Annotated in this window: 50 protein-coding genes (1 of these 50 running past the window's edge); 15 read left to right on the plus strand and 35 right to left on the minus strand. The window is 71.5% G+C overall.

Features of this window, described 5'->3' with window-relative positions; translation table 11 throughout:
* Window positions 1-86 precede the first annotated feature (86 nt).
* The 14 genes from hpnH to GA0115234_RS38605 form a co-directional block, all read right to left on the minus strand.
* On the minus strand, window positions 87-1,106 hold the full coding sequence (gene hpnH, locus GA0115234_RS38540) for an adenosyl-hopene transferase HpnH (RefSeq protein WP_093551108.1): 1,020 nt from the start codon (window positions 1,104-1,106) through the stop codon (window positions 87-89).
* A 5-nt stretch (window positions 1,107-1,111) separates the two neighbouring features.
* Entirely contained in the window at window positions 1,112-1,771 is a 660-nt protein-coding gene (locus GA0115234_RS38545) for a phosphorylase family protein (RefSeq protein WP_093551110.1), read from the minus strand.
* The gene (gene shc, locus GA0115234_RS38550; protein ID WP_093551111.1) at window positions 1,771-3,771 is read right to left on the minus strand and encodes a squalene--hopene cyclase; all 2,001 of its coding nucleotides are present in this window, start codon (window positions 3,769-3,771) and stop codon (window positions 1,771-1,773) included. Before shc ends, GA0115234_RS38545 begins: the two co-directional genes overlap by 1 nt.
* A 107-nt stretch (window positions 3,772-3,878) precedes the next feature.
* Window positions 3,879-4,982, minus strand: coding sequence for a polyprenyl synthetase family protein (locus GA0115234_RS38555; RefSeq protein WP_176729393.1), 1,104 nt, complete (start codon window positions 4,980-4,982; stop codon window positions 3,879-3,881).
* Window positions 4,979-6,367, minus strand: a complete 1,389-nt coding sequence (hpnE, locus tag GA0115234_RS38560; protein WP_093551115.1) for a hydroxysqualene dehydroxylase HpnE — start codon at window positions 6,365-6,367, stop codon at window positions 4,979-4,981. Before hpnE ends, GA0115234_RS38555 begins: the two co-directional genes overlap by 4 nt.
* A gap of 118 nt (window positions 6,368-6,485) precedes the next feature.
* On the minus strand, window positions 6,486-7,406 hold the full coding sequence (gene hpnD, locus GA0115234_RS38565; protein ID WP_176729394.1) for a presqualene diphosphate synthase HpnD: 921 nt from the start codon (window positions 7,404-7,406) through the stop codon (window positions 6,486-6,488).
* A 29-nt stretch (window positions 7,407-7,435) separates the two neighbouring features.
* Window positions 7,436-8,356: a squalene synthase HpnC gene (gene hpnC / locus GA0115234_RS38570; RefSeq protein WP_093551118.1), complete on the minus strand. Its 921-nt coding sequence runs from the start codon at window positions 8,354-8,356 to the stop codon at window positions 7,436-7,438.
* A 445-nt stretch (window positions 8,357-8,801) separates the two neighbouring features.
* Window positions 8,802-9,587: an ABC transporter ATP-binding protein gene (locus GA0115234_RS38575; protein ID WP_093551121.1), complete on the minus strand. Its 786-nt coding sequence runs from the start codon at window positions 9,585-9,587 to the stop codon at window positions 8,802-8,804.
* Window positions 9,580-10,509: an ABC transporter permease gene (locus GA0115234_RS38580; RefSeq protein WP_093551122.1), complete on the minus strand. Its 930-nt coding sequence runs from the start codon at window positions 10,507-10,509 to the stop codon at window positions 9,580-9,582. Before GA0115234_RS38580 ends, GA0115234_RS38575 begins: the two co-directional genes overlap by 8 nt.
* A 107-nt stretch (window positions 10,510-10,616) precedes the next feature.
* Window positions 10,617-11,489 (minus strand): glycosyltransferase family 2 protein, encoded by an 873-nt coding sequence (locus GA0115234_RS38585; protein ID WP_176729395.1) that lies wholly within the window; start codon window positions 11,487-11,489, stop codon window positions 10,617-10,619.
* A gap of 8 nt (window positions 11,490-11,497) precedes the next feature.
* On the minus strand, window positions 11,498-12,277 hold the full coding sequence (locus tag GA0115234_RS38590) for a CDP-alcohol phosphatidyltransferase family protein (protein WP_093551126.1): 780 nt from the start codon (window positions 12,275-12,277) through the stop codon (window positions 11,498-11,500).
* Window positions 12,255-13,316, minus strand: a complete 1,062-nt coding sequence (locus GA0115234_RS38595) for an iron-containing alcohol dehydrogenase family protein (protein WP_093551128.1) — start codon at window positions 13,314-13,316, stop codon at window positions 12,255-12,257. The genes GA0115234_RS38590 and GA0115234_RS38595 overlap by 23 nt, the downstream gene beginning before the upstream one ends.
* Complete coding sequence (locus tag GA0115234_RS38600; RefSeq protein WP_093551130.1) at window positions 13,304-14,041, minus strand: phosphocholine cytidylyltransferase family protein; 738 nt, start codon at window positions 14,039-14,041, stop codon at window positions 13,304-13,306. The genes GA0115234_RS38595 and GA0115234_RS38600 overlap by 13 nt, the downstream gene beginning before the upstream one ends.
* Window positions 14,038-15,636 (minus strand): CDP-alcohol phosphatidyltransferase family protein, encoded by a 1,599-nt coding sequence (locus GA0115234_RS38605; RefSeq protein WP_256088922.1) that lies wholly within the window; start codon window positions 15,634-15,636, stop codon window positions 14,038-14,040. The genes GA0115234_RS38600 and GA0115234_RS38605 overlap by 4 nt, the downstream gene beginning before the upstream one ends.
* 609 nt (window positions 15,637-16,245) lie before the next feature.
* On the opposite strand from GA0115234_RS38605, the gene GA0115234_RS38610 reads away from it, so the two are divergent.
* The 3 genes from GA0115234_RS38610 to idi all read left to right on the plus strand — a co-directional run bounded on the left by GA0115234_RS38610 (window position 16,246) and on the right by idi (window position 19,403).
* Window positions 16,246-17,187, plus strand: a complete 942-nt coding sequence (locus tag GA0115234_RS38610) for a cation diffusion facilitator family transporter (RefSeq protein ID WP_093551134.1) — start codon at window positions 16,246-16,248, stop codon at window positions 17,185-17,187.
* A gap of 206 nt (window positions 17,188-17,393) precedes the next feature.
* Entirely contained in the window at window positions 17,394-18,662 is a 1,269-nt protein-coding gene (locus tag GA0115234_RS38615; protein WP_093551136.1) for a bifunctional class I SAM-dependent methyltransferase/N-acetyltransferase, read from the plus strand.
* A 147-nt stretch (window positions 18,663-18,809) separates the two neighbouring features.
* The gene (gene idi, locus GA0115234_RS38620) at window positions 18,810-19,403 is read left to right on the plus strand and encodes an isopentenyl-diphosphate Delta-isomerase (protein WP_093551138.1); all 594 of its coding nucleotides are present in this window, start codon (window positions 18,810-18,812) and stop codon (window positions 19,401-19,403) included.
* Window positions 19,404-19,451: 48 nt separating this feature from the next.
* On the opposite strand, the gene GA0115234_RS38625 is transcribed toward idi, so the two are convergent.
* Together GA0115234_RS38625 and GA0115234_RS38630 are read right to left on the minus strand one after the other, a co-directional pair.
* The gene (locus GA0115234_RS38625; protein ID WP_093551140.1) at window positions 19,452-19,907 is read right to left on the minus strand and encodes an ATP-binding protein; all 456 of its coding nucleotides are present in this window, start codon (window positions 19,905-19,907) and stop codon (window positions 19,452-19,454) included.
* A 135-nt stretch (window positions 19,908-20,042) separates the two neighbouring features.
* Entirely contained in the window at window positions 20,043-20,666 is a 624-nt protein-coding gene (locus GA0115234_RS38630; RefSeq protein ID WP_093551142.1) for an HdeD family acid-resistance protein, read from the minus strand.
* An 80-nt stretch (window positions 20,667-20,746) separates the two neighbouring features.
* On the opposite strand from GA0115234_RS38630, the gene GA0115234_RS38635 reads away from it, so the two are divergent.
* On the plus strand, window positions 20,747-21,505 hold the full coding sequence (locus tag GA0115234_RS38635) for an enoyl-CoA hydratase/isomerase family protein (RefSeq protein ID WP_093551144.1): 759 nt from the start codon (window positions 20,747-20,749) through the stop codon (window positions 21,503-21,505).
* A gap of 11 nt (window positions 21,506-21,516) precedes the next feature.
* On the opposite strand, the gene GA0115234_RS38640 is transcribed toward GA0115234_RS38635, so the two are convergent.
* On the minus strand, window positions 21,517-22,152 hold the full coding sequence (locus GA0115234_RS38640) for a DJ-1/PfpI family protein (RefSeq protein ID WP_093551146.1): 636 nt from the start codon (window positions 22,150-22,152) through the stop codon (window positions 21,517-21,519).
* Window positions 22,153-22,176: 24 nt separating this feature from the next.
* A complete protein-coding gene (locus GA0115234_RS38645; RefSeq protein ID WP_093551148.1) occupies window positions 22,177-23,172 on the minus strand; it encodes a GlxA family transcriptional regulator in 996 nt (331 codons plus the stop codon).
* 169 nt (window positions 23,173-23,341) lie between these two features.
* On the opposite strand from GA0115234_RS38645, the gene GA0115234_RS38650 reads away from it, so the two are divergent.
* Together GA0115234_RS38650 and GA0115234_RS38655 are read left to right on the plus strand one after the other, a co-directional pair.
* Window positions 23,342-24,205, plus strand: coding sequence for an SCO6745 family protein (locus tag GA0115234_RS38650; protein ID WP_093551150.1), 864 nt, complete (start codon window positions 23,342-23,344; stop codon window positions 24,203-24,205).
* 132 nt (window positions 24,206-24,337) lie between these two features.
* Complete coding sequence (locus GA0115234_RS38655) at window positions 24,338-26,743, plus strand: Tex family protein (protein ID WP_093551152.1); 2,406 nt, start codon at window positions 24,338-24,340, stop codon at window positions 26,741-26,743.
* A 429-nt stretch (window positions 26,744-27,172) separates the two neighbouring features.
* Here GA0115234_RS38655 and GA0115234_RS38660 read toward each other — a convergent pair whose 3' ends face one another.
* From GA0115234_RS38660 to GA0115234_RS38670, 3 genes are all read right to left on the minus strand, one after another.
* A complete protein-coding gene (locus GA0115234_RS38660) occupies window positions 27,173-28,810 on the minus strand; it encodes an ABC-F family ATP-binding cassette domain-containing protein (protein ID WP_093551154.1) in 1,638 nt (545 codons plus the stop codon).
* 91 nt (window positions 28,811-28,901) lie between these two features.
* On the minus strand, window positions 28,902-30,671 hold the full coding sequence (locus GA0115234_RS38665) for a BCCT family transporter (RefSeq protein WP_256088923.1): 1,770 nt from the start codon (window positions 30,669-30,671) through the stop codon (window positions 28,902-28,904).
* A 122-nt stretch (window positions 30,672-30,793) separates the two neighbouring features.
* On the minus strand, window positions 30,794-32,788 hold the full coding sequence (locus tag GA0115234_RS38670; protein ID WP_093551156.1) for a Xaa-Pro dipeptidyl-peptidase: 1,995 nt from the start codon (window positions 32,786-32,788) through the stop codon (window positions 30,794-30,796).
* A 212-nt stretch (window positions 32,789-33,000) separates the two neighbouring features.
* Here GA0115234_RS38670 and GA0115234_RS38675 point away from each other — a divergent pair, with 212 nt between their 5' ends.
* Both GA0115234_RS38675 and GA0115234_RS38680 read left to right on the plus strand, forming a co-directional pair.
* A complete protein-coding gene (locus GA0115234_RS38675) occupies window positions 33,001-34,494 on the plus strand; it encodes a M1 family metallopeptidase (protein ID WP_093551158.1) in 1,494 nt (497 codons plus the stop codon).
* Window positions 34,495-34,642: 148 nt separating this feature from the next.
* Window positions 34,643-35,692, plus strand: a complete 1,050-nt coding sequence (locus tag GA0115234_RS38680; protein ID WP_093551160.1) for a LacI family DNA-binding transcriptional regulator — start codon at window positions 34,643-34,645, stop codon at window positions 35,690-35,692.
* Here the strand turns inward: GA0115234_RS38680 and GA0115234_RS38685 are convergent, their stop codons facing one another.
* The gene (locus GA0115234_RS38685) at window positions 35,693-36,571 is read right to left on the minus strand and encodes an oxygenase MpaB family protein (protein ID WP_093551162.1); all 879 of its coding nucleotides are present in this window, start codon (window positions 36,569-36,571) and stop codon (window positions 35,693-35,695) included.
* A 295-nt stretch (window positions 36,572-36,866) separates the two neighbouring features.
* Between GA0115234_RS38685 and GA0115234_RS38690 the strand changes: the two genes are divergently transcribed.
* Window positions 36,867-37,841, plus strand: a complete 975-nt coding sequence (locus GA0115234_RS38690) for an oxygenase MpaB family protein (RefSeq protein ID WP_237542102.1) — start codon at window positions 36,867-36,869, stop codon at window positions 37,839-37,841.
* Here the strand turns inward: GA0115234_RS38690 and GA0115234_RS38695 are convergent.
* The 4 genes from GA0115234_RS38695 to GA0115234_RS38710 form a co-directional block, all read right to left on the minus strand.
* Complete coding sequence (locus GA0115234_RS38695; protein WP_093551164.1) at window positions 37,759-38,391, minus strand: TetR/AcrR family transcriptional regulator; 633 nt, start codon at window positions 38,389-38,391, stop codon at window positions 37,759-37,761. The genes GA0115234_RS38690 and GA0115234_RS38695 overlap by 83 nt on opposite strands.
* Window positions 38,392-38,551: 160 nt before the next feature.
* Window positions 38,552-41,242, minus strand: a complete 2,691-nt coding sequence (locus GA0115234_RS38700; RefSeq protein WP_141718539.1) for a M4 family metallopeptidase — start codon at window positions 41,240-41,242, stop codon at window positions 38,552-38,554.
* 128 nt (window positions 41,243-41,370) lie between these two features.
* Entirely contained in the window at window positions 41,371-42,468 is a 1,098-nt protein-coding gene (locus GA0115234_RS38705) for a hypothetical protein (RefSeq protein WP_141718540.1), read from the minus strand.
* A 127-nt stretch (window positions 42,469-42,595) separates the two neighbouring features.
* Complete coding sequence (locus GA0115234_RS38710) at window positions 42,596-43,072, minus strand: macro domain-containing protein (RefSeq protein WP_093551169.1); 477 nt, start codon at window positions 43,070-43,072, stop codon at window positions 42,596-42,598.
* 131 nt (window positions 43,073-43,203) lie between these two features.
* On the opposite strand from GA0115234_RS38710, the gene GA0115234_RS38715 reads away from it, so the two are divergent.
* Window positions 43,204-43,935, plus strand: a complete 732-nt coding sequence (locus GA0115234_RS38715) for a MerR family transcriptional regulator (protein WP_093551171.1) — start codon at window positions 43,204-43,206, stop codon at window positions 43,933-43,935.
* A gap of 73 nt (window positions 43,936-44,008) precedes the next feature.
* On the opposite strand, the gene GA0115234_RS38720 is transcribed toward GA0115234_RS38715, so the two are convergent.
* From GA0115234_RS38720 to GA0115234_RS38735, 4 genes are all read right to left on the minus strand, one after another.
* Entirely contained in the window at window positions 44,009-46,180 is a 2,172-nt protein-coding gene (locus GA0115234_RS38720; RefSeq protein ID WP_093551173.1) for a 3-hydroxyacyl-CoA dehydrogenase NAD-binding domain-containing protein, read from the minus strand.
* A 39-nt stretch (window positions 46,181-46,219) separates the two neighbouring features.
* Entirely contained in the window at window positions 46,220-47,434 is a 1,215-nt protein-coding gene (locus GA0115234_RS38725; RefSeq protein WP_093551175.1) for an acetyl-CoA C-acetyltransferase, read from the minus strand.
* Between the two features lie 35 nt (window positions 47,435-47,469).
* Window positions 47,470-48,612 carry an acyl-CoA dehydrogenase family protein gene (locus GA0115234_RS38730; protein WP_093551177.1) on the minus strand — a complete coding sequence of 381 codons (1,143 nt, stop codon included), beginning with the start codon at window positions 48,610-48,612 and terminating at the stop codon, window positions 47,470-47,472.
* Window positions 48,613-48,678: 66 nt separating this feature from the next.
* Window positions 48,679-49,812: a CaiB/BaiF CoA transferase family protein gene (locus GA0115234_RS38735; RefSeq protein WP_093551179.1), complete on the minus strand. Its 1,134-nt coding sequence runs from the start codon at window positions 49,810-49,812 to the stop codon at window positions 48,679-48,681.
* Window positions 49,813-50,016: 204 nt separating this feature from the next.
* Between GA0115234_RS38735 and GA0115234_RS38740 the strand changes: the two genes are divergently transcribed.
* Complete coding sequence (locus GA0115234_RS38740; protein WP_093551181.1) at window positions 50,017-51,207, plus strand: saccharopine dehydrogenase family protein; 1,191 nt, start codon at window positions 50,017-50,019, stop codon at window positions 51,205-51,207.
* A gap of 67 nt (window positions 51,208-51,274) precedes the next feature.
* Here the strand turns inward: GA0115234_RS38740 and mmpA are convergent, their stop codons facing one another.
* From mmpA to GA0115234_RS38750, 3 genes are all read right to left on the minus strand, one after another.
* Window positions 51,275-51,418 (minus strand): morphogenic membrane protein MmpA, encoded by a 144-nt coding sequence (gene mmpA / locus GA0115234_RS42680; RefSeq protein WP_176729396.1) that lies wholly within the window; start codon window positions 51,416-51,418, stop codon window positions 51,275-51,277.
* 17 nt (window positions 51,419-51,435) lie between these two features.
* Window positions 51,436-52,380 carry an alpha/beta fold hydrolase gene (locus GA0115234_RS38745; RefSeq protein ID WP_237542103.1) on the minus strand — a complete coding sequence of 315 codons (945 nt, stop codon included), beginning with the start codon at window positions 52,378-52,380 and terminating at the stop codon, window positions 51,436-51,438.
* Between the two features lie 62 nt (window positions 52,381-52,442).
* Complete coding sequence (locus GA0115234_RS38750) at window positions 52,443-53,120, minus strand: endonuclease V (RefSeq protein ID WP_237542104.1); 678 nt, start codon at window positions 53,118-53,120, stop codon at window positions 52,443-52,445.
* A 95-nt stretch (window positions 53,121-53,215) separates the two neighbouring features.
* Here GA0115234_RS38750 and GA0115234_RS38755 point away from each other — a divergent pair, with 95 nt between their 5' ends.
* Window positions 53,216-53,515, plus strand: a complete 300-nt coding sequence (locus GA0115234_RS38755) for a YciI family protein (protein ID WP_093551185.1) — start codon at window positions 53,216-53,218, stop codon at window positions 53,513-53,515.
* Between the two features lie 63 nt (window positions 53,516-53,578).
* Here GA0115234_RS38755 and GA0115234_RS38760 read toward each other — a convergent pair whose 3' ends face one another.
* Window positions 53,579-54,679, minus strand: coding sequence for a WD40/YVTN/BNR-like repeat-containing protein (locus GA0115234_RS38760; RefSeq protein ID WP_176729397.1), 1,101 nt, complete (start codon window positions 54,677-54,679; stop codon window positions 53,579-53,581).
* 177 nt (window positions 54,680-54,856) lie between these two features.
* Here GA0115234_RS38760 and GA0115234_RS38765 point away from each other — a divergent pair, with 177 nt between their 5' ends.
* Window positions 54,857-55,273 (plus strand): SsgA family sporulation/cell division regulator, encoded by a 417-nt coding sequence (locus GA0115234_RS38765; RefSeq protein ID WP_093551189.1) that lies wholly within the window; start codon window positions 54,857-54,859, stop codon window positions 55,271-55,273.
* 59 nt (window positions 55,274-55,332) lie between these two features.
* Here GA0115234_RS38765 and GA0115234_RS38770 read toward each other — a convergent pair whose 3' ends face one another.
* Complete coding sequence (locus tag GA0115234_RS38770; protein WP_256088924.1) at window positions 55,333-55,737, minus strand: ATP-binding protein; 405 nt, start codon at window positions 55,735-55,737, stop codon at window positions 55,333-55,335.
* A 216-nt stretch (window positions 55,738-55,953) separates the two neighbouring features.
* Between GA0115234_RS38770 and GA0115234_RS38775 the strand changes: the two genes are divergently transcribed.
* Window positions 55,954-56,805 carry a Scr1 family TA system antitoxin-like transcriptional regulator gene (locus tag GA0115234_RS38775; RefSeq protein ID WP_093551193.1) on the plus strand — a complete coding sequence of 284 codons (852 nt, stop codon included), beginning with the start codon at window positions 55,954-55,956 and terminating at the stop codon, window positions 56,803-56,805.
* Between the two features lie 11 nt (window positions 56,806-56,816).
* Window positions 56,817-56,906 carry the beginning of a hypothetical protein gene (locus GA0115234_RS38780; RefSeq protein WP_093551195.1) on the plus strand. It continues 102 nt past the right edge of the window, so the window shows 90 of its 192 coding nt (coding positions 1-90); its start codon is at window positions 56,817-56,819; its stop codon lies beyond the right edge, outside the window.

Below are 56,906 nucleotides of genomic sequence, written 5' to 3' on the forward strand. Positions count from 1 at the left end.
TGCGCCGCGAGTGGCGGCGCATCGCGAGCGGTCGGGCCGGCAACTCGGGGAGACCCAGTGCGACCGGCTCTCCAGCGGTCATGGCGTCACCGGTTCCCGGAGATGGTCTCGCGCGCCGCGCGCAGGGATTCCTTCAGCGATCCCATGGTGGCGAGCACGGCGGTGGGCTCGTAGCCGCAGTGCGCCATGCAGTTGGCGCAGCGCGGGTCCTTGCCCCGGCCGTACTTGTCCCAGTCGGTCTCCTCGATGAGCTGACGGTACGTCGGCACGTAGCCGTCGCTCATCAGGTAGCAGGGCCGCTGCCAGCCGAACAGCGAATAGTTCGGGATGGCCCAGGCCGTGCACGGGAAGTCCGCCTTGCCTTCCAGGAAGTCCAGGAAGAGCGGCGAGTGGTTCAGCCGCCAGCGGGCCCGGTTGCCGCCCGCGAACGCCTTCTTGAAGAGTTCGCGGGTCTGCTCGACGCCCAGGAAGTGCTCCTGGTCCGGGGCCTTCTCGTAGGCGTAGGCGGGCGAGATCATCATCTCGTCGACCTTCAGGTCGTCATTGAGGTAGTTGAGGACCTCGATGATGGTCTGCGGGGTGTCGGTGTTGAAGAAGGTGGAGTTGGTGGTGACCCGGAAGCCGCGCCGCTTGGCCTCCTTCATCGCCGCCACCGCCTCGTCGAAAACGCCTTCCTTGGCGACCGATTCGTCGTGCCGTTCCCGCAGCCCGTCGATGTGCACGGCGAAGGCGAAGTACGGCGAGGGCGTGAATTTCTCCATCTTCTTCCGCATCAGCATCGCGTTGGTGCACAGGAAGACGTATTTCTTGCGCGCCACCAGCTGCCGGACGATCTCATCGATCTGCGGGTGCATCAGCGGTTCGCCGCCCGCGATGGAGACCATCGGGGCACCCGATTCGAGCACGGCGCCCACGGCCTGGGCCACCGGCATGCGCTGCTTGAGCACGCCGGCCGGGTGCTGGATCTTCCCGCAGCCCTCGCACGCGAGATTGCAGGCGAACAGAGGCTCCAATTCCACGATGAGCGGGAATTTCTCCCGCTTACGGAGCTTCTGCTCCATGAGATACGTCGCAACCTTGATGGACTGACGGAGCGGCATGGCCATCTGGCTCACCTCCTGGGGAGCAGCAAAGATCGGTGCCATTCGTAGAAAGCAGGCAGGACGGCACGGAGAACACGGAAGGCTGATATTCCACCGCGTATCGTGCCGATGCGGACGAGCTCATGCTCCGGAGCATCCACGACCACCCGTACGGCGGCAACCGGACGCGGCCCGGAACGCAGAGCGGTGCGCAGAGTGGCGGCGGACTCCATGTCCACCGCGATCGCCCCGGTGGCCCGCAGCTCGGCCCGCCCGGGTCCGCGTACGACATGGGCGGAGCCGGCCAGCGGACCGGTGTGGACGGCGCGGCCGGGCACCGCCCTGGCCAGGGCCTCGGCGAGCAGGCCCGGACCGGTGCAGACCGTCGAGTCCCCGGCTTCCCGGGTCTCGTCGGCGACCACCAGGTCCCCGGGGTGCATCCCGGGGACCAGCCCGGCGCAGAACCCGGAGGCGAGGACCACCGTGGTGCTCGCCCGGTCCCGGCCGAGCGCCCGCGAGACGGCCTCCTCGGCGGCCGCGGGCCCCATGCCCGTACGGAGCACGGCCACCGGTCCGGGGGCGGCGCCGGCCCTGCCCCGGCCGCTGCGCAGGGCGAACTGCTCGATGCCGAGCGCGCAGGCGATCAGCAGCGGCGCCTCGGGGGCGGCCGTTCCCGGCCCGTCGGCCATCAGGCCTCCTTGCGGGTGGCCGTGCGGTCGGCGAACGGTTCGCCGTACACGTAGCGCCCGAGTGCGGTGAGCGGGAAAACCTGCCGGTAGAGGTGGTAGTTGATGGAGAAGTCCCACGGGAATCCGGTGCCCGTGAAGTACGGCTCGTCCCAGGACCCGTCGGGCCGCTGCGTCTCGCCGAGCCAGGAGACCCCGCGCTGGACGGCCCCGCTGTCCCGTCGTCCCGCGGCGAGCAGCGCGAGCAGCGCCCAGGCGGTCTGGGAGGGGGTCGAGGCGCCGTGCCCGATCCACTTCTCCTCCCGGTACGAGCGCAGGTCCTCGCCCCAGCCGCCGTCGTCGTTCTGCACGGACTCCAGCCAGCCGACCGCGCGGCGGATCGCCGGGTGCGTCGGGGGCAGCCCGGCGGCCACCAGCGCGGGCACCACCGAGCCCGTGCCGTAGACGTAGTTGACGCCCCAGCGGCCGAACCAGGCGCCGCTCGCCTCCTGTTCGGCGAGCAGCCACTCGATGCCGCGCCGGGTGACCCGGTGTCCGGACCGCCCCTCGACGGCGAGCATCTCCACCACGTGCCCGGTGACATCGGCGGACGGTGGGTCGATGACCTCGCCGAAGTCGCAGAAGGGCAGCCGGTTGGGGAACCCGCTGGTGTTGTCGGCGTCGAAGGCGCCCCAGGCCCCGTTGCGGGACTGCATACCGATGTTCCAGCGGACTCCGCGCCTGATCGCGGCCTCGACACGGGCCCGGTCCGGGTGGCGGACCCGGCGCAGGGCGAGGACCACCTCGGCGGTGTCGTCGATGTCCGGGTAGTTGTCGTTGTGGAACTCGAAGGCCCAGCCGCCGGGGTTGAGCCGGGGGCGGCGCACGGACCAGTCACCGGGCCGGACGATCTCCTCGCCGAGCATCCAGTCCGCGGCCTTCACGAGCGCGGGGTGGTCGGGGCTGACGCCCGCGTCGGCGAGCGCGATGGTGGCGAGGCAGGTGTCCCACACCGGGGACTGACAGGCCTCGATCATCCGGGCGCCGTCCTCGCGCCACACGGCGAACCGGTCGAGCGATTCGAGGCCGGCCCGCATCACCGGGTGGTCCAGGTCGTAGCCGAGCAGATGCAGCGCGATGATGGAGTACACGGCGGGCGGCTGGATACCGCCCCAGCAGCCGTCGTTCTCCTGGCGTTCGATGATCCAGCGGGCCGCGGCGTTCATCGCGGTCCGGCGCAGCTTGCGCGGTGCGATCCGGTGGTAGACGTGCAGCGCCTTGTCCAGGCGATGGAACACACCGTCCCAGCTCGCGGCCGGCGCGGGGCGCCGGGGCGGATTCGGGTTACGGGGGTCGGTGTGCAGTTCGTCGAGCGCGAAGGGGGCCGGGCGTACCGGCCGCTTCGCCGAGACGACGGTGAGCGGCACGATGGTCTGGCGCGCCCAGCAGCCGAAGTCGTAGATGTTGAGCGGGGCCCATTTCGGGAAGAACATCAGCTCGGGCGGGAGTTCCGGCAGGTCGTCCCATTTCCACCAGCCGAAGAGGGCGAGCCAGATCCGGGTGAAGACCCGGGCGGCGGCGACTCCGCCCTGTTCCCTGATCCATCCGGCGGCGCGGGCCATGTGCGGGTCGTCCGGCCGGTCCCCGGCCAGCCGCAGGGCCACGTACGCCTCGATGGTGGTGGAGAGTTCGCCGGGCCCGCCGTGGAAGGTGGCCCAGGTGCCGTCACCGAGCTGTTCACCGCGGATGAAGCGGCCGGCCGCTTCGACGGTGGCCGGGTCCTGGATGCCCAGGAACTGACGGAGCAGCAGGTCCTCGGCGTCCATGGTGACGTTGGTGGCGAGGTCGCCCTTCCACCAGCCCTGCTCGTCCTGCCTGCCGAGGAGGTGCTCCACCGAGCGTTCCGCGGCCCGCCGCGCGGCGGCGAGTACGTCGTCCGCGGCGATGGTTGTGTCGGTCGGTTGGCTGGCCGAGGCTGCGCGGGGGTTCACGGCCCCGGTGCTTCCGTCGGTCGTCGCTGTCATGGCTTCCCCTTCGTGCAGTGCGGTCCTCTGCTGTGCTGGGGTCTCCGTCGGCCGGTGCCTGTCAGGACACCGGCCGGCGACTGCGATTCATATGGAGCAGATGGTGATCATCTCTTTCGTACGACGACGAAGTCCGCGAGCGCCGTGAGCTGCGCCCGCACGGTCTGCGGCATGTCGACGCGGTGCAGCGCCTCGATGGCGACCGCATGCTGCCGACGGGCCTCCTGGGCGGTCCACTCGCGGCCGCCCGCCTCCTCGATGAGTGCCGCACGGGCGGCGAACTCCTCTTCGGAGAAGCTGTCGAAATCGGTGCTCTTGGCGTCGGCCGCGAGCAGTTCGCCCAGGTGCTCCGATGCCGGACCGCCCGCGGCGAGGGCGGCGACGACCGGGAGGGACTTCTTGCGCTGGCGCAGGTCGCTCCAGGTCTGCTTGCCGGTGGACTCGGGGTCGCCCCAGATGCCGAGCAGGTCGTCGACGGCCTGGAAGGCGAGGCCGAGGTGGTATCCGTACGCCTCCAGGGTGTCGGCGGTCCGGTCGTCGGCGCCGCCGAGGACCGCGCCGATGGAGCAGGCGCAGGCGAGCAGGGCGCCGGTCTTGTTGCCCTCCATCTCCAGGCACTCCTCGACGGTGACCCGCTCGCGGTGCTCGTAGGAGATGTCCTGGGCCTGACCGTCGATCAGCTTGCGGCTGGCCACGGTCAGCCTGCGGGTCGCGCGGCCCGCCTCGACGGTGCCGAGCTCCAGCAGGACCTCGTTGGCGAGGGCGAAGAGCGCGTCGCCGACCAGGATCGCCTGGGCGGGGCCGTGCACCTTCCAGACGGTGTCGCGGTGGCGGCGCTGTTCGTCGCCGTCCATCAGGTCGTCGTGCAGCAGCGAGAAGTTGTGCACGAGTTCGACGGCCACGGCGCCGGGGACGCCGGCCTCGGCGGCGGCGCCGGCGGCCTCCGCCGACAGCAGGGCGAGGGCCGGGCGCACGGCCTTGCCGCCGTCGCCGTCGGCGGGCTGTCCCTGGGCGTCGATCCAGCCGAAGTGGTAGGCGGCGACGGTGTCCATGGGCGGTGCGAGCCGGTCAACGGCGGCCCGGAGCACCGGCGTGGAAAGGGCCCGTCCGCGCTCCAGAAGCGCGGTGACGTCCGTGGTGTCGGCCACGGTGTCGAAAGCCGGATTCGCCGGGGTCACTGACTCTCCTCTTGTTCCGGTGGTACTGCTCATGCCGCCTCCTGCAGCGGATGTTCATGGGAGCGGCCGAGCGCCCGGAGCGCGGCGTCCGCCGCGCTGAACCCGCTGCGGACGGCACCCTCCATCGTCGCGGGCCAGCCGGTGGCCGTCCATGCTCCGGCCAGGCAGAGGCCGGGGAGACGGGTGCGGGCACCCGGCCGCAGCCGGCCGACGCCGGGGGCGGGGGCGAAGGTCGCCGTGCGCTCCCGGGTGACGAAGAAATCCCTGATGCCGGCCCCGCGGGCGGCCGGAAGGAGCCGCTCCAGCTCGGGCAGGTAGCGGCCGCGCAGCTCCGCGACGGGGAGGTCGATCTCCTCGTCGGCGGCGGACTGGGACACCGCGAGGTACTGCCCGGGGCCGGTGAGACCCGAGGCGTCCGTGCGGTCGAAGACCCACTGGACCGGGGAGCCGAGCGCGGCGAAGAACGGGCGGCGCAGCACCTCGCGGTCGTAGACGACGTGCACGTTGAGGATGGGCGAGGTGCCGATGTCGAGCAGCCGTCCGGGCTCGTCGAGCGCGCCTTCGGGCAGCAGGTCATGGGTCTCGCGCTGCGGGACGGCGAGGACGACGGTCTCCGCCTCGATCCGTTCGCCGCCGGTGTCCACGATCCACCCGCCGTCCTCCGTGCGGGTGAGGGCGGAGGCCTTCGTACGCAGTTCGGTGCGGACTCCGGCGGAGTCGAGCGCCTTGCCTGCCAGCGTGTCGTGCACCTCGCCGAGCGGGACGCTCGCCCAGCCGATGTCGGCGGCGCCGGGCTCGGAGAGGAGTCCGGTCTTGAAGACCTTCGCGGCCAGGGCCAGCGAGGAGTTCGGCGCGGTGGCGTTGAGCGTGGCGACGCCGACCAGGTCCCAGAGGGCCTCGATGGTGCGCGGCGACTGGCCGTGCCGGGCGAGCCAGCTCGCGAAGTCGACGGCGTCGAGCGCGGGGTCGTCGGGGTCCAGGCGGCCGAGCGCCAGTGCGGCGCGGCCGACGCCCGCCCGCTCGGCGAGTGAGAGGTGCGGGTACGTGGCCAGTCCGGCGGCGAGGTGGAAGGGCACCGGCAGGGCGTTGCGGCGCAGCCGTCCCAGCCGGGGGCCCGAAGGACGTCCGACGTCGAGAACGGGCACGTCCAAACGGTTTTGCAGGGGCGCGAGACGTGCCCCGTCGACGCGGTCGAGGAACCAGCGGTAGGCGGTGCAGCAGCGCAGGTACACATGCTGCCCGTTGTCGACCGTCAGTTCGCCGCGCCGGAAGGAGAAGGCGAGGCCGCCGAGCCGGGGCCGGCCTTCGAGCAGGGTCACGTCAAGCCCGGCGTCGGCGAGGCGCAGCGCCGAGGTGATTCCGGCGAGCCCGCCGCCGATCACGACCGCGCGGGAGGAGCGCGGGGCGTCGTCCGTCATGCGTCCTCCTTTCGCCGGGTCACTTCAGTCAGGGACGCGTCGGCACGGCACAGGGTTGATCGCCGGGCGGATCGGGTCTCCCTGCGGCACATGGTGCGCGAGATGTCCTCACGGCGCATCAGACACGCCCCCTGGTCGTGCGCCGGGAGATGTACCGGGCGTCGAGGCCGGACAGACCGCGCACCGCGACGTACGCCTTCTCGTGGCCCGGCAGCGAGACCCGGCCGCGCAGCACCGCCTCGGGGTCGCGCTCGATCCGGTCGAGCAGCCGCCGGTAGATGCCCGCCATGGCCGCGACGCAGGCTCCGCTGCGCCGGTCCAGCATCGGCAGCAGCCGGTACCCCTCGGCGAACAGCGTCCTGGCGCGCCGCACCTCGAAGTGGACGAGGCCCGCGAAGTCGGCGCCGGGTGGTGGTGTGGCCCGGTGGAAGCCGGCCGAGCAGCCGAACTTGGCGAGGTCGTCGGCGGGCAGGTAGGTCCGTCCGTTGCCCGCGTCCTCGCGGACGTCGCGCAGGATGTTGGTCAGCTGGAGCGCGAGGCCGAGCGTGTCGGCGTACTCCGCGGCCCGGTCGGCCCCCGGGGCTCCGGGCTCGGTGCCGAAGACGCCCAGGCTGAGGCGGCCGATGGCACCGGCGACGCAGCGACAGTAGACCTTGAGGTCGTCCCAGGTCTCGTACGTCGCGCCACGCACATCCATCAGTACGCCGTCGATGAGCTCGTCGAGCCCGCCGAGCGGGAGCGGGAATCTGCGCGCGGCGTCGGCGAGCGCGACGGCCACCGGGTCGGTGTCGTCCTCCTCGACCGCTCCGTCGCGGATCCGGTCCAGCACGGTGCGGGTGCTCTCCAGGCGGGCCCGCTTGGTGTCCGCGTCCAGCTCGCCGTCACCGATGTCGTCGACACGACGGGAGAAGGCGTACAGCGCCGACATGGCCTGTCGCTTCTCGGTCGGCAGCAGCCTGATGCCGTACGCGAAGTTACGCGCCTGCTGTCCGGTGACCGCCTCGCAGTAACTGTATGCGGCCTGTACCGGTGCCGACATGTACGTCGTCTGTCCCTCCACGGTCCGGCTCACCCCTCTCTACGCGCTCTTCGCAAGACAACTCCCACCTCGCGCAGCAGGCTGGGCTTGGTGGGCTTGGGCGGTCCGGGCAGTACATCGAACCCGGCGGCCGCGATCGCGGTGAGAGCGGCGCGCCCCCCTCCCACGAATCCGGCGAGAAGCAGCTTGAGCCTGCCGTGGACGCTACCCACCAGGGGGGTGCCTTCATTCAGCAGTTCCCGAGCGCGTTCCGCTTCGTACGCGACCAGTGAACGCACCGATGCGCCCCCCGAGGGGCTTGCGAGATCGGCCTCGGTGACATGGAACCGCGCCATGTCGTCGGCGGGCAGATAGATCCGGTCGCGGCCGAGGTCCTCGGTGACGTCCTGGAGGTGCTCGACGATCTGCAGGGCCGTGCAGACGGCGTCGGAACGGCGGACCCGCTCGGGGCTGGCGGTTCCGGTGATCTGCAGGACCAGCCGGCCCACGGGGTTGGCGGACAGCTCGCAGTAGGCCAGGAGCTCGTCGTACGTCCCGTAGCGGCGGACCTTCTGGTCCTGCCGGTTCGCCTCGATGAGGCCGAGGAAGGGTTCCGGGGTGAGCGCGCAGCGCCGCACGGTGGGGCGCAGTGCGCGCAGCAGGGGGTGACGGGGGCCGTCGCCCGAGGCGTCGAAGACCCGGTGCAGATCGGTCTCGAAGGCATCGAGCATGGCGAGCCGGTCCTCGGCCCCTGCGGGATCGAGGCCGAGGTGGCGGGCGTCCGCACCGCCGGGGGCGAGATCGCCGTCGCCGATGTCGTCGACGAGGCGTGCGTAGCCGTAGACGGCCATCAGGTCCTCGCGCCAGGCGCGGGGCAGGAAGAAGGGGGCTACGGGGAAATTCTCGTCCGCGGCCTTGTCGAGGGTGCTGGGCACGACGTCATCGGGGTGCGTCTGCCGGGTGGGGGTCACCGGGGGCCGCCCGGTGCTGGGACGGCGTGCGCACCTCGGAGCTGGAGATTTTCCGTCATTGCCGTCACATCTCCCGTTCTACACTGCCGACCCAAAACATCCCATTCCGGACACGCCGCCCGCTCTGCCGAGTGCGGAGCGCTGCCTACGGGCCGTGCACCAGGCACTATCGCGCCACTTGCCTCGAATCAGCACCGGTACAGCTTACGTTGTACAACGCTCATCCATACGGCGGGGTGTCGGGCGCGTTGCGGTAACGCTTTCCGCCCCGCCAACCTTCCCCGTACGCAAGGGAATTGACGTCATCCGACGGGACGAGATCGTGAGCGGGACATACCGCCGGGCGTGGAGGCGCCGACGGCGTTCCCTGATCCGGACAGCACGACGGCCCCCGCCGGAGGGTACCGGCAGAGGCCGCCGAGGTGGCGCGGAGCGGGACGGACCGCTACTTCCCGGTCTCGCGCTCGTACGCCTTGAGCACCTCGTCCGTCGGGCCGTCCATCAGCAGCTCGCCCTTCTCCAGCCACAGCACCCGGTCACAGGTGTCCCTGATGGACTTGTTGCTGTGGCTGACCAGGAAGACGGTGCCGGCCTCCTTGCGGAGCTCCCTGATGCGCTTCTCGGAGCGGATCTGGAACTTGCGGTCGCCGGTCGCCAGCGCCTCGTCGATCATGAGGACGTCGTGGTTCTTCGCGGCGGCGATGGAGAAGCGCAGCCGCGCGGCCATGCCCGAGGAGTACGTACGCATCGGCAGGGTGATGAAGTCGCCCTTCTCGTTGATGCCGGAGAAGTCGACGATGCCCTGGTAGCGCTCGCGGATCTCCTCGCGGGACATGCCCATCGCGAGACCGCCGAGCACCACGTTGCGCTCGCCGGTCAGATCGCTCATCAGCGCGGCGTTCACCCCGAGCAGCGACGGCTGCCCGTCGGTGTAGACCTTGCCGTGCTCGGTCGGCAGCAGACCGGCGATGGCCCGCAGCAGCGTCGACTTGCCGGAGCCGTTGGTCCCGATGAGGCCGATCGCCTCGCCCCGGTAGGCGGTGAAGGAGACACCGCGGACGGCGTGCACCTTGCGCACCCCGCGGGGCTCGCCCTTTCCCCGGCGCAGGATCCGGCTCAGCGCCGCGGTGGCGCTGCCCTTGCCGCCGCCCGCGCCGTTGACCCGGTACACGATGTGCACGTCGTCGGCGATGACGGTGGGGACACGTCCCTGAGTCTTGTCGTCAGCCACGGCCGTACCGTTCCTCTGCCTTCCAGAAGTACACGAAGCCCACGAGGCCCATGAGGACCGCCCAGGCGAGCGCCACGATCCAGACGTGCGCCGGCAGGTTCCCCGCGCCGTACCCGTCGATCAGCGCGAAGCGGACCAGGTCCATGTAGATGGCCGCCGGGTTGTACTGGAGCAGATTGGCGATCCAGTCGGGCTTGTCCTTGAGCATCACCGGGATGGAGAACATGACGCCCGAGGCGTACATCCAGGTCCGCATGACGAACGGCATCAGCTGGGCGAGGTCCGGCGTCTTGCTGCCGAGCCTGGCCATGATCAGCGCCAGGCCGGTGTTGAAGACGAACTGCATGACCAGCGCCGGAATGATCAGCAGCCAGGACAGGCCCGGGTAGCTGCCGAAGGCGATGGCCACGGCCGCGAGCACGATCATGGAGAACAGCAGCTGCTGGAGCTGCTGGAGCGAGAACGAAATGGGCAGCGAGGCACGCGGGAAGTGCAGGGCCCGGACCAGCCCCAGGTTGCCGGAGATGGCCCGCACGCCCGCCATCACCGAACTCTGGGTGAAGGTGAAGACGAAGACGCCGGTCACCAGGAACGGGATGAAGACCTCCTGGCTCATTCCCTTCCTGGTGCCCAGGATCAGCCCGAAGATCAGGTAGTAGACCAGCGCGTTGAGCAGCGGCGTGGCCACCTGCCAGAGCTGGCCGAGCTTCGCCTGGCTGTACTGGGCGGTCAGCTTGGCCCTGGAGAAGGCCATGATGAAGTGGCGCCGGCCCCAGAGCTGCCGGATGTACTCGAAGAGCCCCGGCCGGGCGCCGCTCACCGTCAGGCCGTACTTGGTGGCCAGCTCGGCCGGGCTGAGGCCGTCGTCGGCGGATGGTGAGGTGCTCAAGGCCACCGCACCATCATGGGTTGTGTCACTCACCAGATGAAACTCTCGTATTCAAGATGCGCAGCCGGGCGCGGGCGCGGCTCGGAGCGGACAGGTCCCGTGGAGAAAACGTACGTCCCATGCTCTCAGAGGTGAGCCTCTCAGATCACGGGAGGTCGGCCCAGTCTGGTCAGCCGCCACACCGTGCGCCACTTCATCGGGCGGCGGGTACCGCACGGCGTGGACCAGCCCTCCCGGAAGCCGCCGAGCCAGGCCTTCAGCGCCGGGCCCGAGGGCCTGCGGACCAGGGTCAGCAGCAGCCACACCCCGAGGTAGACGGGCACCAGGGGCGCGGGCAGATTGCGCCGGGCGAGCCAGACCCGGTTGCGGGCCACCATGCGGTGGTACACCGCGTGCCGCGAGGGGGCGGTCGTCGGGTGGTCGAGGACCAGGTCCGCGCGGTAGTCGATCAGCCAGCCGGCGTCCAGCGCCCGCCAGGCGAGATCGGTCTCCTCGTGTGCGTAGAAGAACTGGCCGGGCAGCGGCCCGACCTCGGCGATGACCTCGGTGCGTACGGCGTTGGCGCCGCCGAGGAAGGTCGTCACGCGTGAGGAGCGCATCGGATCGGCGGCACGCAGCCGCGGTACGTGACGGCGCTGCGTCACCCCGGTGTCCGGGTCGGCGATGCGGAAGCTGATGATGCCCAGCTCGGGATCGGCCTCGAAGGCCTGCCGGCAGAGCTCGGCGGTGTCGGTGAGCGGGAGCAGCCCGTCGTCGTCGAGGAAGAGCAGGGCGTCCACGTCGGCGCCGGACGGGCCGAAGGCCTCGATCCCGACATTGCGGCCGCCGGGGATGCCCAGGTTCTCGGGCAGCTCGATCGTCCGCACCCCCGCCGGGACGTCCGGTACGGGGGCGCCGTTGCCGACGACCACCACCTCGATCCGGTCGCCGTCCTGCCGGGCGACCGAATCGAGGAGGGCGCGGAGCTCGTCAGGACGGTTGCCCATCGTGATGATGACCGCGCCGAGCTTCATGGACGGGCTCACTTCAGCCTGCTGGACGCCAGGATCGACACCAGGTGCAGGAGCGTCTGCAGCAGCGCGATGCCGGCCAGCACCGCGACCATGAGACGGCTGAAGAACAGGTCGTCGCGGACCGTGTCGAGGACGGCCGCCACCAGGATGACCAGTGACGCCTCGACCCCGAGGATCAGCCGGTGGAACTTGAGCGCGCCGGCGGCACGGCGGGCGAGCGCCATCCCGGACGAGCGCGGCTCCGAGGCGGCCTCCTTGACCGGCGGCAGCCCGCCCTGGTGGCGGGCGACCCCGACCAGGTCGGTCTCGGCCTTGATCAGGATGGCGCCGAGCGCCGCGAGCGTGCCCAGGAAGGCCCAGAGCCAGTCGATCCGTCCGGTGCCCCACAGGTCGGCGGCGCGCAGGCCGAAGCCGACCAGCACGGCCGCGTCGCAGAGGTACGCGCCGACCCGGTCCAGATAGACCCCGCCCAGCGAGAACTGCTTCTTCCAGCGGGCCACCTCGCCGTCGACGCAGTCGAGCAGGAGGTAGAGCTGGACCATGAGCACCCCGAGCAGCGCACCGGGGATGCCCGGGACGAGCAGGGCCGGCGCGGAGAGCACTCCGGCGACCGTCATCACGTAGGTCAGCTGGTTGGGGGTGACCTTGGTGTTCACCAGGTGCCGGTCGATGCGCAGCGAGATCTCGCGCATGTAGAGCCGACCAGCCCAGTGCTCACCGCTGCGCCGGTCCTTCACACCCGGGGGGTGCACGACCGGACGGAGTTCAGCTATGGATGGCTTTTGCATAGTCGGCGTACGCGTCCCTGATCTGGTCGGTGGACAGGTTGAGGTGTTCCAGGATCGTGAAGCGCCCCGGACGGGTCTGCGGGGCGTAGTCGACGGCCTGGACGAATTCGTCGGCGGTGAAGCCGATCTCTTCGGGCATGACCGGAAGGCCGTGCCGGCGCAGGGTGGCCGCCATGAGCAGCGACTCCTCGCGCGCGCCGCGCAAATGCATGGCGAAGCAGGCGCCGAGGCCGACCTGCTCGCCGTGGCTGGCCGCGCGCCTGGGGTGCAGCAGATCGAAGGCGTGGTTGATCTCGTGGCAGGCGCCCGAGGCCGGCCGGGAGTCCCCGGCGACGGACATCGAGATGCCGGTCAGTACGAGGCCCTCGGCGAGCACCTTGAGGAAGGCGTCGTCGCCGATCCCGCCGGGATGCCGCAGCACGGCCTCGCCGGCCTGCCGGGCCATGGCCGCGGCGAGTCCGTCGATCTCCTCGCCGTTGACCTCGTGGGCGAGTTCCCAGTCGGCCACGCAGGAGATGTTGGAGACCGCGTCGCCGATGCCGGAGCGGACGAAGCGGGCCGGTGCCTGGCGGACTATGTCGAGGTCGATGACCACGGCGATCGGGGTGGGGACCCCGTAGGAGCCCCGGCCGTTGTCGTTGTCGAGCGTCGCGACGGGTGAGCAGAGGCCGTCGTGGGCGAGGTTCGTCGCCACCGCGACCATGGGCAGCCCGACCCGCGCGGCCGCGTACTTCGCCACGTCGACGATCTTGCCGCCGCCGAGGCCGACCACGGCGTCGTACCGGTTGCCCTTGATCTCGTCGGCCAGCTTGACCGCCGAGTCGAGGGTGCCGTCGGTCACCGGGTACCAGTGGGCGCCGGGCAGCGCGGGGGTCAGCCGCTCGCGCAGCGCGCGCCCCGAGCCGTCGCTGATCGCGACGGCGAGCTTGCCGGAGGCGGAGATCCGCTGGTCGGCGAGGAGGCCGGCCAGATCGTCCAGGGCGCCGCGACGGATGTCGACGACGACCGGGGACGGAATCAGCCGGGTCAGTACTGGCACGCGATCTCACGGCCCTTCGCGAGGTCGTCGTGGTTGTCGATCTCCACCCACGTCACTTCGCCGATGGGGGCCACGTCGACGGTGAAGCCACGGTTCACCAGCTCCTGGTAGCCGTCCTCGTAGTAGAGGTCGGGGTCGCGCTCGAAGGTCGCCTTCAGGGCGTCCGCGAGCTCCTCGGCGGCCTCGGGCTCGATGAGGGTGACACCGATGTACTCACCGGTGGCGGTGGCCGGGTCCATCAGCTTGGTGATGTGCCGCACGCCCTTGCCGTCCTCGGCGACGACCTTCATCTCCTCGTCGGCGAGGTGCTTCACCGTGTCGAGGGCGAGGATGATCCTCCGGCCGTCGCCCCGGGCCGCGAGCAGGGTCTTCTCGACGGAGACCGGGTGCACGGTGTCGCCGTTGGCGAGGATGACGCCGCGTCCCAGGACCTCACGGGCGCACCACAGGGAGTAGGCGTTGTTCCACTCCTCGGCCTTGTCGTTGTCGATCAGGGTGAGGGTGACGCCGTACTCCGCCTCCAGCTCGGCCTTGCGGGCGTACACGGCTTCCTTGCGGTAGCCGACGACGACGGCGACCTCGGTGAGACCGATCTCCGCGAAGTTGGCCAGCGTGAGGTCCAGCACCGTCTTCTCGCCGTCGACAGGCACGAGCGCCTTCGGAAGCGTGTCGGTGTGGGGGCGCAGACGCCGTCCTGCACCGGCTGCCAGTACGAGGCCGATCATGCGGTTTCTCCTTCGTCGTGAACGGCGGGTGCTCCGGAGGACACCCAGAAGCGGATGGACTCCACGAGCACCACCAGTGCCACTGCCACAGCGACTGTGGTGAGCGCCACGGTGAAAGCCGCGTGCCGGGTGAATACGGCGGCGAGTACGGCCACCACCAGGGTGCGGCCCTCGTGCCCGCCGATCGTCCGCACCAGCCACTGGGGCGGCGCGCCGGTGCCGCCGCGAATGCGGTACACCGTGTCGTAGTGATGGTAGGCGACGGCCGAGACCAGCCCGAAGGCCGCGGGAAGAGCCCCCTGCACATCGCTGCGGGCGGCCAGGACGAGGACGGTGCAGTACTCCGCCGCCCTGAACGCCGGGGGTACGAGCCAGTCGAGGGCCCCCTTGAGCGGGCGGGAGACCGCCATGCCGGACAGCATCGCGTAGACCACCGCGGCCAGGATGGTGTGCCAGCTGCCGAAGGGCTGCGAGAGCGCGGAGGCGATCATGAGCACCCCGGCGAGCAGGGCCGTGGCCGGGGCGCTCCAGCTGCCGCCGAGCCGGGGCCCGGCCACCGAGACGAACTGGGCGATCGGTCCGGAGTCGGCCAGCTCGGCGAGTGCGCGGGCGGCGCGGTCGGTGCGCTCGGCCTTGCGGGTCAGCGAGCGCAGCAGGCGGCCGGCGGTGGTGTAGCAGGCGGCGAAGGCACAGCCGATGAGCAGGGCGTAGAAGACGGTCCGGGGCGTGGTGACCGCGGTCAGTACCGCGATCATCGCCCAGCGCTCGCCGATCGGCAGCACGATCATCCGGCGCAGCCAGACGGTCCAGCCGACGCTGTCGAGCCGGTCGGAGAGTGCTGCCGTGGGGCTCGAATTGGCCACCGCGTCGTGGTTGGCCTCGTTGAACGAGAAGTCGATGACGTGCCGGCAGGCCTGGAGCACCATCGCGCCGAGGGCGAGCGCCCATACGTCGTCACCGCCGCGGGCGGCGCCGAGCGCGAGACCCGCGTAGTACGCGTACTCCTTGGCCCGGTCGAAGGTCGCGTCCAGCCAGGCGCCCATCGTCGAGTACTGCAGCGAGTAGCGGGCGAGCTGCCCGTCGGTGCAGTCCAGGACGAAGGAGAAGAGGAGCAGCAGTCCGGCGGCGATGTAGCCGCCGCGGGTGCCGGTCGCCGCGCTGCCGGCCGCGATCAGCGCGGTCAGCAGGGAGGCGGTGGTGACCTGGTTCGGCGTGAGGCCGCGGCGGGCGCACCAGCGGGCGATGTAGCGGGAGTACGGGCTGATGAAGAACGTGGTGAAGAAGCCGTCGTGGGCCTTCACGGCACTGCGCAGCCGCACCGCCTCGTCGTCGACCGCGTCACGGGCGCCGTGTGCCGCTTCGCGCTCCGGCTCGTCGACCGGCACGGCCGCGACCAGCGAGCCCAGCTCGGGGCGCTGCACGGCGGTGCCCCCGGCGTCCATGGTGACGGCGAGACGGCCCGGCAGGGTGCGGTCGGCGACCGGTACGGCGGACGTGCCCGTGGGGGCGCCCGCGCCGACGGCCTCGGCCGTTGCGTCCAGGGCCGAGACGAGCGCGGGGCGCGCCTCCGGCTGCGCGGTGAGCGCGCCGGGCACGGTGGCGGCGGGGAAGCGGGGGTCGGTCAGTCCGAGCCGGAGAGCGTGGACATGGCCGACGAAACGGGGATCGACCAGTGCGACGCGGCGGTCGGCGGGGACGGCCGAGAGCAGCCGTGCGGCCTCGGCCGCATCGGCGGCGACCTGTACGTCGAAGCCCAGTGACCGCAGATCGTCCGTGAGCGACGACCCGGGTACGAGTGCACCGGTGAGGATGGCGGTCGACAGACGAACTCACTCCTTGGTGCTGACGGGTTCGGCGCGCGGCAAAGTGGCCCGGATGCGGGCCGGCGGCACGTCGGCAGAGGCTATCGGATGAACGGAAGCGCGAGTTCACCGACCGTTTGCGCCCTGTTCGGGGTGGACCGGCATCATGCGACGCCGTCCGCGATCATCATCGTCGATCGTCACCTCACCTGACAAAACGCGAGGGTGCCGCCCCGCTCCCTCGCACCGCGCCACCGCCCTGACCTGCAAGCATTTCCGCAGGTCAGGGCAGATGACAACGGTGTTCAGTCCCGTGTTGCCGGATACCCCCCACCCGTAGTTGACTGGCTGTGCCCGGGGCGACCGCGTCCGGGACCGCGAGACGACCGGGAGGCGTTCCCCATGGGGGCAGGGCACGACCACGGGCACACACACGGCGGGCCGCCGCCCACCGGCACGGCCGCCGCCGCGTACAAGGGACGGCTGCGGATAGCACTCGGCATCACACTCACCGTGATGGTCGTGGAGATCGTCGGCGGTGTGCTCGCCGACTCCCTCGCGCTGGTCGCCGACGCGGCCCACATGGCGACCGACGCCCTCGGACTGGGCATGGCGCTGCTGGCGATCCACTTCGCCAACCGGCCGGCAGGGCCGAACCGCACCTTCGGCTACGCCCGCGCCGAGATCCTCGCCGCGCTGGCCAACTGTCTGCTGCTGCTCGGTGTCGGCGGTTTCCTGCTCCTCGAAGCCGTCGAGCGCTTCATCACCCCGGCCGAGACCCGGGGCGGGCTGACGATCGCCTTCGCCCTGGTCGGCATGGTCGCCAACATGATCTCCCTCTCGCTGCTGATGCGCGGGCAGAAGGACAGCCTCAATGTGCGCGGCGCCTATCTGGAGGTGCTCGCGGACACGCTCGGCTCGTTCGCGGTGCTGATCTCGGCGGGTGTCATCCTGACCACCGGCTGGCAGGCCGCCGACCCGATCGCCTCGCTCGTCATCGGCCTGATGATCGTGCCCCGTACGGTGAAGCTGCTCAGGGAGACGCTCAACGTGCTGCTGGAGTCGGCGCCCAAGGGGGTCGACATGGCCGAGGTACGGGCCCACATCACCGAGCTGCCCGGTGTGCTGGACGTCCACGACCTGCACGCCTGGACGATCACCTCGGGGATGCCGGTGCTCTCCGCCCATGTGGTGGTGCGCCAGGACATGCTCGACTCGATCGGGCACGAGAAACTCCTCCATGAGCTCCAGGGCTGCCTCGGCGTCCACTTCGACGTGGAGCACTGCACCTTCCAGCTGGAGCCGAGCGGCCATGCCGAGCACGAGGCCAGGCTCTGCCACTGAGGCCCGTTCGGCGGGCCGTGTAGGGTATTCGCAGAGGCGTTCGGCCTCCCCGCATACGAGAGAGGAGCTGAGGTTGATGACCGTCGCGAAGGCGCCTGCCCGGCGCAGCATCCGGTCCTTCCTCAACTCCCGGGTTCTCGGCTAGCACCCCGACTCGCACCGGGTCGATTCGTTGGCCGGAGCCCTCGTACCCAAGGGTTCCCACGTTGACCGACCACGACCACGCCGTCCGTACCGAGGCGTTCTTCTCCCTTCACCACGGCCTGCCCCGGCAGAGCCCCGGCTCCGACGCCACCGTCCGGCGGCTGCTGGAGTTCGCCGGCCCGCTGCCGCACCGTCCGCGCGTCCTGGATCTGGGCTGCGGTCCCGGCCGTGCCACGCTGCTCCTCGCCGCCGAGGCGGGCGCCGAGGTGACCGCCGTCGACCTCCATCAGCCCTTCCTCGACGAACTGCGCGCCGAGGCCGACGCGCGTGGGCTCGGCGACCGTGTCCGTACGGTCCGGGCCGACATGGCCGAGTTGTCCGGCCCCGACTTCCCCGACGGGTCGTTCGACCTCGTCTGGGCCGAGGGGTCGGCGTACCTCATCGGTTTCGACACCGCGCTGCGTGACTGGAAGCGGCTGCTCGCCCCCGGCGGCTCCCTCGTCGTCACCGAATGTGCCTGGACGACGGACGCGCCGACGGCCGAGGCGCGCGCCTTCTGGGAACAGGAGACGTCGATGCGCCCGGTGGCGGCCCACACCGCGGCCGCCGTGGCGTCCGGCTACCACGCCCTCGGGGTGCTGGTGCAGCCCGACAGCGACTGGGACGCGTACTACGTCCCGCTCGCCGAGCGCGTCGCGGGGGCCGACGCGTCGGCCCCCGGCATGGCGTGGGCGCTCGCGGCGACCCGCGAGGAGTTGGCCATGCGGCGCGACCACGGCACGGAGTACGGCTACGCCGGATACGTGCTGCGCCCCGCGGATCCCCGCTGGGCGGTCCGGCCGGAGACCGCGGCGGACACCGCGGCCGTGCACACGGTCAACGCCGCCGCGTTCCCGACGCCGGACGAGGCCGCTCTCGTCGACGCGCTGCGCGCCGACCCGGCGGCCTGGCTGCCCGGTCTCTCCCGGGTCGCCACCGACGGCCCGGACGGGGAGGTGGCGGCGTACGCCCTGCTGACCCGGTGCCGGGTCGGGGACACGCCCGCTCTCGCGCTGGCCCCGGTGGCGACGGCCCCGGAGCACCAGCGCCGGGGGGCGGGGCAGGCCGTGGTGCGGGCGGTGCTCGACGCGGCCAGGCTGCGCGGCGAGTCACTCGTCCTGGTCCTCGGCCATCCCGAGTACTACCCGAGGTTCGGCTTCGTACCGGCGTCGCGGTACGGGATCCGGCCCGGCTTCGACGTCCCGGACGAGGCGATGATGGCCCTGGTACTGGACGAATCCGTGCCGGTGCCGCAGGGCACGATCCGTTACCCGGCCGCCTTCGGCGTCTGACGCGCCGTCCGGTCCCGCCGCACCCCGTGGTGCGGCGGGACCGGACATGCCAGACCCCGAGGTGCGGACAAGCGGCTTTTGTACGGCAGACTTGACCGGAATCGACGGGACCGGCGCACCGGGCCGGGACCATAGCGAAGGATGGGTATGCCGACCACACCAGCCACCGCGACGCACAGCTCGTCGAACGGCACAGCAGAAGCGATCATGCTCGAACTGGTCGACGAGGACGGCATCACCATCGGTACGGCGGAGAAGCTCGCCGCCCATCAGCCACCCGGTCAGCTGCACCGCGCCTTCTCGGTCTTCCTCTTCGACGAGCAGGGCCGGCTGCTGCTCCAGCGCCGCGCGCTCGGCAAGTACCACTCCCCCGGTGTCTGGTCGAACACCTGCTGCGGCCACCCCTACCCCGGCGAGGCGCCCTTCGCCGCCGCCGCCCGGCGCACCCATGAGGAGCTGGGGATCTCGCCCTCGCTGCTGGCCGAGGCCGGCACGGTCCGCTACAACCACCCCGACCCGGCCTCCGGGCTGGTGGAGCAGGAGTTCAACCACCTCTTCGTGGGAATGGCCCAGGACGAGCTGCGGCCCGACCCGGAGGAGGTCGGCGAGACCGCGTTCGTGACGGCCGACGAGCTCGCCGAGCGGCACGCCAAGGCGCCGTTCTCGGCCTGGTTCATGACGGTGCTGGACGCCGCGCGTCCGGCGATCAGGGAGCTGACCGGGCCGTCCGCCGGCTGGTGACGGGCGGACGGCACCGGCTGCATCCGCGGCCGGGGCCCCTCCGGCCGGTCAGGGGCGAGGGCTCAGCGGCAGCGCCGCCCAGATGATCTTTCCGCCGCCTGCGGTGTGCTCCACATCGCAGGCTCCGCCCGCTTCCCGGGTGATCTCGCGGACCAGCAGCAGACCGCGCCCGCCGGTCTGGGCGTGGTCCGTCTCCAGGGCCGTCGGCCGGTAGGGGTGGTTGTCCTCGACGGACACCCTGATCCATTCCTCGCCGACGGCCACTTCGACGGCGAGCTCCGGCGAGAGCAGCGCGGCATGCTTCACCGCGTTGGTGACCAGCTCGGAGACGATGAGCAGCAGCCCCTCGGTGACGTCCTCGTCGAGCGGCACGCCCTGGCGTTCCAGCAGGTCGCGCACCGCGTGCCGGGCCTGCGGGACGGAGACGTCCACGGCCGGGGCGGTGAACCGCCAGACTCCCTCGTACGACACGGGCCGGGCGGGGACACTCCCGCGGCTCTCCATAGTCCGGTACCCGCTCTCCACTCGGTGGTGACTGCACGTCGAGTACAGAGTGCGGGGCGTAGTCGGTCCGGGCCGGGTCACTGAACAGAAGTCGACCCCTATCGACGTATTCCGACCGGACAGAACCTGAAGAACCTAACCTTCCGACCGCTTCTGCTCGTCTTGCCGGGATGGGTCGGTCAGCTCTCCGGTCACCCTCTGTTCCGAGACCACCGAGACGATACGGCGGCCGCCCACTCCCATGGCGATCAGGCCGAGCCCGTCGAAGAGCAGCACCAGCGAGAAGAAGAGGCCCAGGACGTAGAGACTGCTGTGCGGCCAGTCGAAGAGCACCAGCAGCCCCAGCAGCAGGCCGAAGGCGCCCTGCAGCAGCGTCCAGCCGAACTGTGGCCCGCGTACCACGACACTGCCCACGAGACGGAACACCCCGCCGGTCAGGAAGAGCAGCGCGGCGAACATGGTCAGCGCCTCGGCGGTGCCCTGCGGATGGCGGATGACGACGATTCCGGCGGCGATGTTCAGCGCCGCCACCACGACGCCCAGCCAGAAGAAATCGCTGCCGCGGGAGTCGATGGCGTGCAGCAGTCCGACGATGCCGCCGATCAGCAGCAGCCAGCCGAACAGGAGCATCGAGGTCAGCGTCGCGACGCCGGTGTAGACGAGACCGACGATGCCGGCCACGACGAGAAGGGTGCCGAGCAGGGCGAGCCGGCCGAAACTGCGGCTCAGCCTCCTGCCCTCGGTTGCGGGATCGGCCACGGGAAGCTCCTCACGGTGCGTGCCTGGTCGGCGACCCCTTCTTGATCATAGGTTCGAACCGTACGGATAGCATCCGGCGCATGGACCGTACCGAGCCCGGACTCGAACACACCGTCGCGGACGGCGTCGCCACCGTCGTCATCGGCAACCCCGCCAAACGGAATGCCATGACCGCCGCGATGTGGGGCGCGCTGCCCGTCCTGCTGGAGCGGCTGGCGGCCGACCCCGCGGTCCGGGTGCTGGTGCTGACGGGCGCCGGGGACACCTTCTGCGCCGGTGCGGACATCGCCTCGCTCCGGGACCCGGGGACGGATCCGCAGGCACTCGCCGTGGCGGCCGAGGAGGCGCTGGCGGCGTTCCCCCGGCCGACGCTCGCGGCCATCCGGGGCTACTGCGTGGGCGGGGGCAGCCAGCTGGCGGCCGCCTGCGATCTGCGGTTCGCCGAGGAGGGCGCGTCCTTCGGTGTCACGCCGGCCAAGCTCGGTGTCGTGTACGCCGCGGCGTCGACCCGGCGGCTGGTGGCGCTGACCGGCCCGGCCACGGCGAAGCATCTGCTGTTCTCCGGCGAGCTGATCGACACCGCGCGGGCGCTGCGTGCCGGTCTGGTCGACGAGGTGCTGCCGGCCGGCGGGCTGGACGAGCGGGTCGACGCGTATGTGCGGACCCTGGTGGCCCGCTCGGGGCTGACGCAGGCGGCGGCGAAGGAGTTCGCCACCGGGCGCGATGACCGGGACGCGTACTGGGCGGAGCAGGCGCGGCGCAGCGGCGACACCGCCGAGGGGGCCGCCGCCTTCCTGGAGCGGCGCGCGCCGCGCTTCACCTGGACGACCGGGCCGTGACGGCCGGTGCCCTACTGGAGCAGGTAGTGGCGCTGGGCCCGGAACTTCTCGACCATGGACGCCGGGGCCTTCTCCGGTGAGCCCGCGTCGTAGGGCGGCTGCGGGTCGTACTCGGTCAGCAGCTGTACGGCCTGGGCGTGTTCGTCGCCCGCGATCCGGCCGGCCAGGGTGAGCCCCATGTCGATGCCGGACGAGACGCCCGCCGCGGTGACGTACTTGCCGTCGATGACGACCCGCTCGCTGGTCGGCTCGGCGCCGAGCTCCTCCAGTACGTCCAGCAGCAGCCAGTGCGACGTGGCCCGCCGGCCCGTCAGCAGTCCGGCCGCGGCGAGCAGCAGCGAGCCGGTGCAGACGGAGGTGGTCCAGGTGCTGGTGGCGTCGGCGGTGCGCAGCCAGCCGAGCAGCGCCTCGTTCTCCATCTGGTCGCGCTGGCCGGGGCCTCCGGGCACGATGACCACGTCGGGTGCCGGTACGTCGGCGAAGGCACGCTCGACGACGAGCGTGAGGGTGCCGGTGTCGTTGCGCACGGGTCCGGGCCGCTCGGCGACGAACACGGTCTCGGCGCCGGGGGTGCGGGCGAGCATCTCGTGGGGGCCCACCGCGTCGAGTGCGGTGAAGCGGTCGAAGAGGACGATGGCGATCTGCATGGGTTCCCTTTCGTGGTCGGGCGGTCAGTCGGTGACGGGACGGCCGTTCGTGATCGGCCGGTCGGCGGCGGGATGGGGGCGGAAGCGCCGGCGGTACTCGGTGGGAGCGGTGCCCAGCGCCTTGACGAACGCGCGGCGCATCGCCTCCGGGGTGCCGTAGCCGCAGGCGCGCGAGATGCCGGTGACACCGTCGGTGGTCTCCTCCAGCAGCCTGCGGGCCTGTTCGAGGCGTACGCGGTCGACGTACCGGCCCGGTGTGAGGCCCGTCTCGGCGTGGAAGGCGCGTGCGAAGTGACGGGGCGAGAGGCGGGCGCGTGCGGCGAGCGCCTCGACGCAGAGGTCCGCTCCGGGGTTCTCGGTGATCCAGTGCTGGACCTCGCGCAGCGGTTCGCGCCGGGCGGTCTGCGCGGTGAGCTGGGCGCTGAACTGGGCCTGGTTGCCGGGCCTGCGCAGAAAGACCACGAGGTGCCGGGCGATGGTGAGCGCGATGTCCCTGCCGTGGTCCTCCTCGACGAGGGCGAGGGCCAGGTCGATCCCCGCGGTGACCCCCGCGGAGGTCGCCAGCCTGCCGTCGCGCACGAAGATCGGGTCCGGGTCGACCTCGACGGCCGGGTGGTCGCGGGCGAGCTGCTCGCAGACCGTCCAGTGCGTGGTCACCCGGTGTCCGTCGAGCAGTCCGGCCCCGGCGAGCAGCAGGGCTCCGGTGCAGACGGAGACGAGCCGTTCGGCGTGCGGGGCGTGCTCCCGCAGCCAGTCGACGAGCGCCGGGTCGGGGGCGCGGGTGCCTTCGCCGCCGGGCACGAGGAGGGTGTGGGGCGGTTCGGCGTCGGCGAGCCGTCCGTCGGGGACGAGGGTCAGGCCGCTGCAGGTGCGGACCGGGGCGCCGTCGAGCGAGGCGGTGCGCGATTCGTACCCGGCCCCGGGGAAGCGGGAGGCCCCGGCGAAGACCTCCACCGGCCCGGTCACATCGAGGCTCTGGACACCGTCGTAGAGGACGACGAGTACGGATCGCTGCGTCATGCATGTCATCCTGGTCGGCCCGGATGATGGCCGCAATGACGAGAAACCCACCTTCCCTGCCATCTCGCGGCCGTGCCGGCTTCGGCGCCGCCCGGGGATTCCGGCCGTGCCCAGCAGTCGGTGCCGCCCAGGGATACCAGCCGTACCGACCAGTCAGTACTGTGCCCTCATGAGTACTCTGCCGCCTCGCGCCGGACGCCGCTGCCACAACGCCGTCAACCCGCTGCACTCGACGATCTACTTCTCCCCCGACCTCGGCAAGGAGCTCGGGGAACTGGGCATCGAAGACTCCAACGCCGTGTACTTCGCCACGCGTTCGGCGGCGATGGGTGCCGTCGGTCCGGGCACGGTCACCGCGGCGTTCTACAACTTCAACCACGACCACGTGGCCCGGCACCTGCCCGCCGTGTGGTCCGTCGCCTCGCCGCAGGCGGTCCTGGACGCCCGGCTGCGCGCCGTCGACACCACCCTGCGGCGGCTGCTGGGCGAGGAGGTGATCGCCTCCCCGGAACTGGCCGAGGCCGCCGGGCTGGCGCTGCGCGCGGCCGAGGGGTGCACCCGACACGCCCGGCCGCTCTACGCCGCCCATGCCGATCTCCCGGTGCCCGAGCAGCCGCATCTGGCGTACTGGCACGCCGGCGCGCTGCTGCGCGAACACCGCGGCGACGGCCATATCGCCGCCCTGCTGACCGCCGGACTCGACCCGCTGGAGGCGCTGGTCAGCCACACGGCGACCGGTAAGGGGATGTCCCCGCGCTGGATACTCGCCACCCGCGGCTGGGGCAGCGACGACTGGGACGCGGCCTGCGAACGACTGCGCGGGCGCGGACTCCTGGACGCCGAGGGCGAGCTGACGGAGGCGGGCATCGCGCTCCGGACGGAGCTGGAGGAGGCCACGGACCGGATGGACGCGGCCCCGTACGAGCATCTGGGCGCGGCGGGCGTGGAGCGGCTGACCGAGCTGACGCGGGGGTTCCTGTTCACCGCGGCGTCGGCGGGCGCGTTCCCCGAGGACCTGATGGGCAAGGGCTGAGCCGCCGTCCGGCCGACAACGGGGTGGCCGGGCGACACGGCGCCCGGCCACCCGGCACAATGCAGGCGAAGGGGCCCCGCCCCGGCATGCACAGCCAGTAGAGCCAGTACGAGAAGGCGAGTCGGTAGAACCGTGACGACGTCCATCGAAGGCAGGATCGCCGAGGAGCTCGGCGTACGCGAACGGCAGGTGAAGGCGGCCGTCGAGCTGCTCGACGGCGGGTCGACCGTGCCGTTCATCGCGCGCTACCGCAAGGAAGCGACCGAGATGCTCGACGACGCGCAGCTGCGCACGTTGGAGGAGCGGCTGCGGTATCTGCGGGAGCTGGAGGACCGCCGGACGGCGATCCTCGACTCGGTACGCGAGCAGGGCAAGCTGGACGAGGCGCTGGAGGCGCAGATCCGGGGTGCCGACACCAAGGCGCGCCTTGAGGACATCTACCTGCCGTTCAAGCCCAAGCGGCGCACCAAGGCCCAGATCGCCCGGGAGGCCGGGCTCGAACCGCTCGCCGACGGCCTGCTCGGCGACCCGTCGGTCGAGCCTCTCACCGCTGCCGCCGCCTTCGTCGACGCCGACAAGGGTGTCGCGGACGGCGCGGCGGCGCTGGAGGGGGCCCGCGCCATCCTCACCGAGCGGTTCTCCGAGGACGCCGATCTGATCGGTGAGCTGCGTGAGCGCATGTGGTCGCGCGGGCGGCTGGCCGCCAAGGTGCGGGACGGCAAGGAGGAGGCGGGCGCGAAGTTCGCCGACTACTTCGACTTCGCCGAGCCGTTCACCGCGCTGCCCTCGCACCGGGTGCTGGCGATGCTGCGGGGCGAGAAGGAGGACGTGCTCGATCTGGCCCTGGAGCCGGAGGAGCCCTCCGAGACGCCCGGCCCCTCGACGTACGAGAACATGGTCGCCCGGCGCTTCGGCGTGGCCGACCGCGGGCGTCCCGGTGACAAGTGGCTCGGCGACACCGTGCGCTGGGCCTGGCGGACCAGGATCCTGGTGCACCTCGGCATCGATCTGCGGCTGCGGCTGCGCACCGCGGCGGAGGACGAGGCGGTCCGCGTCTTCGCGTCGAACCTGCGCGATCTGCTGCTCGCCGCACCGGCCGGGACCCGGGCCACGCTCGGGCTCGACCCCGGTTTCCGTACGGGTGTGAAGGTGGCGGTCGTCGACGCGACCGGCAAGGTCGTCGCGACCGATGTCATCCACCCGCACGTCCCGGCGAACAAGTGGGACCAGTCGCTGGCCGCGCTGGAGCGGCTGGCGAGGGCGCACGACGTCGACCTGATCGCGATCGGCAACGGCACGGCGTCCCGCGAGACCGACAAGCTCGCCGGTGAACTCATCGACAAGCACCCCGAGTTGAAGCTCACCAAGGTGATGGTGTCCGAGGCGGGCGCCTCGGTGTACTCGGCGTCGGCCTTCGCCTCGCAGGAACTCCCCGACATGGACGTGTCGTTGCGCGGCGCCGTCTCCATCGCGCGGCGGCTGCAGGACCCCCTCGCCGAGCTGGTGAAGATCGACCCGAAGTCGATCGGGGTGGGCCAGTACCAGCACGACCTGTCCGAGGTGAAGCTGTCGCGTTCGCTGGACGCGGTCGTCGAGGACTGTGTGAACGGTGTCGGTGTCGACGTCAACACCGCGTCCGCCCCGCTGCTCTCGCGGGTGTCGGGGATCGGCTCGGGGCTCGCCGAGAACATCGTCGCGCACCGCGACGCCAACGGCCCCTTCCACTCCCGCAGGGCGCTGAAGGACGTGGCGCGGCTGGGCCCGAAGGCGTACGAGCAGTGCGCGGGCTTCCTGCGCATCCGGGGCGACGATCCGCTGGACGCGTCGAGCGTGCACCCGGAGGCGTATCCGGTGGTGCGGGCGATGGTGAAGCGGACCGGCGGCGACGTCGCCTCGCTGATCGGCAACACGGGCGTGCTGCGCTCGCTGCGGGCCGACGACTTCGTGGACGAGAAGTTCGGTCTGCCGACGGTCACCGACATCCTGAAGGAGCTGGAGAAGCCGGGGCGCGACCCCCGTCCGGCGTTCAAGACGGCCACCTTCAAGGAGGGCGTCGAGAAGATCGGCGATCTGGCGTCCGGGATGGTGCTGGAGGGTGTCGTCACCAATGTCGCGGCGTTCGGCGCGTTCGTGGACATCGGTGTGCACCAGGACGGCCTGGTGCATGTGTCGGCGATGTCGCGGACGTTCGTCAAGGACCCGAGGGACGTCGTGAAGCCGGGCGACATCGTCAAGGTCAAGGTCATGGACGTCGACGTCCCGCGGAAGCGGATCTCGTTGACGCTGCGGCTGGACGACGAGGCGACGGCGGCCGGTACGGGCCCCCAGGGCGGCAAGTCCGGGCGCGAGCGCGGTGAGCGCGGCGGCCAGGGCGGCCGTCCGCCGAGGCAGCGCCAGGGGCAGGGCGGCCAGGACCGCGACCGGCGCGGTGGCGGCGGCTCCGCCCGCCAGGCTCCGGCACCGGTGAACAGCGCGATGGCGGACGCCCTGCGGCGGGCCGGGCTGACGGACCCGGACCAGGGCGGCAGGAAGCGCTAGCGGGACCGGGCGGGGAGGGGTGTGCCCACGCGGCTCCCTCCCCGCCCTCGTCATGGGACCGCTGGGTGCGCCCCGTTCCGACGTATGCGACGGTATCGCCGTCCCGCACGGTCTCGCCGTCGCGCAGCAGCGCGTCACCGCCGTCGCGGTGGGCGAGGATGCGGGTCGCGCGTCGGCGGGTTCGCACGGGGCCTTCTGCGGGTCCGTCGGGCCGTTGCGGCCGGACGGTGGTCCTCGGCCGAACCGGCACCCACACTTGGCATGCCGGATTCCGATGCCATCGGGAGATACGGGCGGCTCGTCGGAGAACGCCCGTTCACTCGTCGGAGAACGCCCGCATACTGGTCGGAGAAGCCCGCTCATTCGGGGCGCAAGGCCAGGAGGCTCGACCTCTTCCGCGTACCGGAACGGATCGGCGGAGGGCTGGGCTCAGACCTCGGTCACCCTGCCCGCCGCCACCTCGACCCGTCGGGTGGTCCGTACCGCTTCCAGCATGCGCCGGTCGTGCGTCACCAGCAGCAGCGTCCCGGTGTACGAATCCAGCGCCGACTCCAGCTGCTCGATCGCGGGCAGATCGAGGTGGTTCGTCGGCTCGTCGAGCACCAGGAGGTTGACGCCCCTGCCCTGGAGCAGGGCGAGCGCCGACCGGGTCCGCTCTCCCGGTGAGAGGGTCGTGGCGGGGCGCATCACATGGTCGGCGCGCAGGCCGAACTTGGCGAGCAGCGTGCGCACTTCGGCCGGTTCGGTGTCCGGCACGGCCGCGCAGAACGCCTCAAGGAGCGACTCCGTGCCGTGGAACAGCTTGCGGGCCTGGTCGACCTCGCCGACCACCACGCCCGAGCCGAGCGCCGCGTGGCCGGAGTCCAGCGGGAGGCGGCCGAGCAGGGCGGCGAGCAGGGTGGACTTGCCCGCTCCGTTGGCGCCGGTGATGGCGACCCGGTCCGCCCAGTCGATCTGGAGCGATGCCGGGCCGAAGGAGAAGTCGCCGCGTACGGCCTGTGCTTCGCGCAGGGTCGCCACGACCGAGCCGGAGCGGGGTGCGGAGGCGATCTCCATCCGCAGTTCCCATTCCTTGCGCGGTTCGTCGACGACGTCGAGCCGTTCGATCATGCGCTGGGTCTGCCGGGCCTTCGCGGCCTGCTTCTCGCTCGACTCGCTGCGGAACTTGCGGCCGAGCTTGTCGGAGTCCGTGGCCTTGCGGCGGGCGTTCTTGACGCCCTTGTCCATCCAGGAGCGCTGCATCTGGGCGCGCCCTTCGAGGGCGGCGCGCTTGTCGGCGTACTCCTCGAACTCCTCGCGGGCGTGCCTGCGGGCGCGCTCGCGCTCCTCCAGATAGGCCGCGTAGCCACCGCCGTAGAGGTTGATCTGCTGCTGGGCCAGGTCCAGTTCGAGGACCTTGGTGACCGTGCGCATCAGGAATTCGCGGTCGTGGCTGATGACCACGGTGCCCGCGCGGAGCCCCGAGACATAGCGCTCCAGCCGCTCCAGGCCGTCCAGGTCGAGGTCGTTGGTGGGCTCGTCCAGCAGGAAGACGTCGTAGCGGGACAGGAGGAGGGAGGCCAGGCCCGCGCGGGCGGCCTGACCGCCGGAGAGCGCGGTCATCGGCAGGTCGAGGCCGATGGTCAGCCCGAGGTCGGCCGCGACCTCCTCGGCGCGCTCGTCCAGGTCCGCGCCGCCGAGGGCCAGCCAGCGCTCCAGCGTCTCGGAGTACGCGTCGTCGGCGCCCGGCGCCCCGTCGACGAGTCCCTGTGTCGCGGCGTCCATCGCCGTCTGGGCCCCGGCGACGCCGGTGCGGCGGGCCAGGAACTCCCGCACGGTCTCCCCCTCGCGCCGCTCCGGCTCCTGCGGGAGGTGCCCGACGGTGGCGGTGGGCGGGGAGAGCCGCAGCTCGCCCTCCTCCGGCCGGTCGAGTCCGGCCAGCAGCCGGAGCAGGGACGATTTTCCGGCCCCGTTGACTCCGACGAGACCGATCACGTCACCGGGCGCGACGACGAGGTCGAGTCCGGCGAAGAGTGTGCGGTCGCCGTGTCCGGCGGCGAGGTCCTTGGCGACGAGAGTGGCAGTCATCAGGGTGCCGATCCTAGTCGCCGCCGGGGGCGGAGCGGCCCGGCCGGTCCGCTCCGGCCGGGCCGCGGGTGCCCCCGGTCGTCGGGGGGCCTCAGCCCTCGCGCGGCGGGCCCGCCGGGCCGGAGGCGCCCGGTTCCGGGTCGTGGCCCTCGTGGAGCCCGGTGGTGACCTGGCTGCCGCCCGGTCCGATCCGGATCTCGAAGTCCCCGGCGTACTTCGCGTGGCCTTCGATGACCGCTGATTCGACCGCTTCCACGCCGAATTCGCGCCGCACGATCAGCGGGTCCTGGCGCAGGTCCCGCATCAGCGCCACGCACATGCCGATCATGACGAGGGTGAACGGCGCGGCGACCAGGATCGTCAGGTTCTGGAGCCCGGCGAGCGCGTCGCCCTTGCCGTTGCCGATGAGCAGCATGATCGCGGCCACGGCGCCGGTGACCACGCCCCAGAAGATGACGACCCACCTGGCCGGTTCGAGGATGCCCTTCTGGGAGAGCGTGCCCATGACGATGGAGGCGGCGTCGGCTCCCGAGACGAAGAAGATGCCGACCAGGATCATCACCAGCAGGCTCATCGCCGTGGCGATCGGGAACTGCTGGAGCACACCGAAGAGCTGTGCCTCCTGGGTGACGGCCTTGCCGAGCCGGCCGGCCTCCTGGAGGTCGATCGCCGTACCTCCGAAGATCGCGAACCAGACCAGGCTGACGGTGCTGGGCACCAGGATGACTCCGCCGATGAACTGGCGGATGGTCCGGCCGCGGCTGATCCGGGCGATGAACATGCCGACGAAGGGTGTCCAGGAGATCCACCAGGCCCAGTAGAAGACGGTCCAGTTGCCGAGCCACTCGGCCACGTCGCCCTTGCCGGTCGCTTCGGTGCGTCCGGCGAGCTGGGCGAGATTGCCGAAGTAGGCGGCGATCGACGTGGGCAGCAGGTCGAGCACGATGATGGTGGGACCCGCGACGAAGACGAAGACGGCGAGGGCCAGGGCGAGCACCATGTTGGTGTTGGAGAGCCACTGGATGCCCTTCTCCACGCCGGAGACCGCCGAGGCGACGAAGGCCACCGTCAGCGCGGCGATGATCAGGACCAGGAGCCCGGTGCCGGTCTCCTCCTTCCAGTGCAGCTCGTGGAAGCCGCTGCCGATCTGGAGGGCGCCGAGGCCCAGTGACGCGGCGGAGCCGAAGAGGGTCGCGAAGATGGCGAGGATGTCGATCAGCCGGCCGAGCCCGCCATGGGCGTGCCGGGTCCCGATGAGCGGCTCGAAGACGGCGCTGATCGTCTGCCGTCTGCGGCGCCGGAAGGTGCTGTACGCGATGGCCAGGCCGACCACGGCGTAGATCGCCCAGGGGTGGAGTGTCCAGTGGAACAGGGTGGTGGCCATCGCCGTCTGCATCGCGTCGGCGGCGTCGAAGGGGTGTGTGCCGGGCGGCGGGTTGGTGAAGTGGGCGAGCGGCTCGCTGACCCCGTAGAACATCAGGCCGATCCCCATGCCGGCGCTGAACATCATGGCGACCCAGGACACGGTCCGGAATTCGGGCTCCTCCCCCTCCTGACCGAGGACGATCTTGCCGTAGCGGCTGACGGCGAGCCAGAGCGCGAAGACCACGAAGCCGGAGGCGGCGAGCATGAAGGCCCAACCACCGTTGTGGATCAGCCCGTTGAGCATGGAGCTGGAGATGTCCTCCAGCGAGTCGGTGGCGGTGGCTCCCCAGACCACGAAGGCGAGGGTGAGGACGGCGGTGACGCCGAACACCACCCGGTCCGTCGTGGGGTGCCGGTTCTGGGCCGGGTCGCCGGGGAGCTCCGCCGTCACCGGCAGTTCACCCCGGCCGCCCGTTCTCTGTTCGTCCTGCGACACGGATGGCGCCTTTCACGGAAGCAGTTGTTTCACTCTCCGTAGGCAGTACCACACGCAGCGCTCGGCTCCGGGGACCAACAAGCCGTACGTGCCCGCCCGGTCCGGATGTTCAGCGGCAGGTGTTACGCGTGCCCGCCTCCCGGGACGCGCCGGGCGGGACGCGGTGCCGTCACGCCGGGGGCCTCGGCCGCCCGGGGCGGGGCCGCCGCGGAGGCGGAACCCGCGGTGGCGCGGACGAAGGCGCCGGTGCCGCCGACGAACGGCAGTTTCGCGGACGTGCGGGCCAGGTCGAGGGTGAGCGTGGGTGTGGAGTCCGGCGGGTCGATGAGGTCCCGGTCGGTGCCGGCGACGATCAGGGCGAGGCGGTGTCCGGCGGGTACGACATGGTCGGTGGCCGCCAGGTCGAGGGTGATCGTGTAGGCCCTGCCCGGGGTCAGGGGGCGGCCCTTTCCGGCGGAGGCGTACGTGCCGAGGTCGGCCCAGCCCCGGCTGACCACGGTCCGGTCGACGGTGGTGGTGTCGGCCCTGGTCTCCTTGAAGCAGGAGCTGTCCCCGGCCGTGCTCGGGCCCCAGCAGTTGCGGTCGGTGAGGGTGGTGATGCCCTCGCCGGACGCGCCGTAGTCGCGGATGGTGTCGGGGCCGATGTCGACGAGGACCGCCGAGAGATGGGCGGTCGAGGTGGTCGGGGTGGCGGTGACGGTCACGGTGGACGATCCGGAGAGCCTCAGGTCGGCGGTGAGCGGCGCGGTGCGGAATCCGGCCTTGGCGCCCGTGGAGCGGTCCAGGTCGGCGGCCCACTCCGTCTCGCTCTGCGCCGGGTCGTCGGTGAACGTCTCGGTGGCGCCGGGGCGGGCGGGCCGCAGGGCCAGGGTGCCGACGCCCGGTGTGCTCCCGGCGGCGGGGCGCACGGTGGTGGTGTGCGTGGTGCGGGGCGGCCAGACCCGGTCGGTGGACCACTGGTCGGGGTGGCGTTCGATGTCGGCCATCGGTTCCCGGTCGATGCCGTTGTCGTAGCCGAGGAGGTAGTGGTCGAACCAGCGGTGCAGCGTGTCGACCCACTCGGCGCGCCGGTAGTCGAAGGGGTCGACGTGCCCGGTCTGGGAGAGCCAGATCTTGCGCTCCACCCCCCGGTCCGCGAGGGCGTCCCACCACTGGCCGAGGTGCTTGGTACGGACGTTGAGGTCCTGCATGCCGTGGACGGCGAAGACGCTGGCGCGCACCTTGCGGGCGTCCTTCACGTAGTCGCGCGCGGCCCACTGCCGCGTCCAGTCGCCGGTGCGCGGTGCCCCGTCGACGAGCCGCTGCTGGACGGCGGCGCAGCGCCCGCGTGCCTCGGGGCTCTCCACGTAGCCGGAGAGCCACTCGGGGCCGCTGTCGTAGAGGGGTGCGCCCTGGGCGAAGTAGTAGTCGTACCAGGAGGAGATGGCGCTGATCGGGACGATGGTCCGCAGCCCGTCCACGCCGGTCGCCGCGACCCCGTTGGCGATGGTGCCGTCGTAGCTCTTGCCGATCATTCCGGTGCGGCCGTTCGACCAGCCGGCCGTGGCGCGGGCGGAGCCGGTGCGGGTGGTGTAGCCGCGGGCGCGGCCGTTCAGCCAGTCGATCACGGCCTTGGCGGACTGGACGTCGGAGCGGCCTCCGACATCGACGCAGCCGTCGGAGCGATTGGTACCGGCCAGATCGACGGCGACGAAGGCGTAGCCGCGCGGTACGAAGTAGTTGTCGTAGTGGAGCGGGAACCCGACCGGCCTGCCGTCGGCGTCGTACGTCTTGAGCTGGCTCTCGTTGCCGCGCCCGCAGCAGGAGTAGTACGGGCTGGCGTCCATGATCACGGGGATCTTCCGGCCCTGCCGGGCGGGTTCCCGGGGCCGGACGATGTCGGCGGCGACGCGGTCGGTCCGCCCGTCCCCGTCGCCGTCCAGCCCGGTGTCGACCCAGACCGATTCGCGGACGGCGTCCCCGTACGAGTAGACGGGCCTGCTCTCCGGCGGCCGGGTCTCCCGGGGGCTCGCTCCCTGCGCACCCGACGGGGAGAGCAGGACGGCCATCAGGGCGGCGACGGCCGCCACCACCAGCGATCTGTACCTCGAACGGAGGCCTCGCGCACATGTCGGCATGGGCGGAAGGTACCCCGGGTCAACTCCCGTGCGACAGAGGGCGATCAGTGGCAGATATGGCATGATCATGGCGCAAAGGCGGCGGTCGCCGTGGCGGCCGAATGGCGATCGTGTGACAGCTGCGGCCATGGACACCACTGGGGCGGCAGTCGCTGAATAGTCTCGACGTGACGGTTCGAAAGATCATTCGCCCCGACCACTTGGAGTATTCCGTGCACCGCAGACTCATCGTCCCGAGCGCACTCGCGGCCTCCCTGCTGCTGGCGATCCCGGCCTCGGCCGCCGGAGGCACCGTGGGCGCCCCGGGCATCGGCGACCCCTACTACCCGGCCAGTGGCAACGGCGGCTACGACGTCTCGCACTACGACCTGCGGCTGAAGTACCAGCCCGCGACGGATCTGCTGGAGGGCACGGCGACGATCCTCGCCACGACCACCCAGGAACTCTCCCGTTTCAACCTGGACTTCGGGCTGGACGTCTCCGAGGTCCGGGTGAACGGCAAGAAGGCCGGCCATGTGAAGAACGGCGAGCAGGAGCTGGAGATCACCCCGGCCGCCCCGCTGGCGAAGGGCAAGGCCGTCTCGGTGGTCGTGCGGTATGCCGGGAAGCCCTCCGAGGTGAAGATCAACGGCTGGACGTCCTGGGTCCGCACTCCGGACGGCGCGGTGGCCGCCCAGGAGCCGGAGTCGGCCGCGTGGTGGTTCCCCGGCAACGACCACCCGCTGGACAAGGCGACGTACGACATCTCCGTCTCCGTCCCGGACGGTACCCAGGCGATCAGCAACGGCACGCTGCAGTCGCAGAGTTCCAAGTTCGGCTGGACCCGCTTCAACTGGCGTTCCAGCAAGCCGCAGGCGACGTATCTGACGACGCTGGCGGTCGGGAAGTTCGACATCACCACGGACACCACGTCGGACGGGCTGCCGGTCGTCAACGCGTACAGCAAGGACCTCGGCGCCAACGCCGGAGCGGCCCGCGCCAGCATCGAGCGGAGCGCCGAGGTCGCCGAGTGGCTGACGGAGGTCTTCGGGCCGTACCCCTTCGACGCGCTGGGCGGATACTCCCCCAACGTGACGAGCGGCTTCGCGCTGGAGACCCAGACCCGGCCGTTCTACAGCCCGAAGCAGTTCGCGAACGGGGCGAACGTCTCGGTCGTCGTCCATGAGCTGGCGCACCAGTGGTACGGCGACAGCGTGTCCCTCAAGGGCTGGAAGGACATCTGGATCAACGAGGGCTTCGCCCGCTACAGCCAGTGGCTGTGGTCGGAGAAGGAGGGCGAGGGAACCGCGCAGGAGCTGGCGGACTACACCTACGCCCAGCATCCGGCCGACGACGCCTTCTGGACGGTGAAGCCCGGCGACCCGGGCCCCGACAACCAGTTCGACACCGCCGTCTACGACCGGGGCGCCCTGGCCCTCCAGGCGCTGCGCAACGAACTGGGCGACGAGACGTTCTTCGCGCTGCTGAAGGGCTGGCCCGCCGAGCACGCCTACGGGAACGCGAGCGTGAGCGACTTCGTCTCGTACGCGGAGCGGGTCTCGGGCAAGCCGCTCGCGGCCCTCTTCGACGCCTGGCTGTTCCGGCCGGCCCGGCCCGAGGCCCCGGCGGCGGCCGGGGCGCACGCCCTGCACGCCACCGGGCAGCCCGCGCGGCCCGCCTCCTGGAAGAAGATCGAGGCGACGAACTCCGTGCACGACCACCGCTGACGGGTCCGGGCACCGCCGTCCCTTTCCCCTGGTGGGGGCGGTGGTGCCCGGCGGCGGGCCGGTGGCGCCGGTTAGGCTGACGGTGTCGGTGCCGTCCGGCCGGCCAGGCCGTTCTCCGGCCCGATCCCGCGTGTACGAGGAGCGTCCCTTGTCCGGTCCGTCCCACGATGCCGTTCGCGATGCCCGCCCCACCCTGGAGGCCGTGGCGGCTCGCGCCGGGGTCTCGCGGGCGACGGCCTCCCGGGTGGTGAACGGCGGGGCCGGGGTGCGCAAGCCGCTGGTGGACCAGGTGCGCAAGGCGGTCGAGGAGCTCGGCTATGTGCCGAACCACGCCGCCCGGACCCTGGTCACCCGGCGCAACGGAGCGGTCGCCGTGATCATCGACGAGCCGGAGTTCCGGATCTTCTCCGACCCGTTCTTCTCCCGGCAGATCCGCGGCATCAGCCGTGAACTCACCCTGCACGACTCCCAGTTGGTTCTGCTCCTGGTGGAAGGGCGGGGTGATTTCGACCGGGTCGCCCGCTATCTGGCCGGCGGCCATGTGGACGGCGTACTGGCCTTCTCGCTGCACACCGACGACGGACTCCCCGCGATCATCCGCCGGTTCCGGGTGCCCGCGGTCTACGGCGGCCGGCCCGGCCGGCCGGGCGCCGCTTTGGGACCGGCCGTCCCGTACGTCGACTGCGACAACCGCGGCGGCGCGGCCGAGGCGGTACGCCATCTCGTCGCCCTGGGGCGGCGGCGGATCGCGCACATCGCCGGACCGCGCGACCAGACCTCGGCCCTGGACCGGGTCGACGGCTACCTCGACGTGCTGCCCGACGGCGATCCGGGCCTGGTCGCGGACGGCGACTTCACCGTCGAGGGCGGTGCGCGGGCGATGGCGGAGCTGCTCGACCGCCACCCCGGCCTGGACGCGGTCTTCGCCGCCAACGACCTGATGGCCTCGGGTGCCCTGCGGGTGCTGCGCGAGCGCGGCCGGAGCGTGCCGGACGAGGTGGCCCTGGTCGGCTTCGACGACATGGTGTCCATAGCCGAGGCCACCGATCCTCCACTGACGACGGTCCGTCAGGATGTGGAGGGCATGGGCCGGTTGATGGTGCGGATGCTGATGGACCTCCTGAGCGACGAGGCCGGGGGCGACGACCGGACTTCGGTGATCACACCGACCGAGCTGGTGCGCCGGGCCTCCGCCTGATCACTCCCCCGCCCGGACGGCCCGGCGATGGGCCGCCCGCGCCCGGCGCGCGTACGGCAGATAGCGCAGCCGCTCGGGGAGCACGGGCACCACGCGCCGCACCACCCCGCAGAACCGCCGTAGCGTGCGCTCCTGGGCGTCCGTCCACTCCAGCCCGATGGCCTCCCGCGCCTCCGGCGGCATCAGCCCGATGGTGACGAAGCGCCGGAACCGGGCCAGCGGCGGGAACAGCACCGGCCACAGCAGCTTCAGCGACAGCCTGAGCGCCAGCGGCCCGCGGTCCGGCGGCGGCACGGGACGGTCGGTGGCGACCAGGTCCTCGACGACCGGGGTCGACTCGATCTCCTCGGCGAGCACCTTGCGGTAGTACGGCCAGAACTCCTCGATCGTCTGCGGCATGTCCCGGTCGTGGATGCCGAGGATCCGGCCGACCTGGAGCCACTCCCGGTACAGGGCCCGCTCCTGCGCCGGGGTGAGCGGGCGGACGAGATAGCGCGCGGCGTGCTGGTAGACGGGGAAGCCGGTGGCGTGCACCCACGCGTAGTTCGCGGGCGACAGCGCATGGTAACCGCGCCCCCGGGTGTCGGTGCCCTGGATGGTGCGGTGCAGCCGGCGCAGTCTGCGCCCCTCCTCGGCCGCCGCCTCGCCGCCGTACACCCAGAGCTGGAGCGAGCGCAGGGACCTCTCGCCGCGTCCCCACGGGTCCGTGCGGAAGACGGAGTGCTCGTCGACACCGGCGCCGACCGCCGGGTGGGCGACCTGGAGGGTGAGCGCGGCGGGCAGCATCAGCAGGGCCCGGATGTCGCCCGAGAGGCTCCAGAGCACACCGCCGGGCGGTGGCGGGGCGGGGTTCCGGGCTTCGGCGGCTGGACTGCTCATCACGGTGCTCCCGACGGTCGGCGGGCGCGCGGCTCGGCGCCCGGCCCCTTGCGTGATCCAGTATGCGAGCCCTCCGGAAGTCATGCGCACCGGCCCCCGCGGCACCGCGTCGCGGGTCCGCCCGTCGGCGGTGTTGACGGGACTCGTGAAACAAGTCGATAGTATTTGTAACTTTGACTCCCGGACCGGATGGTTCGTCAGATCTCTTGCAAGACAGGTGAGTTGGTCCGTCGCATGGCGACAGCCCACAGGAACGGTCCCGCGGGGAGTCGGTACCCGGACAGGAGGGCACACCATGGGCCGATACAGCCGCCTGCACGAGATACGCCGGATGGATCCGGCGCGCGACTACGCCGAGATCCTTCGGCTGATCTCCGCGTACGAGTTCCCCTGGGACTACCGGCAGGGGGTGAGCGTCGCCTTCCTCCGGGACTACGGCGTCCCCCGGATCTCCGTGCTCCTCGACCGGACCCAGGAGTTCGAGCGGGCCGGACAGAAGCGGTACGACGACACGGTGCTGATCGGGTACGAGATGGCCGTCGACGGCTTCGACTCGGAGCGCGGGCGGGCGGCCGCGCGCCATCTCAACCGGATCCACGGCAAGTACCGGATCCCGAACGACGACTTCCGCTATGTCCTCGCGACCACGGTCGTGGGGCCGAAGCGCTGGATCGACCGGTTCGGCTGGCGGCCCCTGTGCGCCCAGGAGGTCCAGGCCCTGGTGGAGGCGGGCCGCAAGACGGGGGCGATGATGGGCATCGAGGGGGTGCCCGACACCTATGAGGGCTTCGAGCGGCTCCTCGACTCCTACGAGGAGCGGATGTTCGCGTACGACCCGGCGAACCGGCGGGTCGCGAACGCCACGTTCCGCGTGATCGCGAGCTGGTATCCGCGTCCGTTGCGGCCCCTGGTGGCGCGGGTCGCGCTCGCGGTGCTGGACGAGCCGCTGCTGGCGGCGCTGGGCTTCCGGCCGCAGCCGCGGTGGGTGCGGACCTCGGCGTCGGCGGCTCTGCGTCTGCGCGCCCGCTGTGTCCGCCGGCTGCCGGCCCGGCCCCGCAGGTTTCCGGCGCGCCCGCGGCCCCGTACGTACCCCTTCGGCTGGCGGCTCGACGACCTCGGCCCGCACTGGGCCCGCAGCCGCCCGGTGGAACCGCTGCCCGACGAGACGGGCGGCGGGACGGGAGGTGCTATCCGGCAGCGAGCAACGGCACCAGATAGCGGCGGGCGAACTCCCGCACCTGGGTGTCGTCGTCCAGCTGGAAACAGCTGACGGGGTTGAGGAGGAAGGAGACGGTGATCCGCACCATCAGTTCGGCGACCGGGGTCGGATCGCTGGCCGGCCGGCCCTCGGCGCGCCGGGCGTCACGCAGCCGGTCGGCCAGGTACGCGCGGATGGCGAGGAAGGCCGGTCCGCTCTCCAGGGTCAGGAACGGCAGCATCGTCTCGGGCTCCAGCCTCAGGAGACCACCGATGAGCGGATGCTCGCGGATGTGCCGGAGCACCGCGGCGAAGCCCTCGACGAGCCGGTCCTGTGTCGTCGGCAGCGCGGCCACGGCCTCGTCCACCTCCACGACGAAGCGGCGGTACTCGCGCAGCAGACAGGCGGAGACGAGGCTGTCCTTGTTGCCGATCCGCCGGTACACGGTCACGCGCGAGACCCTGGCGCGCTTGGCGACGTCGTCGACGGTGGAGCGGCGCAGCCCGAAGGTCGTGAACTGCTCGCGCGCGGCGTCCAGGATCCGCTCGATCAGCGCGTCGGAGGGCGGTGTGGCGCGGAGCGCCAGGGCCAGCTCCGCCTCGTCGGTGCTCCGTGCCGTCATGGGCCCTCCCCCGTTCCGCCGCTTCCACCCCACCATAGGAGCCGATACGGAGTGACTCACCCCGTATCTCTGTATCCACATCCCTGTATCCACGCGGGCAGGGCGGCCACCGGGGTCCGGTGGGCGCCCTGCCGAGGGGTGTGTTCGGTCCGGCCGGTACCTACTCGCAGGTCCCGGCGAACGTTTCGCGGGTCACCACGTCGGTGGCCGCGGCGGTGGTGTCCAGCCAGGCGACGCGCCGGCCGTCACCGAGCGACGGGGCCAGCTGTGCGCCGGAGGAGCAGGAGACACGGGTGAAGTTGTCGAGGCCCGCGAGCACATCGGCGGTCCTGGCGACCTTCACCTTGCCCGGCCCGCTCCAGGAGCCGAGCGCTCCCCAGAAGTCGTAGGTGGAGTAGGCGAAGTACCGGTCGTTGACCGAGAACTGGGCGAGGTACGTGCTCGTCGGGTAGCGCAGCGTGGCCGCCGTGGACAGGTCGCCGAGCGGAGCGGAGACGAACTTCGAGGACGGGATCAGGAAGCCGCCCGTCTCCCGCCAGAAGACGCGGTCCGAGGTCAGCTGGATGTCCGAGACGTAGTCGAAGAGGAAGCCGGCGATCCGCTTGCTCTGTGTGGTGCCCTTCGAGATGTCGTGGACATGGACGTACGTGCCGTCACCGCCGGCCCAGGCGATCCGGCCGTGCTTCATCGTGAGGTGGGCGGCCTTGGTGCCGGCCTCGGGGGTCACATTGACCGTGGTGCCGTCGGCCTTGCGGAGCATGACGTCCTGCTCGCCGTCGGCGGTGGTGCTGATGTAGGCGAGCGCGCCGTGGTCGGTCACCGGCTCGGTCTCGTCCGCGTCCGGGCGGTCGACCAGCTTCTTGACCGCTCCCTGGCCCTTCGCACCGGCCCGGTAGACGCCGATGCCGTCGGCGGTGATCCGGGTGAAGACGATGCGGTCGTCGTCCAGGGAGGGGTCGAGCAGATAGGCGTCCTCCTGGGCCAGTTCGTGCTTCGGCTTCTTCCCGAAGCGGCCCACGGTGATGCCGAAGGCGGCGCTGCCCTGGCCCCAGGCGATGGCGTCGCCGTGGCTGATCGCGTAGACGTCGCCGTTGATCTGCGCGGCCTGCTCGTCGACGCCGCTGTAGACCTCGTAGGCGGGCAGGACGCCGGCGCCGATGGTGGTGCCGTCGTGTGTGCCGCCCTTCTTCTCCCAGCCGGTCTCGATGCCGTGGTCGTCGAAGGCCTTGGCGATGACGGCGAGATCGGCCTTGGAGACGTGCAGGGACTTGGCCGCGAGGGTGACCGCGTTGCGCATGTCGGTGAAGCCGGACAGCGGGGTGAGGTAGTTCTGCGCGGACCGGTAGACGATCTGGTCGGCGAGCTCGCTGTCGAGGTTCTTGCGCATGTCCCACAGCGCGCCGCCGACGATGGTGGAGTTGTAGTGCACTCCGCCGTTGTCGATGTCGAGCGTGACGGGCTGGTAGTCCTTCTGCGCGTCGCGCCCGTCGTTCAGGTCGCGCAGGGCGCACTCCGCCAGCGGCTTGGTGCCGTTGCAGAGGTACTCCCCGATGAGGCCGGACGCCGGGTCGCTCATCGCGATGCCCTTGTCGGCGGTCTCCATGGCGTTGCCGAAGTAGTCGGATATCGCCTCGTTGAGGGCGCCGGACTGGTTGAGGTAGACGAGCCCGGCGGAGTGCTCGGTGACCCCGTGCGTCATCTCGTGGCCGACGACGTCCAGGCCGACGGAGAGCGGCACGCCGTCCATGTGGCCGTAGACCATCTTGGAGCCGTCCCAGAAGGCGTTGGCGTAGTCCTTGCCGTTCGCGGCGACGTTGACGACCGAGGAGATCGTGCCGCCCTTGCCGTCCACCCCGTCGCGGCCGATCCGGTCCTTGTAGTACTCGTACACCTTCGCCGCGTTCAGATGCGCGTCGACCGCGCCCGACGAGGTGTTGGCGCCGTCGAAGCGGTCGCTCGCCGACGCACCCAGCCGGATGTCGTCGGTGACCGGGCCGCCCGCGACGGCCGTGTACTCCTTGCGGTTCGCGTCGTAGGTACGGATCTGGCCGCCGGTCCGCGGATACATGGCGCGGGTGGAGTCGACGAGCGTGTACGAGCCGTCCGCCTCCTTGTTGACGTCGAGCTCCGTCTCGGTGCCGTCGACGCGTACGCCCGTCCCCTGCGCGGGCGACGCGTCGGCCGCGTCGATGTTGTTGTACGAGAGAGCGATGCCGCCCACCCGCGCGTCGACGTACACCTCCTGGCGCACCGGGGAACCGTTCGCCTTGCCGCCGGTGACCGTGAAGTGCCAGGCCAGCCTGCCGCCCCGGGCGTCGGGGAGCACGGACAGGCCGTGCGCCTCGGTCCTCGCGCCCCGCACTCCGGACAGGCCGCGGTCGAGCGTGAACATCCGCCGCTTCGCGGTGGCTTCGCTCACCTTCGGCGTGGTGGAGACGGTGAGGTCCGTGTAGAGCGTGCCGGTCGCGGACGTGACCTGCTGGCCGCCGTCGGCCGCCTGGGTCTGCACCGCGTACTCGGCGCCGAAGACCGGGACGCCGTCGTGCTTCTGCTGGAAGCGCACCGAGGACTGCTCGCCGTCCCTGGTCGTCCTGACCGTCCTCAGGTCGGAGACGGGGACCTTGTACGTGTCCTCATGGGCCTTGATGTGGGCTCGGGCCGCCTCGGCCGGAGTGCCCTGGCGGGCGGACCCGTCCAGGCCCTGCGTCATCGCCGGGGCGACACCCACCGGGTCGGGCGTCCGCGCGGTGGCGGTGCCGCCCGCCCAGGCCGGTGCGGCCAGCAACGATGCGCCGGTCGCGGCGGCCACCACTCCGGTCGCCAGCATCCGCAGCACGTTTGTTCGTCTCACAGGACCTCCCCATCGCACACCTGCGCCTGAGCCGGGGGCCTCAGGCGTTGACGTGCTGATCGTTCGCCATGGAGGTTGCGTGAACAAGGGATGGCCCTGGCGCGAAAGTGCCGTGGCGCAATTACGCCTCAGAAGCCGTCCACAGCGGGCGGGTTGTCCGCGATGTCGGGCAGCCAGCCGGCGCGTGCGGCGTACCAGCCGAGCTGGAATCGGGTCGCCGCTCCCACGTCGTCCATCAGGGCGTGCAGCCTCCGCTGGACGGTGCGGTGGCCCATGCCCAGCTGACGGGCTATCGCCGCATCGGTCAGGCCGACGTGGAGGAGCGCCACGATCCGCCGGTCGATCGCCGCGACCGGGGCCTCATGGTCCTCTTCCGTGCCGGAGACGCTCAGCCGCCAGCCCTTCTCGAAGTGCTCCTCGAAGAGCGAGACGAGGGCGGTGAGCAGGCCCGTCCGGTGGACGACGAGCGCCACCGGCTCCGTCTCGCGCTCCGGATCCAGGGGCAGCAGGGCGATGCGGCGGTCCACGATGGCGAGCTTGATCGGCAGCCGGTCCGTGACGGAGATGTGCTGGCCCTGGGCGACGCAGGAGGCCAGCACGGCCGCGGTCTCCGGACGCTCCAGCCATGCGCGTTCGACGACGCTGCGTACGGTCACACCGCGGCGGATCATCTCGGCGTCCACCTCTTCGTGGTTGTCCGCGAAGCTGAGCACCGCGGGCACATGCCTGGTCGGCACGAGGGTGCACACCTCTCTCCTGGCCTGCCGCTGCATGGTCAGCAGACGCCGCCGGATCGCCGCCGGCCCGGACAGCACCTCCACCGGCGCCCCCGACGCGTGGGTCTGCGCGGCGCGGTGGCGCTCCGTGAGGTCCCCGACGAGCGACTCGACCCGGTGCAGCGCGGACCGGCGGGATTCGAGCAGCGGCCCGAGCGCGAGGACGGGCGAGGCGGCCCGGTACCGGACGGTGCCGTCGGCGTCCGGCCGCGCGGCGCTGGCGAGCCCGCGCTCGACGAGCGAGTCGAGGACGCGCATGACCGCCCGGCCGCTCGACGGGCCTGAGAGGGTGTCCGGTTCGCTGTCGGGGCGGTCCACCAGCAGGCGGTAGACGGCGTCCTCGTCCGGCGCGAGGCCGAGCAGGGTCAGCAGGGACTCGTCCACCGGGTCGCGCGGCACGACGGCGCCGGGACGCCCGGTCTCTTCACGACCCGCATCGGCACCCGCCACCGGCCCCACCCCAATTCCCGCCGCTCCGTCGACGGGGGTCACATTAACCGGCGGATTTCCGCAGGCCGAGGCCCCGTGGGGCAAGGGCCTGTCCGACCCTGACCCGCCGGACGGACTCGGCCGGGCCCTAGTCGAAGTCGTACACCGTCACCGGTATGTCCCGGCCGGTCAGCCGCTTCTCGATCAGGGGCTCGATCCGGGACCACGTCCCGCCCGCCAGTCCGCAGCCGATCCGGGGCATATGGACCGAGGCCCCCAACTCCTGGGCCCGGTCGGCCACCGCGCCCAGCGCCGTGTCGATCGCCTCGTAACGCACCGGAACCCCCTTGCTGCCCGTGCGCATGCCCCGCTGGCCCACCGCGTTGGCCACCCATATGCGGGGACCGACCTGTACGAACTGCACCGCGCCGAGGCCGAAGTCATTGCTCGCGCGCTCCCGGTGCCAGCGCCGGTAGGCCGCCTCGGGCTCGGGCCAGCGGCGCGAGAGCGCCAGGACGAATCCCTTGCCCCAGCCGCCGAGGTCGTTGCAGACATGGACGATCAGCTTGACGCCCTTGCCGTGGGGCGCGGTCGCGTCCCCCTTGATGTACATGATCCCGGACATGGCTTCAGGTTAGGTGCCGCCTCTGACAGCCGAGCTCTTTCACATCACTGGTGAGACAGCAATACTGTTGCACCGGGGTGGATCACGCGCACGGCGGCTCTTCCCCTCAGGGCCGGACACGAGGAGCAGATATGGCGACCGGGGCCGAGGAGCCTACGCTCACCGTCGACGAGCTGGCGGCGCGCGCCGGGGTGACCGTGCGTACGGTGCGGTTCTACAGCACCCGCGGGCTGCTGCCGCCCCCGGTCATCGGACCGCGCCGGGTGGGGCACTACGGGCACGACCACCTCTCCCGGCTGGCGCTCATCGAGGAGCTCCAGCACCAGGGCATGACGCTGGCCGCGATCGAACGGTATCTGGAGCAGCTGCCGCCGGATCTGAGCGCCCACGACCTGGCGATCCACCGGGCCCTGGTGGCCTCCTGGGCACCGGACTCGGCGGAGGACGCGACCCGGGCGGAGCTGGAGCGGCGGGCGGGCCGGGCACTGACCGGGCAGGACATCGCGCGGCTGGCCGCGATGGGGGTACTGGAGCGCGCGGAGCCGGTGGACGGCAGCTATCGGGTGGACCCGGGGCTGCTGCGGCTCGGGGTCGAGCTGCTCGGCGTGCCGATCGCGCACGAGACGATCCTGGCCGCCCGCACGGTTCTGCTGGAGCACTCCCGGTCCGCGGCGCAGGAGTTGACCCGGCTGTTCCGGGACGAGGTGTGGGAGCCGTACCGGGAACGGGAGTCGGACCCCGAGCACGTGGCGGCGATGAAGTCGCTGTCGGCCCATATGCAGCCGATGGTGCTCCAGGCGCTGGTGACCGCGTTCCAGCGGTCGTTGAAGGAGGAGCTGCGGGCCGCGTTCACGGCGGAGTGAACGCGGCCCGCGGGGTGGGCGCCGGTCGTGGACGCCAACCGTGGCCGCCAGTCATGCGCGGCGGTCGTGGCCGTCAGTCGTGGAAGGTCTCGCCCTTCTCGGCCTTCTCCACGAGCAGCGCGGGCGGCAGGAAGCGGTCGCCGTACCGCTCCGCGAGCTCCCGGGCGCGGGCGACGAAGCCGGGCAGACCGCCCTCGTACCCGTTGATGTACTGGAGCACGCCGCCGGTCCACGGCGGGAAGCCGATGCCCATGATGGAGCCGATGTTGGCGTCGGCGACCGTGATGAGGACGTTCTCCTCCAGGCAGCGGACGCTGTCCAGGGCCTCGGAGAACAGCATCCGCTCCTTCATGTCGAGGAAGGGGATGTCGGTGTCCGGCCGGGTGAAGTGCTCCCGCAGTCCGGGCCACAGCCGGGTGCGCCTGCCGTTCTCGTCGTACTCGTAGAAGCCCGCGCCGCCGCTGCGTCCCGTCCGGCCGAACTCGTCGACCATCCGGTCGATGACCGCGTCCGAGGGGTGTCCTGGCCAGGTGCCGCCGGCCTCCTCGACGGCCCGCTTGGTCTCGTTGCGGATCTTGCGGGGCAGGGTGAGCGTCAGCTCGTCCATCAGGGAGAGCACCTTTGCCGGGTAGCCGGACTGTGCCGCGGCCTGTTCCACGGAGGCGGGCTCGACGCCCTCGCCGACCATGGCGACACCTTCGTTGATGAACTGGCCGATGACGCGCGAGGTGAAGAAGCCGCGCGAGTCGTTGACGACGATCGGGGTCTTCTTGATCCGGCGGACCAGGTCGAAGGCGCGGGCCAGGGCCTCGTCGCCGGTCCGCTCGCCCTTGATGATCTCGACCAGCGGCATCTTGTCCACGGGCGAGAAGAAGTGCAGCCCGATGAAGTCGGCCGGGCGCGAGACGCCTTCGGCGAGGACGGTGATGGGCAGGGTCGAGGTGTTGGAGCAGAGCAGCGCGTCCGGCTCGATGATGTCCTGGATCTCCTGGAACACCTTGTGCTTGAGCGCGGTGTCCTCGAAGACGGCCTCGATGACGGCGTCGCAGCCCGCGAGGTCGGCCGGGTCGCCGGTCGGGACGATCCTGGCCAGCAGCTCGTCGCGGGTCGCCTCGGTGGTGCGGCCCCGGGAGAGCGCCTTGTCGAGGAGCTTCTCGCTGTACGCCTTGCCCCTGGCCGCCGCCTCGGCCGAGACGTCCTTGAGCACGACGTCGATCCCGGCGCGGGCACAGGAGTACGCGATGCCCGCACCCATCATCCCGGCGCCGAGCACGGCGACCTTGGTGACCTGGCGCTCCTCGATGCCCTTGGGGCGGCTGGCGCCGGAGTTGACGGCCTGGAGGTCGAAGAAGAACGCCTGGATCATGTTCTTCGCGACCTGGCCGGTGACCAGCTCGGTGAAGTAGCGGGCCTCGATGGTCAGGGCGGTCTCGAAGTCGACCTGGGAGCCCTCGACGGCGGCGGCCAGGATGTTGCGGGGCGCGGGCATCGGGGCCCCGGCGAGCTGCTTCTTCAGGTTCGCGGGGAAGGCCGGCAGATTGGCGGCGAACTTCGGGCTGGACGGGGTTCCGCCGGGGATCCGGTACCCCTTGACGTCCCAGGGCTGCTGGGATTCGGGGTGGGCGTCGATGAAGGCGCGGGCCTTTTCGAGCATCTCCTCCCGGGTGGCGGCGACCTCGTGGACCAGGCCGTTCTCCAGGGCGCGCCGCGGGGTGTACTGGGTGCCCTGGAGGAGGACCTTCAGCAGGGCGTCGGCGATGCCCATGAGGCGTACGGTGCGGGTGACGCCGCCGCCCGCGGGCAGCAGGCCGAGGGTGACCTCGGGAAGGCCGATCCGGGAGCCGGGCGCGTCGAGCGCGACGCGGTGGTGCGAGGCGAGCGCGATCTCGTAACCGCCGCCGAGGGCCGCGCCGTTGATGGCGGCGACGACGGGCTTGCCGAGGGCCTCGATGCGGCGCAGCGAGTTCTTGATGGCGGTGCCGGTGTCGAAGGCCTGCTGGGCGTTCTCGGGACCGACCTTGATCATGTCCTTGAGGTCGCCGCCCGCGAAGAAGGTCTTCTTGGCGGAGGTGTAGATGATGCCGCGGATGGCGTCCTTCTCCGCCTCCGCGCGGTCGGCGATGGCCGCGATGGAGTCCTTGAAGGCCTGGTTCATCGTGTTGGCGGACTGGTCGGGATCGTCGAGTACGAGGGTGACGACGCCGGTCTCGTCCTGTTCCCAGCGGATGGTCGTGCTCTCGGTCATGTGTCTGTCTTCTCCGTAGGCAGGGGTGGCCGGGGACGGTCAGAGACGCTCGATGACGGTGGCGACACCCATGCCGCCGCCGACGCAGAGGGTGGCGAGGCCGTACCGCTGGTCGCGGCGTTCCAGTTCGTCGATGAGGGTGCCGAGGATCATCGCGCCGGTGGCGCCGAGCGGGTGGCCGAGGGCGATGGCTCCGCCGTTGACGTTGATCTTGTCGATCGGGAGCTTCATGTCCCGGGCGAAGCGGAGGACGACGCCGGCGAACGCCTCGTTGATCTCGACGAGGTCGATGTCGTCGATGGTCAGCCCGGCCTTGGCGAGCGCCTTGCGGGTGGCGGGCGCGGGGCCGGTCAGCATGATGGTCGGCTCGGAGCCGGAGACGGCGGCGGAGATGATCCGGGCGCGCGGCGTCAGTCCGTAGCGCTCGCCGACCTCCTGGTTGCCGATCGCGACGAGCGCGGCGCCGTCGACGATGCCGGAGGAGTTGCCCGCGTGGTGGACGTGGTCGATCTTCTCGACCCAGTGGTACTTCTGCAGCGCCACCGCGTCGAAGCCGCCCATCTCGCCGATCGCCGCGAAGGAGGGCTTGAGCGCGGCCAGCGAGTCGGCGGTGGTGCCGGGCCGCATGTGCTCGTCGTGGTCGAGCACGACGAGGCCGTTGCGGTCCTTGACCGGGACGACGGAGCGAGCGAAGCGGCCGTCCTTCCATGCCTCGGCGGCGCGCTCCTGGGAGAGTGCGGCGAACTCGTCGACGTCGCGGCGGGAGAAGCCCTCGATGGTGGCGATGAGGTCGGCTCCGACGCCCTGCGGGGCGAAGCCGGTCTCGAAGTTGGTCATCGGGTCCATCGCCCAGGCGCCGCCGTCGGATCCCATCGGGACCCGGGACATCGACTCGACACCGCCCGCGAGCACGAGGTCCTCCCAGCCCGAACGGACCTTGGCGGCGGCCAGGTTGACGGCCTCCAGGCCCGAGGCGCAGAAGCGGTTCTCCTGTACTCCGGCGACGGTGTCCGGGAGGCCGGCGGCGATGGCGGCGATCCGGGCGATGTCGGAGCCCTGGTCGCCGAGCGGGCTGACCACGCCGAGGACGATGTCGTCGATGGCCGCCGGGTCGAGGCCGGGGAAGCGGTTGCGGATCTCGTGGATGAGGCCGACGACGAGGTCGATCGGCTTGGTGCCGTGCAGGGCGCCATTGGCCTTGCCGCGGCCGCGCGGGGTGCGGATCGCGTCGTAGACAAATGCTTCGGTACTCAAGTCAGCAGCCTTTCGGGGGTGGTTGTGCGACGGGGTCAGGCGAGCAGCGAACGGCCGATGATCTCCTTCATGATCTCGGTCGTGCCGCCGTAGATGGTCTGGATACGGCCGTCGGTGAACGCCCTGGCGATCGGATACTCCGTCATGTAGCCGTAACCACCGTGCAGTTGGAGGCAGCGGTCGGCGACGCGCTTCTGCAGTTCGGTGGCCCACCACTTGGCCATCGAGGCGTGCACGGCGTCGAGCGTCCCGTCGGAGTGGTCGACGATGCAGCGGTCGAGGAAGGCACGGGTGACGGCGCACTCGGTGGCCATCTCGGCGATCTCGAACCTGATGTGCTGGAGTTTGGCGAGCGGCCGCCCGAAGGCCTCGCGCTCCTTGACGTACCGCGTGGTGATCTCCAGCAGGTGTTCCGCCGCGGCGATCCCGGCCACCGCTATGCCCATGCGCTCCTGCGCGAGGTTGGTCATCAGATGGATGAAGGCGCCGTCCCGCTCACCGAGGAGGTTCTCCTTGGGGACGCGTACGTCGTTGAAGAACAACTCGGCGGTGTCCTGGGACTTCTGGCCGATCTTGTCGAGGTTGCGGCCCCGCTCGAAGCCCTCGGCGCCCCGTTCGACGACGATCAGCGAGAGCCCCTTCGCGCCGCCCTCGGGGGTGGTCTTCGCCACGACGACCACCAGGTCGGCGAGGATGCCGTTGGAGATGAAGGTCTTGGAGCCGTTGAGCAGCCAGTGGTCGCCCTTGTCCTCGGCGGTGGTGCGGATGCCCTGGAGGTCGGAGCCCGCGCCGGGTTCGGTCATGGCGATGGCGGTGATGGTCTCGCCGCCGCAGAAGCCGGGCAGCCAGCGCCGCTTCTGCTCGTCGGTGGCGAGACCGGTGAGGTAGGGGCCGATGATGTCGTTGTGCAGCCCCAGCGCGAGGCCGGGGGTGCCGGCCCGGGTGAACTCCTCGGCGAGTACGGCGCTGTAGCGGAAGTCGGTGTTGCCGCCGCCCCCGTACTCCTCGGGTACGGCGAGGCCCAGCAGCCCCTGCCGGCCGGCCGCGAGCCAGGCCTCGCGCGAGACGATGCCGTCCTTCTCCCACTGCTCGTAGTGCGGGAGGACCTCCTTGGTGAGGAAGGTGCGCACGGTCTCGCGGAACGCGTGGTGCTCTTCGGTGAAGATCTGCCGCTGCACTGCGGGCCTCCTGGAGCCGGTTCTCGGGGGTGGGGACGGGCCGGGCCGGTCGGGGCCCGGCGGGGATCACGGGGACGCGAGGCCGGGTACGCCCCAGTCGGCGGCGACGGCCTCGGTGTCCGCGCCGGGTCGCGCGGGGCCCCGGCGTACGGAGGCGGGGGTCGCGGAGAAGCGCGGTGCGGGCGCGGGCTGGGTGAGTCCGCCGTGCTCGACGAAGGTGGCGCGGGCGGCGATGTGCGGGTGGTGGGGCGCTTCCCGGAGCGAGAGGACAGGGGCGACGCAGGCGTCCGACCCCTCGAACACCTCGGTCCACTCGGCGCGCGTACGGGTCCTGAACCGGTCGGCGACGACCGTGCGCAGTTCGTCCCACCGGGTGATGTCACCCCGGTCCGGGGCGGTGTCCCCGATCCCGAGGAGCCTGCCGAACTCGTCGTAGAACCGCTGCTCCAGCGGCCCGACCGCCATGTACTGGCCGTCGGCGGTCTCGTACGTGCCGTAGAACGGGCAGCCACCGTCCAGGAGGTTGGAGCCGCGCCGGTCCTGCCAGCCGCCGGCCGCCAGCATGCCGTGGATCATCGTGGCGAGATGGGCGGCGCCGTCGACGATCGCGGCGTCCACGACCTGGCCCCGGCCGCCGGGGGTGCGGGCGTGCTGGAGGGCGGCGAGCACCCCGACGACGAGATAGAGCGAGCCGCCCGCGTAGTCGCCGACGAGATTGGCCGGGACGGTGGGCGGCTCTCCGGGCCTGCCGATCATGGAGAGGGTGCCGGTCAGAGCGATGTAGGCGACATCGTGCCCGGCCCGTTCGGCGAGCGGTCCGTCCTGGCCCCAGCCGGTCATCCGCCCGTACACGAGCCGCGGATTGCGGGCCAGCACGGCCTCGGGGCCGACCCCGAGGCGTTCGGCGACACCCGGCCGGTAGCCCTCGATCAGGATGTCGGCGCGCTCGGCCAGATCGAGCACCGTGGCGGCACCGCCCTCGGCCTTGAGGTCGACGAGCACCGAACGCTTGTTGCGGTTGGTGAGGTCGTACGCGGGGTCGATGCCCAGCCCCGCGCCGCCGGGCCGGTCGACCCTGACGACGTCGGCACCGAGGTCGGCCAGGAGCATCGCGGCGAACGGGCCGGGGCCGATGCCTGCCAGTTCGACCACCCGCACCCCTGCCAGCGGGCCGTGCGAGCCGTGCTCTGTCGTTGCCATCAAGCCCCCAGCGGTATGACACAACTGATGTAACATCGATGATGCTAAGAACGCACCGCGCTCCGCACAACCCTTTTGGCCGAGCAAGCGCTTAGTTCTTCCTCCGGGATCCTCCCCCACCGGCGCCGCCCTGCCGCACACCGCCACGACCCCCTCCGCTAGCCTCTGCCTCCCACATCGGCACCGGCCCCCGCGGAGGCAGTCGTGAACAGGCAGAACGGGACACAACGCCCCTATGACGTGGTCCTCTTCGGCGCCACCGGCTTCGTGGGCGCCCTCACCGCCGAATATCTGGCCGCCCACGCGCCCTCCGGCTGCCGCTGGGCGGTGGCCGGACGCGACCGGGCCAAGCTGGAGCGCCTGCGCGAACGGCTCACCGCGATCGACCCGCACCACACGGACCTCCCGCTGCTGCACGCCGACGCCGACGACGCACACGCGCTGCGCGAACTCGCCGAATCCACCCATGTGGTGGCCACGACGGTGGGCCCCTACGTCTGGTACGGCGAGAAACTGGTCGCGGCCTGTGCCGAGGCGGGGACGGACTACGCGGACCTCACCGGGGAGGCGGAGTTCGTGGACCGGATGTATCTGGAGCACGACGCGCGGGCCCGCGAGACCGGGGCCAGGATCGTGCACGCCTGCGGTTTCGACTCGGTGCCGCACGACCTCGGGGTGTACTTCACCGTCCAGCAGCTCCCGCAGGACGTGCCGCTGACCGTCGACGGGTTCGTACGCAGCAACGCCCTCTTCTCCGGCGGTACGTTCGCCTCGGCGCTCACCGCGATGGGCCGGGGCCCGCGGATGCTGCGCGCGGCCCGGGAACGTCGGCTGCACGAACCGCGGCTGGTCGCCCGCCGGGCCCGTGCCCCGCTCGGCGCCCCGCGCTTCAGCGCGGAGACCGGCACCTGGGCGCTCCCGCTGCCGACCCTGGACCCGCGGGTCGTCGAGCGCTCGGCGCGGGCGCTCGCCCGGTACGGCCCCGACTTCCGCTACCGCCACTTCGCCTCGGTGCGGCATCTGCCCGTGGCCCTCGGCGGCACCGCCGCGATCGGCGCCCTGCTGGGTGCCGCGCAGGTTCCGGCGGCGCGGTCGTGGCTGATGGGCCGGTACGAGCCGGGCCGGGGTCCGGACGCCGAGCGGCGCGGGCGCAGCTGGTTCACCGTGCGGTTCGTGGGCGCGGGCGGCGGGCGCCGGGTCTTCACCGAGGTGTCGGGCGGCGACCCCGGCTACGGCGAGACGGCGAAGATGCTCGCCCACTCCGCGCTCTGCCTCGCCCTGGACGAACTCCCGCCGACGTCGGGGCAGGTCACCACGGCCGCCGCGATGGGCGACGCGCTCCTGGAGCGGCTGCGCTCGGCGGGTCTGCGCTTCCGGGTGGCGGCCGCCCGCTGAGCCGAACGGATACCGGGAGCCCGGAGCGTCATGCCCGGCGCGACCAACGGCGCTCGGGGGCTCGGGCTCAGAGCGCCCAGGACACCAGCGTGACGATCATCGAGACGGCCCAGGCCACTCCCGCGATCATGCCGAGTGTCATCCCCACCGCGACCCGGCGCTGAGCGAGATAGACGGTGCCGGGTCGCGTGGACGTTCGATGTTCGTTCATACGGGCAAGCTTGCCGGTCATGATCGGCAAACGGTATCCGTACGGGTACTCAGCTTCCTTCGGCCTTCAGCCCGGTGGGGCGACGCGTGCCCCGCCGGGCCGGACGGCCCTGCCGCACCGCGCACGAATCTCCGCAGGTGCGCGCGGGTGACATCGGGCTGTTCGAGCCAGGGTTCGTGTCCCGCGCCGTCGATCCGGGTCAGCGGGACATCGAGCCGGAGCGCGAGCGACTGGAGCGCAGACAGCGGGCGGGGGTCCTCGACGCCGCCGAGGATCTCCACCCGTGCGGGCAGGCGGCCGCGCAGCTCGTCGAGATGCCGGTCGAGCGGGTCCGCACGTCCCTCCTCGCCGAGCTCGTGGTTCATGGCCCAGTTGACGGGTCGGCGTTGCCGGGCGCCCTGCTCGGCCCAGTGCCGGCCGCGGGCGGGGTCGGCGTGGTCGGTGAACCAGGACAGCGCGAGCAACTCGACCTCCTGCTCCTCCGTGCGGTGCGGCATCCGCTGCAGCTCCTGGAGACGCTCCTGCTGCGCCGGGGACATCCGGCGCTCGCGTTCCGCCCGGTCCCCCGTCCGCCACTCGCCGACGAACGGCCCGCACATCAGCAGCATCGCGGCCACCCGGTCCGGGTGGGCGAGGCAGAACCGGGCGGCCAGGGTGGCTCCGTAGGAGTGTCCGATCAGCACCGCCGAGGGCGCGTCCCAGGCGTCGAGGAGCTCGGCGAGATCGTCGACGTGCCGGGCGAAGGTGTGACGGCCCTGCCACGGGGATCCGGCCGTGCCACGCTGGCCGTAGCGGTACACGGGCGCGAGGTCCGCGACGGTCGCGGCGACATCGCCCAGATAGTCCGGCAGCCCCGGCCCGCCGTGGAGCATGACCACGGGCGGCCTGCGCACCGTGTCGCCCAGTGCCGTCCAGCGGATTCGTGCCCGGTCGGTCATCGTCGCGAGGCCCCGCGTCTCCATGGCATTCACCGCAGAGAACCTACCGGGTGCCCCGGGACGATGCCGGCGACCGGGGGCCGGGCTCAGGCGGTCGCTTCCCGCAGGGCCTTCCGGCAGAGCGAGTCGGCCCTGCGGGTGGTCTCCGGCTGACGGAAGTCACGGGCCAGCAGCAGGGTGTGGGCGCAGGCGTTGTCCAGGCCGGTCCGGTGTCCGACGGAGACGAAGACGGGTTTCACACCGTCCTGGGTGCGCAGCGCCCGGCCGACCTCCTCCTCGCCGTCGAGCAGCGGCGACCAGTCGCCCCGGTGGGAGCCGGGTTGCTCGTACGAGAAGGTGAAGGGGTTCTTGGCGACGCCGAACACCGGGAGGCCGGTGAGCACCCCGAGGTGGCTGGCGAGGCCGAAGCGGCGCGGGTGCGCCCGGCCGTACCCGTCGCAGATCACGAGTCCGGGGTCGACCGGCAGGGATTCGAGCGCGGCCAGCACGGTCGGGATCTCCCGGAAGGCGAGGAGACCGGGGACGTAGGGAAAGGTGATCCGGCCGACGGCGGTGGTCTCGGCGACCACGTCGAGCGTCGCCGCGTCGAGGACGACCGCGGCCGCGACGACGACATCGCGCTCGTCGTCGTAGGCGACATCGACCCCGGTGACCCGGCCGGTGCCGGGCGGCGGGCCGGGTTCGTCGAGCACCACGCGGGTGCGCAGGGTGTCCTGGACGGCTCGGGCTTCGGCCTCGTCGGCGGGCATCGGAAGGTCTGTCATGGTGGGGCCGAGTCTACGGGCCGTACGTGCGGCGGCCGGTGGGACCGGGGACGGTGCCCGGGGGCCGCCGGACCGTGTCCCGTAGCCTGGCGATCATGTTCGTACTGGAGTTGACCTACACCGCACCCGTCGAGCGCGTGGACGCGCTGTTGTCGGACCATGTCGCCTGGCTGGACACGCAGTACGCGGCCGGGGTGTTCATCGCCTCGGGCCGCAAGAATCCGCGCGACGGCGGGATGATCCTCGCCGTGGGGGACGACCGAGCCCGGATCGAGGAGATCGTGGCGGCGGATCCGTTCTCGGCCGAGGGCGTCTGCGCGTACCGGATCACGGAGTTCATCGCGACGAAGACCTCGGAGGAACTCGCCCCGTACCGCCAGCAGCTGCCCGGGTAGCGGGATCTCTCGTCCGGAGGCGGGCCGGGGTCCGTCCCGCCTCCGGAGGAGTCACGGCCGCGCTCAGCGCCCGGCGCGCGCCACCCGTCCCTGCTCGCCCGCGGCCCAGCAGCCGCCGTCCGGTGCGCAGTCGACGGTGTCGTACGACCCGGTGTCGACCGTGCGCCAGGTGCGGCCGCCGTCCGTGGTGAGGTCGGTGCCGGTCGGGCCGACCGCCAGCGCGCCGGACCTGCTGTGCGGCAGCCAGGCGACGCCCGAGCGGTAGGCGGGCGGCTGGGCCGCGGCCCGCCGCCAGGTACGGCCGCCGTCGCCCGTCACGGCGGCGGCGTCCGGTGAGGGCTCTCCGGGCCGGTAGTCGCCGCCGACCGCGATGCCGTGGTGGCGGTCGCGGAAGGCCAGGCCGAAGACGCCCCGGGCCGGGTCGCCGGCCGGGATCGTCGATGCGGACGCGGTCCAGGTCAGCCCGCGGTCGGCGGAGTGCAGCACCCGTGCGGTGGCGGCGCCGCCGGTCGCCAGCCAGACGTCCCGGGGGCCCGACGAGACCAGGCACTGGCCGCTGGCGGCGAATCCGGCCTCACCGGCCTGCGCCTCGGGCATGCCCCCGGTGGGCAGCACCCGCCAGTTCCGGCCGCCGTCGGCGGTGGAGAGGATGCGGTACTTCCCGTCCACCGGATCGCTCATCGCCAGCCCGTGCCGGCTGTCGAAGAAGGTCAGGCAGTCGTAGAAGGCACGCGCGTCGGTGTTGCGGAACGACTCCGTCCAGGTCGCTCCCCCGTCGGCCGTGCGGTACACCCGCGAGGCCTCGCCCTCCCCGATGGCCAGCGCCACCGCGCGCCGGGCGTCGAAGGCCTCGATGTCACGGAACTCCAGCGCCTCCTGTGCCGCGCCGGGCGGTGACACATCGCGCCAGTGCCGGCCGCCGTCGGACGTGCGCAGCACCGTGCCCTTCGTACCCGCCACCCAGGCGGTGCGACGGCTGACGGCGGCAAGACCGCGGAAGCGGGCGTCCGTTCCGGTGTCGGTGAGCGTCCAGACCGGCCGCTCGCCGGGCCGGTGCCCGTCCCCCGGTGCCGCCGCGGCCGCCGGTGTGGACAGTGTGGCGGTCAGCGCCGCCGCACAGAGCCCCCATGACATCAGTCGTCTCGTCTTCCCCTTGACCCTCATGGCGCTGGAAGCTAGCCCACGAGTCGTGTACCAGTCCAGGGCTCACCGGAAACGCGCCGCGAGGGCGGCTGCGGGCGGTGATACAGCTCACGCCACCTCCCGGTGCACGGATGCGGGATTTCCGTCGTCTGTATCAGTGCCGGGAACCGTTCATCTGGCCGAGAAAGGGAGCAGGTCTTGTCCACCGTCATCCAGCAGTCCGTGCAGGCCCGCATGGTCGCATCCGCGCCGCGGATGGAGACCCTTCCCGCCACCCTGAAGTACGACCCGAAGGATCCGTTCGCCGTACGCATGGCGTTTCCCGCCCCGGCGACCCTGGAGGGCACCGAGGTCTCCTGGGAGTTCTCCCGCGAGCTGCTGGCGGCGGGGATGGACGGACCGGCCGGTGTCGGGGACGTACGCGTCAGGCCGTTCGGCTACGACCGTACGGTCCTGGAGTTCCATGCCGCCGAGGGAATCGCGATGGTGCACGTCCGCACGGCGGAGCTGCGCCGCTTCCTGGAACGGGCGCAGGGCATGGTGCCGGTCGGCGACGAACACCGGTTCCTGGATCTCGATCGCGGTCTGACCGATCTGCTCGGCGGCCCCTGCTGACCTCGTGCCCGGCGGGCCCGCACCGCCGGAGGAGTGGCGGAGTGTGCGGACCGTGCGGGTCATCGGTGGAGTAAGGCCCAGGCCTTGCAGCCGCCGGACGGAGTCAGCGCGGGCGCCAGACCCCAGTCCCCGCCGTGCGCGTCGACCGCGGCGGCCAGCAGCCACATGCTCTCGCTGCGGCGCTCCCGGCATTCCTCGGACTTCACGGCCGAGCGGTGGGAGGGGTGCTGGTCGTAGAGGGTGATGCGGAGCGCGTCGAACTGCCAGTGCACCCGCAACAGCATCTCCCGGTCCGGGGTGAACCGGTAGGCGGTGCCGACCAGTTCGGAGGCGGCCAGGACCGCTGTCTCGCGGAGCTCCGTGAGGCCGTGCCGGGTGAGGAGGTCACCGACGGCACCGCGGGCGAGACCGGCGCAGAAGGCACCGCCGGGCAGTGCGAACGAATAACTCAGGTTGTCGGCCACCGGCGGGTGGGGCCCGGCAGATGCGACAGCCGGGAGACAACGCAGTGCGCCTTTCATCAAGATGCTCACATTTCGGTAATTGTGGTGACGATCACACATAGGCGCGGTCGCCCCGTGTGAGACTTGCGCTACCGACCGTAGCGCACCATGGAGCACAGTGCTACCAGTTGTGCGGTTCCGGTCATTTCGTTCCCCCGCACCGGAAGGAGCCACGCCTTGCCGCCCAGAAGCACCCCGACCGCCCGGCAGCAGCGACTCGGGTATGAACTACGCAAACTGCGCGAGCAGTCGGGCATGCCGGTACAGCAGGCGGCCGCACTGCTCGGCGTCGACCGCACCCGCATCCCGAACATCGAATCGGGACGGTTCGGCATCAGCGCCGAGCGGGTGCGCACGCTCGCCTTCAACTACGGATGCCCGGACACCGGACTGGTCGACCTGCTCGCCGCGATGGCCCAGGAGCGCGCCAGGGGCTGGTGGGAGGAGCATCGCGGACTGCTGCCTCCGGCACTGCTCGACATCGCCGAACTCGAATACCACGCGGTGGAGTTGACCACCTCCACCACCACACACATCCCCGGCCTGCTCCAGACCGAGGAGCATGCGCGGGCGGTCTTCGACACCGCCGATCCCCGACTGCCCGGACCCGATCTGCTGGCCCGGCTGTCGCTGCGGCTGCGCCGCCAGGAGGTGCTGGAACGGGACGTTCCGCCGCTGTACGAATCCGTGGTCCACGAGGCGGCACTGCGCATGCAGTTCGGCGGCCCGAAGGTGGCGCGGGCCCAGCTGGACCACATCCTCGGGCAGTCCGAGCGGGACCGGATCACCGTCCGGGTGATCCCGTTCGCGGCCGGTGGTTTCCCGGGCGCCGGACAGTCGTTCACCTACGTGGGCGCGGCGGTGCCGCAGCTCGACACCGTACAGCTCGATTCCTCGCATGGTTCGATGCTGCTGGACTCCGACATGCAACTGCGCCGCTATCGCGGCCTGTTGGAGCGCCTGCGTGCACTCGCGCTGCCCGTCGAGGAGTCGCGCGACTTCATCCGTTCCATAGCCCAGGACCTCTGAGGAGAGTGACCATGACCGACATCCGGTGGGACGAAGCCTTCTGCAGCGAGGGCGCCAACTGCTTCCGCTTCGGACTCGACGACCAGGGCAGGGCGTACATC

It is taken from the genome of Streptomyces sp. DvalAA-43 (genome assembly GCF_900091725.1).
In the GTDB taxonomy this organism is placed as follows: Bacteria; Actinomycetota; Actinomycetes; order Streptomycetales; family Streptomycetaceae; genus Streptomyces; species Streptomyces pulveraceus.

What these genes read in the sequence shown, in the direction of transcription:
- hpnH (WP_093551108.1), bottom strand. Translation starts at nt 1,106, where the DNA reads ATGGCCATGCCGCTCCGTCAGTCCATCAAGGTTGCGACGTATCTCATG.
- idi (WP_093551138.1), top strand. Translation starts at nt 18,810, where the DNA reads ATGCCGACCACACCAGCCACCGCGACGCACAGCTCGTCGAACGGCACA.
- GA0115234_RS38590 (WP_093551126.1), bottom strand. Translation starts at nt 12,277, where the DNA reads ATGCAAAAGCCATCCATAGCTGAACTCCGTCCGGTCGTGCACCCCCCG.
- hpnD (WP_176729394.1), bottom strand. Translation starts at nt 7,406, where the DNA reads ATGTCGGCACCGGTACAGGCCGCATACAGTTACTGCGAGGCGGTCACC.
- GA0115234_RS38650 (WP_093551150.1), top strand. Translation starts at nt 23,342, where the DNA reads ATGAGTACTCTGCCGCCTCGCGCCGGACGCCGCTGCCACAACGCCGTC.
- hpnE (WP_093551115.1), bottom strand. Translation starts at nt 6,367, where the DNA reads ATGACGGACGACGCCCCGCGCTCCTCCCGCGCGGTCGTGATCGGCGGC.
- GA0115234_RS38760 (WP_176729397.1), bottom strand. Translation starts at nt 54,679, where the DNA reads ATGAGGGTCAAGGGGAAGACGAGACGACTGATGTCATGGGGGCTCTGT.
- GA0115234_RS38555 (WP_176729393.1), bottom strand. Translation starts at nt 4,982, where the DNA reads ATGAGCAGTACCACCGGAACAAGAGGAGAGTCAGTGACCCCGGCGAAT.
- GA0115234_RS38720 (WP_093551173.1), bottom strand. Translation starts at nt 46,180, where the DNA reads ATGACCGAGAGCACGACCATCCGCTGGGAACAGGACGAGACCGGCGTC.
- GA0115234_RS38715 (WP_093551171.1), top strand. Translation starts at nt 43,204, where the DNA reads ATGGCGACCGGGGCCGAGGAGCCTACGCTCACCGTCGACGAGCTGGCG.
- GA0115234_RS38670 (WP_093551156.1), bottom strand. Translation starts at nt 32,788, where the DNA reads ATGCCGACATGTGCGCGAGGCCTCCGTTCGAGGTACAGATCGCTGGTG.
- GA0115234_RS38600 (WP_093551130.1), bottom strand. Translation starts at nt 14,041, where the DNA reads ATGATCGGCCTCGTACTGGCAGCCGGTGCAGGACGGCGTCTGCGCCCC.
- GA0115234_RS38660 (WP_093551154.1), bottom strand. Translation starts at nt 28,810, where the DNA reads ATGACTGCCACTCTCGTCGCCAAGGACCTCGCCGCCGGACACGGCGAC.
- GA0115234_RS38640 (WP_093551146.1), bottom strand. Translation starts at nt 22,152, where the DNA reads ATGCAGATCGCCATCGTCCTCTTCGACCGCTTCACCGCACTCGACGCG.
- mmpA (WP_176729396.1), bottom strand. Translation starts at nt 51,418, where the DNA reads ATGAACGAACATCGAACGTCCACGCGACCCGGCACCGTCTATCTCGCT.
- GA0115234_RS38710 (WP_093551169.1), bottom strand. Translation starts at nt 43,072, where the DNA reads ATGTCCGGGATCATGTACATCAAGGGGGACGCGACCGCGCCCCACGGC.
- GA0115234_RS38585 (WP_176729395.1), bottom strand. Translation starts at nt 11,489, where the DNA reads ATGAAGCTCGGCGCGGTCATCATCACGATGGGCAACCGTCCTGACGAG.
- GA0115234_RS38685 (WP_093551162.1), bottom strand. Translation starts at nt 36,571, where the DNA reads ATGAGCAGTCCAGCCGCCGAAGCCCGGAACCCCGCCCCGCCACCGCCC.
- GA0115234_RS38635 (WP_093551144.1), top strand. Translation starts at nt 20,747, where the DNA reads ATGGACCGTACCGAGCCCGGACTCGAACACACCGTCGCGGACGGCGTC.
- GA0115234_RS38695 (WP_093551164.1), bottom strand. Translation starts at nt 38,391, where the DNA reads ATGACGGCACGGAGCACCGACGAGGCGGAGCTGGCCCTGGCGCTCCGC.
- GA0115234_RS38755 (WP_093551185.1), top strand. Translation starts at nt 53,216, where the DNA reads ATGTTCGTACTGGAGTTGACCTACACCGCACCCGTCGAGCGCGTGGAC.
- GA0115234_RS38625 (WP_093551140.1), bottom strand. Translation starts at nt 19,907, where the DNA reads ATGGAGAGCCGCGGGAGTGTCCCCGCCCGGCCCGTGTCGTACGAGGGA.
- GA0115234_RS38690 (WP_237542102.1), top strand. Translation starts at nt 36,867, where the DNA reads ATGGGCCGATACAGCCGCCTGCACGAGATACGCCGGATGGATCCGGCG.
- GA0115234_RS38545 (WP_093551110.1), bottom strand. Translation starts at nt 1,771, where the DNA reads ATGGCCGACGGGCCGGGAACGGCCGCCCCCGAGGCGCCGCTGCTGATC.
- shc (WP_093551111.1), bottom strand. Translation starts at nt 3,771, where the DNA reads ATGACAGCGACGACCGACGGAAGCACCGGGGCCGTGAACCCCCGCGCA.
- GA0115234_RS38645 (WP_093551148.1), bottom strand. Translation starts at nt 23,172, where the DNA reads ATGACGCAGCGATCCGTACTCGTCGTCCTCTACGACGGTGTCCAGAGC.
- GA0115234_RS38745 (WP_237542103.1), bottom strand. Translation starts at nt 52,380, where the DNA reads ATGGAGACGCGGGGCCTCGCGACGATGACCGACCGGGCACGAATCCGC.
- GA0115234_RS38610 (WP_093551134.1), top strand. Translation starts at nt 16,246, where the DNA reads ATGGGGGCAGGGCACGACCACGGGCACACACACGGCGGGCCGCCGCCC.
- GA0115234_RS38735 (WP_093551179.1), bottom strand. Translation starts at nt 49,812, where the DNA reads ATGGCAACGACAGAGCACGGCTCGCACGGCCCGCTGGCAGGGGTGCGG.
- GA0115234_RS38750 (WP_237542104.1), bottom strand. Translation starts at nt 53,120, where the DNA reads ATGACAGACCTTCCGATGCCCGCCGACGAGGCCGAAGCCCGAGCCGTC.